General features: G+C 52.0%; 50 protein-coding genes and 1 pseudogene (1 of these 51 running past the window's edge). 46 read left to right on the top strand and 5 right to left on the bottom strand.

All coding sequences use genetic code 11. The features are described 5' to 3' along the window. The 30 genes and pseudogenes from PVA01S_RS00250 to PVA01S_RS00110 all read left to right on the top strand — a co-directional run. On the top strand, positions 1–970 hold the 3' portion of the coding sequence (locus tag PVA01S_RS00250) for an LLM class flavin-dependent oxidoreductase (RefSeq protein WP_127604222.1). It extends 218 nt beyond the left edge of the window; only the last 970 of its 1,188 coding nucleotides appear in the window; its start codon lies beyond the left edge, outside the window; the stop codon is at positions 968–970. Beyond that, positions 967–2,331, top strand: coding sequence for an LLM class flavin-dependent oxidoreductase (locus PVA01S_RS00245; RefSeq protein WP_127604221.1), 1,365 nt, complete (start codon positions 967–969; stop codon positions 2,329–2,331). Before PVA01S_RS00250 ends, PVA01S_RS00245 begins: the two co-directional genes overlap by 4 nt. An 18-nt stretch (positions 2,332–2,349) precedes the next feature. After that, positions 2,350–3,243: a transporter substrate-binding domain-containing protein gene (locus PVA01S_RS00240; protein ID WP_127604219.1), complete on the top strand. Its 894-nt coding sequence runs from the start codon at positions 2,350–2,352 to the stop codon at positions 3,241–3,243. Beyond that, positions 3,240–3,941 (top strand): amino acid ABC transporter permease, encoded by a 702-nt coding sequence (locus tag PVA01S_RS00235; protein ID WP_127604217.1) that lies wholly within the window; start codon positions 3,240–3,242, stop codon positions 3,939–3,941. Before PVA01S_RS00240 ends, PVA01S_RS00235 begins: the two co-directional genes overlap by 4 nt. Before the next feature lie 29 nt (positions 3,942–3,970). Further along, complete coding sequence (locus tag PVA01S_RS00230) at positions 3,971–4,684, top strand: amino acid ABC transporter permease (RefSeq protein WP_127604216.1); 714 nt, start codon at positions 3,971–3,973, stop codon at positions 4,682–4,684. A gap of 152 nt (positions 4,685–4,836) precedes the next feature. Continuing rightward, on the top strand, positions 4,837–6,162 hold the full coding sequence (locus tag PVA01S_RS00225) for an LLM class flavin-dependent oxidoreductase (protein WP_127604214.1): 1,326 nt from the start codon (positions 4,837–4,839) through the stop codon (positions 6,160–6,162). A gap of 53 nt (positions 6,163–6,215) precedes the next feature. Further along, positions 6,216–7,073 carry a transporter substrate-binding domain-containing protein gene (locus PVA01S_RS00220; protein ID WP_127604213.1) on the top strand — a complete coding sequence of 286 codons (858 nt, stop codon included), beginning with the start codon at positions 6,216–6,218 and terminating at the stop codon, positions 7,071–7,073. Positions 7,074–7,106: 33 nt separating this feature from the next. After that, positions 7,107–7,808 (top strand): amino acid ABC transporter permease, encoded by a 702-nt coding sequence (locus tag PVA01S_RS00215; protein ID WP_127604211.1) that lies wholly within the window; start codon positions 7,107–7,109, stop codon positions 7,806–7,808. A gap of 18 nt (positions 7,809–7,826) precedes the next feature. Then, entirely contained in the window at positions 7,827–8,537 is a 711-nt protein-coding gene (locus PVA01S_RS00210; RefSeq protein WP_164751705.1) for an amino acid ABC transporter permease, read from the top strand. 106 nt (positions 8,538–8,643) lie between these two features. Next, the gene (locus tag PVA01S_RS00205; protein WP_127604209.1) at positions 8,644–9,396 is read left to right on the top strand and encodes an amino acid ABC transporter ATP-binding protein; all 753 of its coding nucleotides are present in this window, start codon (positions 8,644–8,646) and stop codon (positions 9,394–9,396) included. A gap of 12 nt (positions 9,397–9,408) precedes the next feature. Next, positions 9,409–10,425, top strand: coding sequence for an LLM class flavin-dependent oxidoreductase (locus tag PVA01S_RS00200; RefSeq protein WP_127604207.1), 1,017 nt, complete (start codon positions 9,409–9,411; stop codon positions 10,423–10,425). A 41-nt stretch (positions 10,426–10,466) separates the two neighbouring features. After that, complete coding sequence (locus tag PVA01S_RS00195) at positions 10,467–10,934, top strand: DinB family protein (protein WP_127604205.1); 468 nt, start codon at positions 10,467–10,469, stop codon at positions 10,932–10,934. A 41-nt stretch (positions 10,935–10,975) separates the two neighbouring features. Continuing rightward, a complete protein-coding gene (locus tag PVA01S_RS00190; protein WP_127604203.1) occupies positions 10,976–12,313 on the top strand; it encodes an LLM class flavin-dependent oxidoreductase in 1,338 nt (445 codons plus the stop codon). A gap of 82 nt (positions 12,314–12,395) precedes the next feature. Then, positions 12,396–12,782, top strand: a pseudogene (locus tag PVA01S_RS27595) (GNAT family N-acetyltransferase); the annotation flags it as partial. A 117-nt stretch (positions 12,783–12,899) separates the two neighbouring features. After that, positions 12,900–13,442 carry a GNAT family N-acetyltransferase gene (locus tag PVA01S_RS27100; RefSeq protein ID WP_230875975.1) on the top strand — a complete coding sequence of 181 codons (543 nt, stop codon included), beginning with the start codon at positions 12,900–12,902 and terminating at the stop codon, positions 13,440–13,442. 340 nt (positions 13,443–13,782) lie between these two features. Further along, complete coding sequence (locus PVA01S_RS00180; protein WP_127604199.1) at positions 13,783–14,016, top strand: hypothetical protein; 234 nt, start codon at positions 13,783–13,785, stop codon at positions 14,014–14,016. Then, entirely contained in the window at positions 14,013–14,561 is a 549-nt protein-coding gene (locus PVA01S_RS00175) for an OsmC family protein (protein WP_127604197.1), read from the top strand. The genes PVA01S_RS00180 and PVA01S_RS00175 overlap by 4 nt, the downstream gene beginning before the upstream one ends. Before the next feature lie 235 nt (positions 14,562–14,796). Further along, a complete protein-coding gene (locus tag PVA01S_RS00170; protein ID WP_127604195.1) occupies positions 14,797–16,449 on the top strand; it encodes an ABC transporter substrate-binding protein in 1,653 nt (550 codons plus the stop codon). A gap of 12 nt (positions 16,450–16,461) precedes the next feature. Then, a complete protein-coding gene (locus PVA01S_RS00165; protein ID WP_127604193.1) occupies positions 16,462–17,391 on the top strand; it encodes an ABC transporter permease in 930 nt (309 codons plus the stop codon). Positions 17,392–17,406: 15 nt separating this feature from the next. Next, positions 17,407–18,300: an ABC transporter permease gene (locus PVA01S_RS00160; RefSeq protein ID WP_127604191.1), complete on the top strand. Its 894-nt coding sequence runs from the start codon at positions 17,407–17,409 to the stop codon at positions 18,298–18,300. Between the two features lie 12 nt (positions 18,301–18,312). Next, positions 18,313–20,352, top strand: a complete 2,040-nt coding sequence (locus tag PVA01S_RS00155; protein ID WP_127604189.1) for an ABC transporter ATP-binding protein — start codon at positions 18,313–18,315, stop codon at positions 20,350–20,352. 43 nt (positions 20,353–20,395) lie between these two features. Further along, positions 20,396–20,950: a GNAT family N-acetyltransferase gene (locus PVA01S_RS00150; RefSeq protein WP_127604187.1), complete on the top strand. Its 555-nt coding sequence runs from the start codon at positions 20,396–20,398 to the stop codon at positions 20,948–20,950. Positions 20,951–21,185: 235 nt separating this feature from the next. Continuing rightward, positions 21,186–22,055 (top strand): LysR family transcriptional regulator, encoded by an 870-nt coding sequence (locus tag PVA01S_RS00145; protein WP_127604185.1) that lies wholly within the window; start codon positions 21,186–21,188, stop codon positions 22,053–22,055. Between the two features lie 25 nt (positions 22,056–22,080). Next, positions 22,081–23,127, top strand: a complete 1,047-nt coding sequence (locus PVA01S_RS00140) for an LLM class flavin-dependent oxidoreductase (protein ID WP_127604183.1) — start codon at positions 22,081–22,083, stop codon at positions 23,125–23,127. Beyond that, on the top strand, positions 23,097–24,275 hold the full coding sequence (locus PVA01S_RS00135; protein ID WP_127604182.1) for an amidohydrolase: 1,179 nt from the start codon (positions 23,097–23,099) through the stop codon (positions 24,273–24,275). The genes PVA01S_RS00140 and PVA01S_RS00135 overlap by 31 nt, the downstream gene beginning before the upstream one ends. Positions 24,276–24,292: 17 nt before the next feature. After that, entirely contained in the window at positions 24,293–25,435 is a 1,143-nt protein-coding gene (gene solA / locus PVA01S_RS00130; RefSeq protein ID WP_127604180.1) for an N-methyl-L-tryptophan oxidase, read from the top strand. An 11-nt stretch (positions 25,436–25,446) separates the two neighbouring features. Further along, positions 25,447–26,790 (top strand): LLM class flavin-dependent oxidoreductase, encoded by a 1,344-nt coding sequence (locus tag PVA01S_RS00125; RefSeq protein WP_127604178.1) that lies wholly within the window; start codon positions 25,447–25,449, stop codon positions 26,788–26,790. Positions 26,791–27,154: 364 nt separating this feature from the next. Then, positions 27,155–29,803, top strand: a complete 2,649-nt coding sequence (locus PVA01S_RS00120) for a winged helix-turn-helix domain-containing protein (RefSeq protein WP_164751684.1) — start codon at positions 27,155–27,157, stop codon at positions 29,801–29,803. A gap of 345 nt (positions 29,804–30,148) precedes the next feature. Beyond that, on the top strand, positions 30,149–31,930 hold the full coding sequence (locus PVA01S_RS00115; protein WP_164751683.1) for a DUF4073 domain-containing protein: 1,782 nt from the start codon (positions 30,149–30,151) through the stop codon (positions 31,928–31,930). A gap of 12 nt (positions 31,931–31,942) precedes the next feature. After that, positions 31,943–32,851, top strand: coding sequence for an S-layer homology domain-containing protein (locus PVA01S_RS00110; protein WP_127604172.1), 909 nt, complete (start codon positions 31,943–31,945; stop codon positions 32,849–32,851). Positions 32,852–33,044: 193 nt separating this feature from the next. On the opposite strand, the gene PVA01S_RS00105 is transcribed toward PVA01S_RS00110, so the two are convergent. Both PVA01S_RS00105 and PVA01S_RS00100 read right to left on the bottom strand, forming a co-directional pair. Then, positions 33,045–33,233: a hypothetical protein gene (locus PVA01S_RS00105; protein WP_054796679.1), complete on the bottom strand. Its 189-nt coding sequence runs from the start codon at positions 33,231–33,233 to the stop codon at positions 33,045–33,047. Continuing rightward, positions 33,230–34,384, bottom strand: a complete 1,155-nt coding sequence (locus PVA01S_RS00100) for a DUF4062 domain-containing protein (RefSeq protein WP_164751682.1) — start codon at positions 34,382–34,384, stop codon at positions 33,230–33,232. The genes PVA01S_RS00105 and PVA01S_RS00100 overlap by 4 nt, the downstream gene beginning before the upstream one ends. 548 nt (positions 34,385–34,932) lie before the next feature. On the opposite strand from PVA01S_RS00100, the gene ssuD reads away from it, so the two are divergent. The 5 genes from ssuD (at position 34,933) to PVA01S_RS27465 (ending at position 39,817) form a co-directional block, all read left to right on the top strand. Further along, complete coding sequence (gene ssuD, locus PVA01S_RS00095; protein ID WP_127604168.1) at positions 34,933–36,099, top strand: FMNH2-dependent alkanesulfonate monooxygenase; 1,167 nt, start codon at positions 34,933–34,935, stop codon at positions 36,097–36,099. A 131-nt stretch (positions 36,100–36,230) separates the two neighbouring features. Continuing rightward, positions 36,231–37,373 (top strand): 4-hydroxyphenylacetate 3-hydroxylase C-terminal domain-containing protein, encoded by a 1,143-nt coding sequence (locus PVA01S_RS00090; RefSeq protein ID WP_127604167.1) that lies wholly within the window; start codon positions 36,231–36,233, stop codon positions 37,371–37,373. Between the two features lie 79 nt (positions 37,374–37,452). Then, on the top strand, positions 37,453–38,865 hold the full coding sequence (locus PVA01S_RS00085; protein WP_127604165.1) for a 4-hydroxyphenylacetate 3-hydroxylase family protein: 1,413 nt from the start codon (positions 37,453–37,455) through the stop codon (positions 38,863–38,865). A 462-nt stretch (positions 38,866–39,327) separates the two neighbouring features. After that, the gene (locus tag PVA01S_RS00080) at positions 39,328–39,579 is read left to right on the top strand and encodes a YolD-like family protein (protein ID WP_054796674.1); all 252 of its coding nucleotides are present in this window, start codon (positions 39,328–39,330) and stop codon (positions 39,577–39,579) included. A 94-nt stretch (positions 39,580–39,673) separates the two neighbouring features. Further along, a complete protein-coding gene (locus tag PVA01S_RS27465; protein WP_127604688.1) occupies positions 39,674–39,817 on the top strand; it encodes a tyrosine-type recombinase/integrase in 144 nt (47 codons plus the stop codon). A 451-nt stretch (positions 39,818–40,268) separates the two neighbouring features. Here PVA01S_RS27465 and PVA01S_RS00070 read toward each other — a convergent pair whose 3' ends face one another. Then, the gene (locus tag PVA01S_RS00070) at positions 40,269–41,147 is read right to left on the bottom strand and encodes a LysR substrate-binding domain-containing protein (protein ID WP_127604163.1); all 879 of its coding nucleotides are present in this window, start codon (positions 41,145–41,147) and stop codon (positions 40,269–40,271) included. Positions 41,148–41,357: 210 nt separating this feature from the next. Between PVA01S_RS00070 and mmgD the strand changes: the two genes are divergently transcribed. From mmgD to prpB, 3 genes are read left to right on the top strand one after another with little or no spacing between them, the layout of a single operon-like run. Next, positions 41,358–42,467 carry a citrate synthase gene (mmgD, locus tag PVA01S_RS00065; RefSeq protein ID WP_127604161.1) on the top strand — a complete coding sequence of 370 codons (1,110 nt, stop codon included), beginning with the start codon at positions 41,358–41,360 and terminating at the stop codon, positions 42,465–42,467. Between the two features lie 23 nt (positions 42,468–42,490). Then, complete coding sequence (locus PVA01S_RS00060) at positions 42,491–43,942, top strand: bifunctional 2-methylcitrate dehydratase/aconitate hydratase (protein ID WP_127604159.1); 1,452 nt, start codon at positions 42,491–42,493, stop codon at positions 43,940–43,942. A 35-nt stretch (positions 43,943–43,977) separates the two neighbouring features. Next, a complete protein-coding gene (gene prpB / locus PVA01S_RS00055) occupies positions 43,978–44,883 on the top strand; it encodes a methylisocitrate lyase (protein WP_127604157.1) in 906 nt (301 codons plus the stop codon). Between the two features lie 188 nt (positions 44,884–45,071). Here prpB and PVA01S_RS00050 read toward each other — a convergent pair whose 3' ends face one another. Continuing rightward, the gene (locus PVA01S_RS00050; protein WP_164751681.1) at positions 45,072–45,998 is read right to left on the bottom strand and encodes a tyrosine-type recombinase/integrase; all 927 of its coding nucleotides are present in this window, start codon (positions 45,996–45,998) and stop codon (positions 45,072–45,074) included. Positions 45,999–46,552: 554 nt separating this feature from the next. Here PVA01S_RS00050 and PVA01S_RS00045 point away from each other — a divergent pair. From PVA01S_RS00045 to PVA01S_RS00030, 4 genes are all read left to right on the top strand, one after another. Next, positions 46,553–48,001: an aldehyde dehydrogenase family protein gene (locus tag PVA01S_RS00045; RefSeq protein WP_244932863.1), complete on the top strand. Its 1,449-nt coding sequence runs from the start codon at positions 46,553–46,555 to the stop codon at positions 47,999–48,001. 49 nt (positions 48,002–48,050) lie between these two features. Next, positions 48,051–49,523 (top strand): lignostilbene-alpha,beta-dioxygenase, encoded by a 1,473-nt coding sequence (locus PVA01S_RS00040; protein ID WP_127604151.1) that lies wholly within the window; start codon positions 48,051–48,053, stop codon positions 49,521–49,523. A gap of 45 nt (positions 49,524–49,568) precedes the next feature. Further along, complete coding sequence (locus tag PVA01S_RS00035; protein WP_054796666.1) at positions 49,569–50,261, top strand: nuclear transport factor 2 family protein; 693 nt, start codon at positions 49,569–49,571, stop codon at positions 50,259–50,261. Between the two features lie 71 nt (positions 50,262–50,332). Then, a complete protein-coding gene (locus tag PVA01S_RS00030; protein ID WP_127604149.1) occupies positions 50,333–51,820 on the top strand; it encodes an aldehyde dehydrogenase family protein in 1,488 nt (495 codons plus the stop codon). Positions 51,821–51,969: 149 nt separating this feature from the next. Here PVA01S_RS00030 and PVA01S_RS00025 read toward each other — a convergent pair whose 3' ends face one another. Beyond that, a complete protein-coding gene (locus PVA01S_RS00025) occupies positions 51,970–52,758 on the bottom strand; it encodes an IclR family transcriptional regulator (protein WP_127604147.1) in 789 nt (262 codons plus the stop codon). Between the two features lie 141 nt (positions 52,759–52,899). On the opposite strand from PVA01S_RS00025, the gene PVA01S_RS00020 reads away from it, so the two are divergent. The 4 genes from PVA01S_RS00020 to PVA01S_RS00005 form a co-directional block, all read left to right on the top strand. After that, positions 52,900–53,739 (top strand): fumarylacetoacetate hydrolase family protein, encoded by an 840-nt coding sequence (locus PVA01S_RS00020; RefSeq protein ID WP_127604145.1) that lies wholly within the window; start codon positions 52,900–52,902, stop codon positions 53,737–53,739. 13 nt (positions 53,740–53,752) lie between these two features. Further along, on the top strand, positions 53,753–54,853 hold the full coding sequence (locus tag PVA01S_RS00015; protein WP_127604143.1) for a cupin domain-containing protein: 1,101 nt from the start codon (positions 53,753–53,755) through the stop codon (positions 54,851–54,853). Positions 54,854–54,897: 44 nt separating this feature from the next. Beyond that, positions 54,898–56,097 (top strand): FAD-dependent oxidoreductase, encoded by a 1,200-nt coding sequence (locus tag PVA01S_RS00010; RefSeq protein WP_127604141.1) that lies wholly within the window; start codon positions 54,898–54,900, stop codon positions 56,095–56,097. 161 nt (positions 56,098–56,258) lie between these two features. Then, positions 56,259–57,671 (top strand): sugar ABC transporter ATP-binding protein (locus PVA01S_RS00005; RefSeq protein ID WP_164751680.1); only part of this gene is annotated, 1,413 nt, incomplete at its 3' end.

Below are 57,671 nucleotides of genomic sequence, written 5' to 3'. Positions count from 1 at the left end.
GGAGCCTGTCCTGCTGCTCGAGCCATTGACGCTGCTAACCTCGCTCGCTTCGGTGACCGAGTACATCGGATTAGGCACGGCTGTTGCCACAGCCGTACACGAGCCGTATGCCATCGCTCGGATTTTGGCCGTCATTGACCATTTAAGCCATGGAAGAACGGCCTGGTTCGCCGGAACGACGGGAGCATATGAACCTAAGCGCCAAGGGGCCGGCCGCATTTCTTCGGATTTACCGGATGCGGAACAGGTGGAGCGTAAGCGGGAGTTCATTGAAGTTGCGGACAAGTTATGGGACAGCTGGGAAGATGGCGCTCTGTTGATTGATAAGTCGATGGGGCGGTTTCTTGATTCCGATAAGGTGCATTTGATTCACCACGCCGGAAAACATTTTAAAGTGCGAGGGCCTTTAAGCGTTCCAAGACCTCCGCAGGGGCGTCCCGTTAGTATTGGGGTGCTCGACGGACTAGCCGAGCTGAATGAAGCCGACATCGAAGGCAAAGATCTTATTCTATGCTCGCAGCACACGCTGGATGAGGCCAGGATCTTCTACAAATTACTCAAAGAAAAGGCTCTGAGCGCCGGGAGGGCAGCGCATGAGGTGAAAGTGCTCATTCATTTATTCCCTATCTTGGGGGCGACGGAGCAGGAAGCCCGGGATAAAGCGGCGGCACTAAAGGAACTCGCCGATCCCGTGGCCGGGCTTCGCGGGACCCATGTGTTTGTGGGGACTGCGGCTCAGCTCGCGGATTGGATCGAGGAATGGTATCAAGCTTATGGCAGCGACGGATTTAATCTTCAGTTTCCCGTACTGCCGAACGGACTCGATACATTTGTCGATGAGGTCATCCCTCTATTGCAAAGCCGAGGCTTATTCCGAACCTCTTATTCCGGCCGTACGCTTCGAGGTCATTTGGGTTTGAAGGTGCCTGCTCATCCATACGCCTATCATGAAGGGGGACTGCTCAGGTGAATGATAGCAAGCCGTTGCATTTAGCAGTATTTTTGGCTGGCCCAGGCTTGCATGCGGGGGGCTGGCGGCATCCGGACACCCATGCCGACCGATTGTTGGATCTTTCATTCTATCATGAATTCGCCAAAATATCGGAGCGCGGATTGTTCGATACGATCATGCTGGTCGAACAGATCGCAATCGGAGAAAGTCATGGGAAGGTAGTCGAGGAACGGCCCATACCAACACTTGATACGGTCACCGTGCTTGCGGCTATGGCCGCCGTTACCGAGAAGATCGGTTTAACAGCGACCCTATCTACGACTTATAACGATCCATTCCATGTTGCCTTACGCTTTGCCGCCTTGGATTATATAAGCGGCGGCCGGGCAGGCTGGAATATAGTGACCTCCCAGGATGCCCGCGTAGCGCTCAACTTCAGTCAGGAAGCCCATTTGGACCATGCTTTGCGCTATCGGCGAGCGGGCGAATTTGTCGATGTCGTCAAGAAGTTTTGGGACAGCTGGGAAGATGACGCACTGCTCGCTGAGACGAGAACAGGCGCATTCTACGATATCGCCAAGGTCCATGATGTCGATCATGCCGGAGAGTTCTTCAACATCAGCGGTAAAGCTTATACTCCCAGGCCGATTCAAGGTTACCCGGTATTGTTCCAGGCGGGATCGTCCGAAAGCGGCAAACAGTTAGCCGCCCAACATGCGGAGGCGATTTATACGGCTCAGGACAACCTTGAGGAAGCACAGGTTTTCTATGAAGATTTAAAAGGGCTGCTCGGACGTTATGGCCGCAGACGGGAACAATTGCTTATTTTACCCGGACTCTCTCCCGTCCTTGGATCGACCGAAAGTGAAGCCAAGGAGCTGGAGCGGCAATTCAACGAATTTGTTCATCCCGAATATGCGGTAAAACTGCTGTCAGGGCTGTTAAATGTTGATTTATCGACCTATCCGATCGACGGGCCGGTACCCATTGGGGAAATTAACGTGGCAGCCAGTCACAATAAAAGCCGGGTACAGCTCCTTAAGGATTTGGCGGAGCGGGAGCGATTGACCATTCGGCAGCTCAGCAAGCATGTTGTGGCGGCGAGCGGACATTATTCTTTCGTTGGAACGCCTGAGCAGCTGGCCGACCTGATGGAGGCATGGATCGATCAAGGAGCTTGCGACGGATTTACGATCATGCCTTCCCATTACTTGCGAGGACTGGAGGACTTTGTCGACCACGTCGTACCGATCCTGCAGCAGCGCGGGCGGTACAGGACAGCATACAGCGGAAGTACTTTGCGTGATCACTTGGGACTTGAGCGTCCGGCTAACCGATGGTCGAATGCGACGGCATCTGGCGTTGCTGCCCAAACCTAAATCATAAAGGAGAATCACATGAAGAACACAATCCTTCGTACAAGTGCACTATTGCTGGGCGCCGTTAGCCTGATCGTAGCAGGCTGCGCTAACCAAAACGGCGGTTCCGCCACGGCTACTGGGACAGGCTCCGCCTCGTCTGACAGTAATCAACAAACCGTTGTGAAGGTTGCTTTAAACGGTGTTCCCGTTCCTCTGTTCAGTTTTCTCGATGATAAGAATCAGCCTGCCGGTTACATGATCGATTACCTCAAGGAAGTGGAAAAGAAGCTGCCTGAATATCAGTTCCAGTATGAAGCGGTGGATACTGATTCCCAGTTAATCGGAACGGATTCCGGCAAATATGCTTTAGCCGCGAACTTCTGGTTCAAAAACCCCGAGAGAGAGAAGAAATACTTGTTCCCGGAGTGCGAGTATGGGTATTCAATAACCGCGCTGGCTGTCAAAGAGGATCGGAATGATATCAAGACGTTGGACGATCTGGCAGGGAAAAAGCTGGTTCCCATGACCCCGACATCCGGCTTGCGGTATATCATTAAGGACTACAATATCCAGCATCCGGGCAAAGAAATCAGAATCGAAGATATTGATAGGACGACGGCATCCGATGATTTGAAGCTCGTTGATTCCGGCAAATATGACGCGACATTCATAAATATTAACAGCTTTGATGATGCCAACAATCGCTTGAAGCTGAAAGTGAAAATCGGTGGAGTTATTTCCAAAGAGCCGGTATGGTTCTTGTACAATAAAAATCAATCGGAGCTTGCAAAGAAGATTGATGCTGTAACCGTTCAACTGACGAACGACGGAACCCTTTCGAAGCTCGCGGAGAAATGGTTTGATGTCGATTTCTTCAAAAGCCTTGATTATGTCAAACAGGGCCATCAATTCAGGAAAGAAAACAAATGATGAATAACAATTGGGAGACGACTGCAAGCCTCATTCTTAAAATAGCCGAAAGGCTGCCTACTACCTTGACGCTGATGATTTTATCGTCCATTTGTGGTCTCTTGCTGGGATTCGTTATCGCCATAATCAGAATTCGAAAGAAGCGGATTTCATATTTCATCGCCACGACGTATTTATCGTTTATGCGCTGTACGCCGGCTATTGTCCAACTGTTCTTGATATATTACGGCTTGCCGCAGCTGCTCTTGCTGTTTCATATTAATGTGAATGACTGGGACAAGCTGATTTTTGCAGTCATCACCTTCTCGTTACATAGTGCCGCTTTTTTATCAGAGGTTATTCGTTCCTCTTATCTGGCGGTAGGAAGCGGTCAACAGGAGGCGGCTTACAGTGTCGGCATGACGTATTTTCAAAGCTTGAGACAGATTATTTTGCCTCAAGCCCTCGGTCTGGCGCTGCCGAACCTCGGAAACAATCTAATCATTTTGCTCAAAGAAACATCGCTTGCGTTCTCTATAGGCATTACGGATATTATGGGACAAGTACAGGTGATCATCGGCAACAATTATGGAGCCAACATATTCGAAGTGTACATCATCGTTTCGATCATGTATTGGTTGCTCTGCATCGCCATTGAAACATTGTTCGGGAGATTGGAGCGGCGTTCGAGGAAAGGGCAGGTAAGTATTGCGAGATAAGCAGAAGCGAATCAGGATGTGAAGATAGTATGGATAATTTTAGCTTGGAGTTTGCCATCCTTAAATTTCCGGAAGTAGTCAAAGCCGTTCCGACCACCTTGCTGGTGGCGGTCATTTCGATGCTGCTTGGTTTTATCGTCGGTCTCGTCATCGCGCTGTGCCGGATATACAAAGTACCCGTACTGGATAAGCTGGGGGCGCTGTACGTTTCTTTTATCAGAGGGACGCCCTTGCTGGTTCAGATTTATGTCACTTTCTATGGAACGCCGCTGCTCGTAGAGTTTCTTCACAAACAGCTGGGCTGGAATTTGCCGCTTGATGCGATCTCTCCGCTTGGATTCGCGTTGATTGCGTTCACGTTGAATGCGGCTGCCTATCAGTCTGAGATTATTCGTTCGGCGTTAAGCTCAACGGACGCGGGGCAAATGGAGGCAGCTCTTTCTGTGGGGATGACAACCTACCAAGGCTTGATGAGAATTATTACTCCGCAAGCAATGGTTATTGCGCTCCCCAACTTCGGCAACATTTTTATCGGATTGATTAAAGGGACTTCGCTGGCTTTCACCGTGAAAGTCATCGAGATTATGGCAAGCGCGAAAATCGTGGCGGGTGACGGCTATCGGTACTTAGAAATGTATGTCGACGCATCCATTGTTTACTGGGTGCTCTGCTTTGCATTCGAGAAGCTCTTTGAATGGCTCGAGGAGCGGAGCGGCCGTTTCGAGAAGAAGATGGCCATCTGATCATTCGGGGCATCCCTAGACATATAGAAATTTTGAATGAGTAAATAGAATATTACGATATACGGTATTGCCAAGTATTGGTATACACTATAAATAACGATCTAATCCCGATAATACCGATGTGTATATTTGGCTAAAAGTAGGAGGGGCGTATGTCGCAACGAAAATTAAAGCTAGGGGCCAATTTAAACGGAGTTGGAAACAGCATCTCTTTCTGGCGGCACCCGGATGTGCCGACCGATGCAAGCGTCAGCTTTGAATTCTACAAGAAGCAGGCGCTTAAGGCGGAGCAGGGAAAATTTGATCTATTGTTTATTGCGGATGGCTTGTTCATTAACGAGAAATCCAATCCGCACTTTCTGAACCGGTTCGAGCCGTTAACCCTTCTGTCCGCTCTTGGGACAGTCACCTCGAACATCGGTCTGGTCGCGACGTTATCTACATCTTACAGCGAGCCGTTCACAGTCGCCAGACAGTTCGCTTCGATCGACCACATTAGCGGCGGGAGATCGGGATGGAACGTGGTGACTTCGCCGCTCGAAGGCTCCGCGCTGAACTTCGGTAAGGGAGAGCATCCGCACCACTCCTTGCGCTACGAAATCGCGGAAGAGCATCTGGGAGTCGTCAAGGGCTTGTGGGATTCATGGGAGGATGATGCATTCGTACGCGACAAAGCGAGCGGCGTATTCTTCGATCCGGCCAAGATGCACACCCTGAATCATAAAGGGAAGCACTTCTCCGTTCAAGGACCGCTCAATATCGCTCGATCGAGGCAAGGCTATCCGGTCATATTTCAAGCCGGTTCCTCGGAGTCGGGCAAGGACCTCGCCGCCCATTCGGCCGACGCCGTATATACGGGACATGAAATGTTCGAGGAAGCAAGGCAGTTCTATCAGGACGTAAAGTCCAGAGCGAGGGAGTATGGGCGTAATCCTGATGAGATTCTGATCTTTCCGGGCATCGGCCCGATCGTCGGCAGAACCGAAGAAGAGGCCGAGCGCAAATATCAGGAAATCGCCGAGCTGGTCTCGATTGAGCAGGCGCTCAATTATTTGGGCCGTTACTTTGAGCATTTCGACTTCTCCTCATTCCCGCTGGATGCTCCGTTCCCCGACATTGGCGATCTCGGAAGCAACAGCTTTCGGAGTACGACGGACAAGATCAAACGGGAAGCCAAGGAACAGGGGTTAACGCTGCGTCAAGTCGCGCAGCGGGCTTCAACGCCGAGAAGCAATTTTGTCGGCACGCCCGAGAAAGTAGCCGATCTGATTCAGCAATGGTTCGAAGGAGGCGCGGCTGACGGCTTCAATATTCGCACGGTCGTGCCGAACGGGTTGGCCGACTTTGTCGATTTGGTCGTACCGATTCTACAGCAGCGCGGTATCTTTCGTACGGAGTATGAAAGCAATACGCTGCGCGGAAACCTGGGGCTTTCGATTCCACGCAACCGGTATACGCTTAAGCCTGAAGTTGTGTGAAGGTATGGAATTTCAACGATACATAAGCAGTACATAAACAGGAGAGTGTACCCATGAAAATCATGAAAATCATGACCATTTCGATAGCTGCCGTATTCCTGCTCGCAGGCTGCGGCGCAAAGGATGAGGCTAATCCGGCTTCTAACGGGGGAGCTAACGCGGTTCCCGCCACGGCTCCACCAAGCGCAGCGCCGCAGAAGGTGCAGAAGATCATAGTCGGCACGAGCGGCACCTTCAAAGACGTTACTTTTTTTGACGACAAAGGCAACCTGACCGGTTATGACATCGAATTAACCAAGGAAATCGACAAACGTCTCCCTGAATACGAATTTGAATTCAAGACGATGGAGTTTCCGAATATCCTGCTGAGCCTGGAAGCTAACAAAATCGATCTGGCCGTTAACCAATATGAAGTGAACCCGGAAAGACAAGCGAAGTTTCTGTTTAACGATGAAGCGTATAACATCTGGCCAAGCAAAGTCGTTGTCCATAAAGACAACAATACGATCAACTCGATCGAAGATCTGAAAGGCAAGAAGGTCATCACATCCCCGGGAAGCAACGGAGCGGTGTGGCTGCAGGATTACAACAAGAATCACGGAAATCCGTTCGAGCTTGTATTCTCCGGAAGCGGCGGAACGAACGATATCATCAACCAAATCAAAACGGGCCGCGTCGACGCCACCATCAGCTCACTGTTCCAGGTGACGGGTCGGAATCGGGATGCGGATGCGCAGCAGAAAGTAGTAGGGCCTGTCTTGTACACCTCGAAAATCTACTACGTGCTGCGCAAAGACGAAACCGAATTGAAGAGCAAGATTGATGAAACGCTGCGCGAAATCAAGAAGGACGGAACGCTGGCGAAGCTGAGCAAACAATGGCTGGGCGAGGATTTCACGGTTAACGAATAATTTGCCGAGTCATAGAGAGGCATAAGGTGTCGAATGGGGAAACCGTTTGATTTTACACTCATATGGGTATTTCTTCCGAAGCTGCTGTCATTTCTGCATGTCACCTTGTTCATCGTCGTCGCTTCCGTTGCGCTGGGCGTCGTCGCAGGAATCATTATGGCGCTGCCCAGACTGTATAAGATTCCCGTGCTCAACCGGATCGTGATCATCTACATCTCGTATACAAGGGGCACCCCGATCCTGATACAGATGTTCCTCGTCTATTACGGCTTGCCTGAGCTGCTCAAGGCTGTCCATGTCGACGTGACCGATGTCCAGCCGCTTGTGTTCGTAATCTTGACGTACGCGCTTCACTTTGCCGCTTATTTCTCTGAAATCGTAAGAGCCTCAGTCAACGCCGTCGACCGCAGTCAAGCGGAGGCCGGGTATTCCATCGGCATGGGAAGCTACGACGTATTGAAGCGGATCGTACTGCCGCAAGCCTGGAAGGTAGCCTTTCCGAATGTGGCGAATTTGGTCATCAGCACCTTGAAGGATACGTCTCTTGCTTATACGCTGGGCGTGATGGATGTCGTCGGACGTGCCGAAATGCTGGGAACGACGTACCATTTTCTAGAAATCTGGATCGCGCTTTCGATCATTTACTATTCGATCGTCCTTATCTTCGAGTATATGTACCGCAGAATAGAGCACAGGCTGAACAAGTATGAGAAGCCTGTCGCTGCCATCGACTAAAGAGGAGGGGGGATGGCTATCCAAATCGATTTCGGCTTTATCCTTGAGGCTTTCATGGCTATGCTGAAGGCGCTGCCGCTTACCTTGGTGATTTCCATCGTGCCGTTGTTTACGGGATTCATCGTCGGTACCGTTGTTGCCTTCGTACGCATGTATGAGGTCAAATATATCCATCGTATCGCTCAATTCTATGTCTCCTTCTTCCGGGGAACGCCACTGCTGCTTCACATTATGCTTATCTATTTTGCTCTTCCGATGATTTTCGACGCGTTAGCGGTGCGTTATGGGTGGGAGGTGCGTTCCAACGTGATCCCCCTGATCCTGTTTATCTTGGTTGCGTTCACGCTGAATATCGGCGCTTATATGTCGGAAACGATCCGATCCGGGATCTTGTCGGTGAGCATCGGGCAATTGGAGGCAGCCTTATCTGTAGGCATGACAACACCGCAAGCGATGAAGCGCATCGTGATTCCTCAGGCATTAATGGTGAGCCTGCCGAACCTGCTGAGCAAATTCGTCGGCTTGCTGCACGGCTCTTCGCTGGCCTTCATGATATCCTTGCAGGAATTGAACGGAACGGCGCATATCGTGGCTATGAGAAACTGGAAATACCTGGAGGCTTATATTGCGGCGGCAGTCGTCTACTGGATATTAACGATTATAGCCGAGTATATTTCGGGCTTACTGGAAAAACGGTTGAATGTGTACAGCAGGGGCGGCGTGGCGTAAGCTTGCTTGAACATTGCGAACGAACCATACCTAATTTCTTATTCATGTAATTGGAATTATAAGTGATTTGAATAAGGCACGCATGACTATATTTGGGGGGTGTAACATGATAACTTTAGCGAAAATCACAAAATCGTTCGGACGGAACCAAGTGCTCCAAGGTATCGACTTGACGGTAAACAAAGGTGAAGTCGTGGCCATTCTGGGGCCGAGCGGCTCCGGCAAAACGACGCTGCTGCGGTGTGTGAATTATTTGGAGAAGCCGAACGACGGCGTCATCACAATCGATGATTTCAGCGTCGATTGCAAGCGAGCCACCAAGAAGGAGATTCACCAATTGCGCCAAAAGACGGCCATGGTGTTCCAACAGTACAATCTGTTCCGTCATAAGACGGCGCTCGAGAACGTCATGGAAGGGCTTGTAGTCGTAAAGAAGCTGCCAAAGGAGGAAGCGCGGCAGCGCAGCATCGAGCTGCTGGAGAAAGTAGGTCTCAGGAGCAAGCTGGATTCGTACCCGTCCCAGTTGTCCGGAGGCCAGCAGCAGCGTGTAGGCATCGCCCGCGCGCTGGCCTTGAATCCGGAAGTCATCTTGTTCGACGAACCGACCTCAGCTCTTGATCCCGAGCTAGTCGGCGAAGTGCTTTCGGTCATTCGCAAGATCGCTAAGGAAGGGATTACGATGATCATCGTTACCCATGAGATGACCTTCGCGCAGGATGTCGCGAGCCACGTCGTTTTTATGGATGAGGGAGTCATTGTGGAGGAGGGTAAGCCTGGCGAGCTGTTCAATCAGCCGAAAGAGGAACGGACGAAGCAGTTCCTGAGGCGAATTAGACCTGAGTTGTCATATTCCATTTAGGAGGTAACCGCCGTGGCGATTGCGATTAGCGTTCTGGACCAAAGTCCGATCTACCCGGGTGAAACAGCCACAGAAGCGTTCGCACATACGATTGAGCTGGCGAGGAAGGCGGAAGAACTCGGCTTCCGCCGATTCTGGGTGTCGGAGCACCACGATTCCGAGAATACGGCAGGGTCGTCACCGGAGGTGCTGATTTCGCATCTGCTCGCCAAGACAGAGAGGATTCGCATCGGCTCCGGGGGCATCATGCTTCAGCACTATAGTCCGTATAAGGTTGCGGAGAATTTCAATGTGCTCGCTTCACTGGCTCCGGGACGCGTGGATTTGGGAGTCGGTCGAGCACCGGGCGGACTGCCTCGCAGTACACAAGCTTTGCAGCAAGGTATTGCGGCTCCCCAATCGTTAACCGAGAAGCTGGTTGAGCTCGATTCGTATGTAAACAACCGTCTCCCGGAGAACCATCCGTTAGCCGGGGTGAAAGTGTCGCCTATCCCGCCTAGCCCCCCTGAGATCTATGTGCTCGGCGCCAGCAAAGATAGTGCGGAGATTGCCGCTTCGCTTGGATTGCCCTATGTGTTTTCCTTAGCGATTAATGGAGATCAAGCTGCAGCCATCGAGGCGATCCAAGCTTATCGGTCGCGGTTTCAGGCTGAATCAGGCAGAACGCCTCAAGCTTTGCTAGCCTTGTCGGTTGTGGTGGCGGACACCGATGAGGTGGCTCAGGAACTCGTCGGTGAGCATAAGCATTACAAAATTCATCTGGCGAGCGGAAAGAAGTTGACTGTCGGTACGTTGGAGCAGGCGGAGGAGTTCGGCCGGCAATCCGATGAACCGTACACGATCGAAGAGAAGCAGACGGAAGTCACGAAAGGCTCTAAGGAAACGGTGCGGAGGGAGCTGTTGTCTCTGCAGGGAAAGTCAGGCGTCAACGAATTTATTGTAACGACGAGAATTCAGAATTTCTCCAGTCGCCTCCGCTCATTCGAGCTGCTGCATGAAGCGTTGAAAGGAGTCGCAGCCGGAATATAGCTGTGTCTGATAGCCGTTACATCAATTGAGGAGGAAATGGGATGAGTCAGGTTGATATTCAAGCGTACCTTGATACGCATCATCAGTTAGTTCTGGCCGTGGAGGGACTAAATAAGGAGCAATTAACATGGAAGGCGGCTCCGGAATCATGGAGCGTCACCGAAGTTCTTGCACATCTTGCCGACCACAGCATTGTCGTTTCATTCCGGATTCGTGATATTCTGGCAGGCACGACGGCCCGGCTGCCTGCGTTCAATCAAGACGCATGGGTGAGCGGGCAGAAGGCGAATGACGGCGATGCGGCCGACATTCTGGAGGTGTTCGGACAGCTGCTCCGTTACAACAGCTTGTTATACCGGCGTTTGACCGATGAGGATTGGGAGAAGACGGGCGTTAATGCCAAGGGCGAAACGGTGCGGATCGTGGACATTGTCAAAGGATTCACGAAGCATGTGAACGTCCATCTGGGACAAATCGAACGAATCAAGCAGGCTTCCGTTGCCGTATAAGGCGATGCGGGTCCCGGGTCTTGCGGAGGAGGAATCCAATCATGTCCAGAAACAGACAATTAAAGCTGGGCGCTATGCTGCACGGTGTCGGAAGCAGTACGTCCGCATGGCGTCATCCTGATGCCATTGCCGACGCCAGCGTCAATTTCGAACTCTATAAGAAATGGGTGCAGAAGGCGGAAGCGGGGAAGCTGGATCTTGTATTTATCGCAGACGGTCTCTATATTAACGAGAAATCGATCCCTCATTTCTTGAATCGATTCGAGCCCATCTCCATACTAAGCGCGCTCGCGAGCGTCAGCCGGCATATCGGTCTCGTCGGAACGTTATCGACGTCTTACAGCGAGCCTTTTACCGTAGCCCGTCAATTCGGATCGCTCGATGTCATCAGCGGCGGACGTGCCGGTTGGAACATCGTCACTTCCCCGCTCGAGGGCTCCGCCTTGAATTACGGAAAGAAGGAGCATCCTGACCACGATCTGCGCTACCGAATCGCGACCGAATTCCTGGAAGTGACGCGCGGCTTGTGGGATTCATGGGAAGACGATGCGTTCGTGCGCAGCAAGGCTTCGGGCGTGTTCTTCGAGCCGTCGAAGATGCACACCTTGAATCATCAAGGGGAGTTCTTCTCGGTCAAAGGCCCGCTCAACATCGCCCGCTCCAAGCAAGGACACCCGGTCATCTTCCAAGCGGGCTCGTCGGAAGTAGGGAAAAACTATGCGGCCAAGGAAGCGGATGCCATATTTACGGGGCATGAGAAGCTGGAGGAGGCCGTCGGCTTTTACCAGGATGTGAAGAGCCGTGCGTCGTCCTTCGGCCGTAATCCGGACCACGTCCTCATCTTCCCGGGCATAAGTCCCATTATCGGAAGCACGGAGGAGGAAGCGGAGCGTAAGTATCAGAAGGCAGCTTCACTCGTCTCTGCTGAAGATGCGCTGGTGTATTTAGGCCGTTACTTCGAGCATCATGACTTCTCGCAATACGAGCTTGACGCGCCGTTCCCCGATCTTGGCAATCTAGGGAAGAACAGCTTCCAGAGCACAACCGATCGCATTAAACAACATGCGAAGGAGAGCAGCCTGACCTTGCGTCAGGCTGCTCTGCAGGCTGCCACGCCGCGCAGCAACTTTATCGGTACGCCGGAACAGGTAGCCGGCCGGATACAGCGATGGTTCGAAGCGGGTGGGGCGGACGGGTTCATGATTGGGTCTGCCGTACCGAACGCGCTGGAGCAATTCATCGATCACGTTGTTCCCATCCTGCAGGAGCGAGGTTTATTCCGTACGGAGTACGAAAGCGAGACGCTGCGGGGCAATCTGGGGCTGCCGATCCCGAGGAACCGGTATTCAAAAGACGACGAACTGGTGGGGAAATCCTAAGAGGAGAAGCAGATGAATTTATACACGTCTATAACCGATAATTCATATTTGGTTAATCGGACAATGATAGGGGGATTGGAAAGTGTCAGTACAAGTTACTGCTGGACCCGAGGATATTCGAAGCGCCGATTCGGAGCAATTAATCAAGGAGTTGAGCGAGGAACTTGGAGTGCTGTACGACTCCGACGGCACTGCAGGCTTTGAGCCGTCAGACGTCGAAGTGCCGCGTGCCGCTTTCGTGGTTGCTCGAATAGACGGTTATCCGGTAGGATGCGGCGCACTGCGGCCTTTGGAAGACAATGCAGTAGAAGTCAAAAGGATGTACACCAGGTCCGGTTATCGTCGTAAGGGAGTGGCCCAAGCGATTTTGGCGGAGCTGGAGCGTCTGGCGTTGGAGTTTGGCTACAGCAGCATGAAGCTGCAGACCGGCCCGAAGCAGCCGGAAGCTGCGGCGCTTTATGAACGGGTCGGCTATTACCGCATTCCGATCTTCAGCGGGACGTGGGATCAAGTGCTGGCTTACCAGAAGGATTTGTCCTTCGCCAAGCCATCATCTGAGTTATCTGATCGAGAGGTAGGGATCACGATGAGTGAAGTTTACCGACTTGCCGCCGTGGAAGACGCCGAAAGACTGTTGCACGTCATCTATGAGGCCTACGAGACGATTCGTGAGCTGGAGCTTCATTGGCCGGCGGCTAATGCGGATCTTGCCCTTATTCAAGACAACATCACAAAGAACGAGTGCTACGTGCTGGAGCTGAACGGGGAAATCGCTGCAACGCTGACCTTGTCGAAGGAGAAACTGCATAGCTGGGAGACGGATCTTCCTTTCGTCAAATGGTTTGCAGTAGATCCGGAGTATCAGGGAATCGGAATCGGCACTAGGCTGCTTACTTGGGTGGAGGAAACGATTATCCGGGACAAACTTGGAGCGCCCGCCCTCACGCTGGCAACGGCTGAGAAGCATCCGTGGCTTTTGGCGATGTATGAAAAGAAGGGCTATGAGCGAATCGAGTCGATTGACCGGGGCAACGGAGACGGAACGATGCATCTCCTTCGGAAAGTCGTAAATCCTGCATTATACGATGCTCAGCTTCGCACTAAAGAGGAACAAAACGTATATAAATGACAATCCGAAATGGATTTAAAATGTGGAGGCACCTATCTGATGAGAACCATTTATCGCAACGGATTCATATTTACACTAACAGGTTTGATGCTGATACTGTAGGCTTGCGGCGGCTCGTCAACGCCCGCGGCCTCGGCGCCTCAGAAGCCGGTAGCTGCCGATAACGGGAAAACGTCCGAACCGGCGGCACCTCAGAAGGAAAAAGCGATTACGATCGGAATAGTCAACGCGCCAATAACCGTCAACCAAATCAATGACCAAGGAGATTCGGCATCGGACAATGTTATCGCCTTACTGAACGACTTATGTGTTTTTTAACAGGAAGGGCGAGGAGCTCGGCGTGTTCATTGAACGGCCTGAAGAGCTCACGGAGCTGCTGGACGAGTGGAAGGAAACGTTCTGGAACGAACATCCGGAATTCGACGGGCGCGGCAAAGCGATCTCGCAGCTGGAGGACACGGCGAAGAAATCATTGCTCCGTTATCTGAAGGCACGCAGAAGTCAGGTGCGTGAGACAGAGAAAACGGCAATTATTAGAGAACTGCAGCAGATTTTCGGAGGAGATGCGCAATGACAACCTTGAACGAATATTTGAAACAGAAGCGAGCTGCCTTGTTTGAGCGTCAGGAGAAGGCGGAGCAGCAGCCCGAGGCGGCAGGCGTTACGCTGCGGGCTAAAGCCCAAACTCTCGGACGCAGCGGGGTGAGGGAAATCCGCATCCGCGATTTTCAAGTGATCAGCGACAGTCCGCCGGATTTCGCGGGTTATAATCTTGGACCTTCCTCGCCGGAGCTTCAGCTTGGCGTACTGGGCAGCTGCTTGACGCATATTGCTTTGATTCAGGCGGCGGAACGCGAGGTTTCGCTAGAATCGCTGGAGGTGGAGGTCGAGGGAGATATGCATCCGTTAGCCGGCAGACCCGGCTATGAACATATCCCTGTGTATCCTCATAACATTCGCTACAAGCTGTTCATCCAATCGGTTGAGTCAGAAGAAACGCTTCAAGCGCTTCATGAAGCCATCGAACAGGTATGCCCGATCTTCAATTTGCTCAAGAACCCGCAGGTTATTCACGGAGAATTGGTCGTGAATCAACGCAGCACAGGGGACATCCTATGAAATTCGCATGATTCAGGGCAGTGATGAATATCCAGCTTTCACTCTATAGATGAAGGCTGGTTTTGTTGCTGCTTGCTGATGCCCCGCTCTATAGAACCTTTCTATACATGGATAGAATATGTTTTGCCTTACACGGATTGACGGTCTTTAACTTGAATGGTAAAGTAAGGAAAATAAATAATACATATCACATGGGAATTATGTGTATTTATTGTGGGGCGGGGGTATGAGTCATATGAAAAAGGCTCGTTGGGTCAAATTAATCGCACTTATGTCAGCTGTAGTTATGGTCTTGTCGGCTTGCAGAGGGGCTGATTCGAAAGCCGGACCAAGCTCGCCCGGTAATGCGGGAAGCACGGAGGTAAAGGCGCAAGCCGCGTCCGGCGGTGAGATCTCTTACGCATTGGCCACGTCGCCGGACTCGCTCGATCCGCATCGCAGCGGTCTGGCCGTAGCCGTGAGAGTGTTCCGCACGATCTATGACAGTCTCGTCGTTCAATTGCCGGACAACACGATCAAGCCATGGCTGGCCACCGAGTGGACGATATCTCCGGACGGCAAGAGCTACACGTTCAAGCTGCGCAAGGATGTCAAATTCCATGACGGAACGCCGTTTAACGCAGAGGCTGTGAAGATCAGCTTCGACCGTATTCTCGATCCGGGCACGAAGGCCGCCAACTCCACGGCGCTGCTGAAGCCTTACAAATCATCCGAGGTTATTGACGAATACACGATCAAGTTGAATCTGGAGACGCCGTCCGTTGCCTTCCTGGGCAACTTAAGCCAAGCCATGCTCGGCATCGTTTCTCCAACCGCAGCGAAGAAATACGGCGATCAATTCGGCAAAAACCCGGTCGGCACAGGACCGTTCAAATTCGTGAAGTGGGACGATAATTCAGAGATCAAGGTGGAGCGCAATCCCGACTACAACTGGGCGCCGGCACTGGTCGACAATAAAGGCCAGTCTTATTTAGACGCCATCACATTCAAAATCATCCCGGAAGAAGCGACCCGCATCGGCAGCGTCCAGAGCGGGCAAGTGACCGCCGCCGAAACCATTCCTCCGCAAAATATTGTGACGCTTAAGAACGATGCCAAGCTGCAGGTGCTGCAATTCAATACAGGCGGGCTGCCGTACACACTGTTCTTTAACCAAAGCCGGGCGCCATGGAATGACGTAAAGGCCCGGCAGGCTGTGCAATATGCCGTTGACGTCGACTCGATCATCAAGTCGCTGTACTTGGGGACGTATCAACGGGCATGGTCGCCGCTGACGCCTAATATGTTTGGCTATGATCCCTCGTTGGAAAATTCGATCAAGCCCGATCCCGACAAAGCGAACCGCTTGCTCGACGAATTAGGCTGGGTCAAGGGGGCCGACGGCATACGCGAGAAGGACGGCAAGAAGCTTACGCTGCATTATGTCGACGGCTCGCCGAACCGCGAGAAGCGCAATGACATCGCCGCCATCGTCCAGCAGCAGTTGAAGAAGGTCGGCATCGCCGTCGAAGTGGGGATTACGAAAGACGTGCAGACCGTCATTTATACGAATCAGTCATATGACCTTTACGGCAATAGCCAAGTCAATTCGGATCCGGTCGCGCTCAATTCGTTCTATCACACGACCGCTCCGAATACGCGCCCGTCGCTATCCCGTCTGTCGGACCCTGCTCTTGACAAGCTGCTCGAGCAAGGCGTCGTAGAGACGGATGAAGCCAAGCGCAAAGAGATCTACAAGAAGGTACAGCACTATATTATCGATAATGCCGTCATCATTCCGATATACGTCTTCCCTTATACGGTAGCGGCCTCAAATGCATTTTCCGGTCTGAAATTCGATTCGCTCGGTTATCCGATATTCAATGACGTCTCGCTCGTTAAGAAGTAAGGAGGGTGCTAGATGGGCAAGGCCATAACGGTTCGATTATTGAGCTCTCTGGGCGTCGTGGCGGGCTCCTCCATTCTGGTGTTCTGCATTCTATATGTGCTCCCGGGCGACGTCGTGATGAACATGATCGATCCCAGCTCGATGAGCCCGGAGGCGATTGCGAATTTGCGGCATCAGCTGGGTGTAGACCGGCCGTTCTATGAACAGTTTCTGAACTACTTCAACCGTGTGCTTCACGGGGATTTCGGGAAATCGCTGGTGAATTCGGAGCCGGTCCTGCCGAAAATCATCACGCATTTCCCGGCTACTTTGGCGCTTACGACTGCAGCTTCGGCTGTCTCCGTCATTGTCGGCATGGTGCTGGGCGTCCTATCGGCTATACATCGGAATAAGGCGATCGATATGGCAGCCAGGATCGTCGGTTTGTTCGGTATCTCCATGCCCACCTTCTGGTCGGGCATCCTGCTTATCCTCGTATTTTCTGTATATTTCGGCTGGTTTCCTGCTATGGGCTCGGACGGACTGGAGACTCTGATCCTTCCAGCCTTAACGCTAGGTATGCTCGGAGCCGGATTTATCGTCCGTATGGTGCGGAATTCCATGCTTGAAGTGCTCGGCGAACCGTTTATTACGACGCTGCGTGCCAAAGGTTTATTGGAGAGGGCTGTCATGTATCGTCATGCGCTGCGCAACGCGCTCATACCGGCCGTCACCATGCTCGGCATCCTGATCGGCGAGATGCTGGCGGGCACGGTTGTCATTGAAACGGTCTTCTCGCGGCAAGGCATCGGGCGGATTGTTGCGGACGCCATCATGGCCAAGGATTTGCCGGTTGTCCAGGGAGTCATTTTGTTTACGGCCATCGTATATGTCATCGTCAATGCTTGCGTCGACATTTCGTATTCGTACATCGATCCGCGGGTTAGACGCCTGCAAAGCTAGAGGAGGAAGATGAGGATGAGAGAAGCAGCAACCGTGAAACCGATATGGCGGATGAAAAGGGCCGTTGCGGGGCATCATCGTGCGTTCCCCCGAATAGCCGTTTCGAGGTTGTTCGTGTACGCTGCCGCACTTGTCTTTTTATTTCTTGTCGTCTGCGCCCTTGTCCCGCAGTGGATTGCCCGTTACTCGCCTACCGACATGCAAGCGGATCAAATCCTGCTGGCCCCTGGGGCGGCGCATTGGCTGGGCACTGACTATTTCGGCAGGGACGTATTCAGCGTCATCGTGTACGGTGCCCGCGAATCGCTATTGATCGGCTTCGCTTCGGTGCTTGTCGGCGGACTGTCCGGAGGGGCGATCGGGGCTTTGTCGGGCTACTTTGGCGGATGGGTGGACCGTGTGCTGATGCGGGTGATCGACGTGGTCATGACGATTCCTAGCGTGCTGCTCGCTCTGGCGGTCGCCGCTGCGTTAGGACCGGGGCTGCGGAACATCATATTAGCCGTTGCAATAGCCACGGTTCCAAACTATGCCAGAATTATGAGAGGACAAATCCTCAGCATCAAGAACCGCTCGTTCATTACGGCATCCCGTTCCATCGGGGCTACAGAGCCGTCTGTATTCTTTAAGCACATTCTGCCCAATTCGTTGACTCCGCTGCTGGTCATGGCTGCCGTCAGTGTAGGCACCTCCATTCTGACCGGATCCGGTCTTAGCTTCCTGGGGCTTGGCGTGTTGAAGGAAATACCTGATTGGGGCGCGTTTCTCTCGCAAGGAAGAGGATATTTGACGGTCGCGTGGTGGATCTGTACGTTTCCCGGTTTAGCGATTACGCTGTTCGTTTTGTCCGTCAACGTAATCGGCGACGAGCTGCGCGACACGCTGGATCCGAAGAAGCGCCGATCATAGGAGGAGACCCGGATGAGCCAATTACTGGATATAGAAGGGCTTAGCGTCGAATTCGCTACGAGTCGGGGCGTACTGCAAGTGATCAGTGACGTTAGCTTCTCCATCAAAGCCGGCGAAACGATATGTCTGGTAGGCGAATCGGGGAGCGGAAAGACGGTTACATCCAAAGCTGTCATGCGTCTGATTGACGATGAGAACGGATCAATTAGAGCCGGGACCATCATGCTGGATGGGATCGATGTGGCCGGTCTTTCGCAGCACGCGCTTCGGTCGCTGCGGGGAAAAAAGATGGCGATGGTGTTCCAGGAGCCAATGGCGGCGTTTGACCCGGTATTTACGATCGGCAAGCAGATCATCGAGACCATTCTGCGTCCTGACCGGAAAAAAACCTCGAACCAAGCGCGGCATCGAGCTGTGGAGCTGCTTCGGCGCGTCGGTATACCGGAGCCCGAGCTGCGGATGAAGCAATATCCGAACGAGCTGTCCGGCGGGATGCTGCAGCGGGCGATGATCGCAATGGCCTTAAGCTGCGAACCTGAGCTGCTGATTGCAGACGAACCGACAACGGCGCTCGACGTTACGATTCAAGCGCAGATCTTGCAGTTGCTGCAAGAATTGAAGGTCGAATTCAACATGTCGATTCTGCTCATTACGCACGATCTTGGCATCGCCGCAGAGATCGCAGACCGGATCGTTGTCATGTACGCGGGGCAAGTGGTCGAGCAGGCATCGACAGCAGAATTGTTTGCGCAGCCTTATCACCCTTATACGCAGGGGCTCTTGCAGTCGATTACGATGATGGAGAGCGACCGCTCGAAACGGCTGTACGCGATTCCGGGTTCGATTCCGAGTCTGGCCGACTTGCCTAGTGGCTGCCGCTTCCATCCCCGCTGTCCGTATGCATCGGAACAATGCGTTCGCGAGGCGCCGGTACTGCAGGACAGAGACGGCCGGCAATCGGCCTGCTGGAACGTGGAGCGGCTACTCAGCGGTGAATCGGACGCGTCGGCAGCGTCGATAACGCCGCATGTTGAAGTCGCTGCCGCTGCTCTACGCGCGGAAGCCGAATCGGCAGGGCCTGATGCGGATGCGCTATTTGAGCTGCGGCATGTGACCAAGCATTACCCCTATGGCAGATCGCTCTTCTCGCGGGAGAAGAAAGCGGTCCAAGCAGTCGATGATGTATCGTTCTCGATTCGCAAGGGCGAGACGTTCGGTCTGGTCGGCGAATCGGGAAGCGGAAAGTCGACGCTCGGCCGGGTGCTTCTTCATATTGAAAGGCCTACCTCCGGGTCCGTCCTGTTCGAGGGTCAGGATCTGGCTGCATTGTCCAGAGCCCGCTTGCGCGAGGAGCGCAAGCATATGCAGATGATTTTCCAAGATCCATACGGTTCCGTCGATCCACGCTGGAAGGTCGGGGATATCATCGGTGAGCCGTTCGCCGTTCACGGCAATCTGAGCGCCCGGGAGAAGAGGGAGGCTGTTGAAGAGCTGCTGCGCCTGGTCGGCTTAAGCGCGGCCTCCTACGACCGCTATCCTCATGAATTTTCCGGCGGGCAGCGGCAGCGGATCGGTATCGCGAGAGCGATCGCCCTGCGTCCGAAGTTCGTGCTGGCGGATGAGGCGGTATCGGCGCTCGACGTATCCGTGCAGGCGCAGATCGTCAATCTGCTGCAGGAGCTTAGGCAGCAGCTGGATCTAACCTTGATGTTTATCGGTCATGGATTGAATGTGGTGCGATACGTATCCGATCGGATCGGCGTCATGTACTTAGGCAAGCTGGTCGAGATCGCTCCCAGCGAGCAGTTGTTCCTTCATCCGGCGCATCATTACACGAAAGCGCTCGTATCCTCCATGCCGGTGCCGGATCCGCAGCGTCGGCGTGAATTTGCCGTCATCCAGGGGGAAATACCGTCGCCGGCCCGCCCTCCCTCCGGCTGCCGATTCCGTACACGCTGTCCGGCCGCCACAGCCAGATGCGCTGCCGAGCAACCCTCGTTCCGTGAGGTTGGACCAGGTCATTATGCGGCATGTCACGATCCCGTGATATAAGCCGGAATTTGCCAAGTTACAATCAGGAAGCGGGGGATGGGAGATGGGGAGCAATGAAGGAACACTGCTGATTCGAGATGCGGCAGAGGGCGACGGGGAAGTGATTCGTGCGGTTGCGCTTGCCGCATATGAGCAATATGCCGATACACTGCCTAAGAAAAGATGGGAAGCCTATCGGGAGTCCATCGCAGGTTCCGTTGACGGCGATGGACCGGAGGCCCGCATCGTTGCCGAACTGAACGGAGAGATCGTGGGCAGCGTCTTATTGTTTATATCCTCGGAGAAAGCTTACGGCAAGCCCGAGCTTGGAATCGACGGACCGATTATCCGGCTGTTGTCCGTAGCTCCGAGTGCAAGGGGCAAGGGCATTGCAACGGCGCTTATTCAGGAATGCGTACGCCGAGCTCGAATCTTGGGAGCGGCATACTTGCACCTGCATACTTCGGCTATGATGGCGTCAGCCGTCAAGCTGTATGAGCGTTTGGGCTTTGAACGCGCTCCAGACAAGGATTTCCAGAACGGAGAGACGCATGTCTTGCACTATCGTTTGAACTTAACGATGACAGCGCTGCTCAAGCCTGCGGGAAAGCACAGTTAGTATGGACACGAAGCAGATTATACATGTGGAGAAGGTTCGATGTTTAATAATTAAATTCCGATTGACATACTTGGTTATGACGAGTAAAGTATAGGATAAATTTATAGTTGTCAACCGGGCAGCCGGAGACCTGAAGCCTTCAACCTGAATGTAATTTTGGATGGACGCGCTTTGAAGGTCTCTTTTTATTTTGACACTTGATCTTCCTATTCTATGTCGATCTGGAGAAATGCGTATGAATATCGAGAACATCGAAGCTTTTGTATATGTGTTTCACTATGGCAGCTTTAATAAAGCGGCGGAGGTGCTGTTCCTTTCTCAGCCATCGGTTACCGCGCGAATTCAATCGCTGGAGCGGGAGCTGGACTGCCGGTTGTTCGATCGTTTGGGCAAGCAAGTGCAGCTGACTGAGAAGGGACGTCAATTTCTGCCGTATGCCCAGCAATTGCTGCATATTTATCAGAAGGGTAAGCAGCACATCCAGCGGCAGCGAACAATCCCGAATGAGCTGCGGATCGGCTGTACCGTATCCGTCTCCAATTATATGATTCCGGAGTTGCTGCCGAAGCTGAAGGCGCAGTACCCGGGTCTTCAAATCAAGGTGACGACGGCCGTTACAGACGACATCGTAAGCAAGGTGCTGAACAGGGAGCTGGATATCGGATTTGTCCGCAACGTGAGTCACCCGAATCTGCAATCCGTGAAGTATTATGAGGATCCGATTCGTTTGTACGCCTACGCAGACCATCCTCTAGCCGGAATAAAGGAGGTATCGGTGGAATTGATCGTCGATCAGCCGTTCGTCTTCTTCGAATGCGGCTCACTGGACTGGCTTCGGATTCACCGCGTGTTCCAAAGCCTGAACAAGCCCCCGTTGATCGAAATTCATACCGATAATGCGGAGACGGCCAAGAAGCTTGTCTTGAATAAAGCCGGCATCTGCTTTTTGCCGAGATTGTGCGTACTCAAGGAAGTGCGGGAACAGCTTCTTTACCCGATAGATGTCGCCGAAGTGACAGGTGTTGCGTTGCAGACGAACATTATTAGCCTAAATGGAGAACAATCGGAAATTGTGCAGTTCTTGATCTCGAATCGAGTTGTTTAATGCATAGAAACGGGAGATGAACGATATGGGAATCAAGCTCAGTATGCTGGATCAAACCCCCATCTTGCCGGAAGAAACACCGTCACAGGCTTTCCGGCATACGATTGAGCTCGCACGCCTGGCGGAGCAGCTCGGCTATTATCGATTCTGGGTGTCGGAGCATCATGATTCCGACCGGGTTGCGGGTACTTCGCCCGAGGTGCTCATTTCCCATCTGCTGGCGAAGACAGAGAGTCTTCGAATCGGCTCTGGAGGGGTAATGCTCCAGCATTACAGCCCTTATAAGGTTGCAGAAAATTTCAACGTGCTGGCGTCGCTGGCGCCAGGACGGGTCGATTTGGGGGTAGGACGCGCGCCGGGAGGATTGCCCCGTTCGACACGGGCACTGCAGCAGGGATTCACGGAAGCGGCTACGTTATCCGAGAAACTGGTCGAGCTTCAGTATTATGTTACCAACCGGGTCCCGGCAGGGCATCCGCTTGCGGGGATTGTTGCCGGGCCGATAGCCGAACAACCTGCCGAAATTTATGTGCTCGGCACAAGTGTATCAAGTGCGGAAATCGCAGCAGAATCTGGCTTGCCCTATGTGTACGCGTTGTTTATCAATAGCGATGAAAATACGGCCCATGAAGCGTTCAGGACGTACTTGGACCGGTACCAGCCGAAGTACGGCAACGGGCCGCAGCCGATTCTGGCTTTATCGGTCATCGTGGCGGATTCCGAGGAGGAAGCGCAGGAGCTTGCGGGAGAGTATAAGCTTGTCAAAATCAAGCTGGCCAGCGGCAGGACACTGACCGTCACGACGATCGAACAAGCGGAGGAATTCGGCCAGCAGTCGAATGAGGAATATACGATAGAGACGCAGCTTGCGCAAATCACGAAAGGGACGAAGGAATCGGTACGCAGACAGCTCCTTGAACTTCAGCGTGCGTACGGTGTTGAAGAATTTATCGTCGTTTCGACGAATTTGAAAAATTTTGAACAGCGCAAGCGATCCTATACGTTATTAAAGGAAGCGTTCGCTGAGGAGGAGGCGGCAGCATGGGAGCAAACGGCAGCGGGACGATCGTAAGCGCGGAGGGAATTGAGCAGAAACTTGTGGACATCAGGCGTCACCTGCACCAATATCCCGAGCTGTCCCATGAAGAGTTCGAGACGACCGCTTATATCCGTAGACGCCTTGAGGAGGAGGAGATTCGGATCGCGACACAGTTCGATTTAAAGACCGGGCTCATAGCCGAAGTCGGGGGATTGCATGGGGGACCTGTCATTGCTTTGCGGGCGGATATCGATGCGCTTCCGATTCAGGAGGAGACGGGGCTGCCCTATGCATCCAAGACTCCCGGCCACATGCATGCGTGCGGTCACGACTTCCATACCGCGGCCATTCTCGGCGCCGCCTTTCTGTTGAAGGAGAAGGAGCATGAGCTGCTAGGGACGATCCGGTTTGTATTCCAGCCTGCGGAGGAGAAGGCCGCTGGGGCGAGGAAGGTGTTGCAAAGCGGTGCGTTGGATGGGGTGCGGGCGATTTACGGCATGCATAATAAGCCGGATCTGCCTGTCGGCACGATCGGCATCAGGCCCGGGCCGCTGATGGCGGCAGCCGACGGCTTTCTCGTCGAGCTGGAGGGTATAGGTTCGCATGCGGCCGTACCGGAAGCGAGCGTCGATCCGATCGTTGCGGCGGCTCAGTTGGTCACGGCGCTTCAGTCGATCGTCAGCCGCAACGTAAGCCCGCTGGAAAGCGCGGTCATCAGCGTAACGCGTCTAAACAGCGGAACGGCCTGGAACGTTATCCCGGAAACGGCGGTGCTTGACGGTACGGTGCGGACGTTCGACGAGAAGGTGCGCAACCGGGTCGTAGAGCGATTCGGCGAGGTCGTAAACGGCGTTGCTGCCGCATACGGGACGAAGGCCTCCTTGCGATGGATTCAAGGCCCGCCTCCCGTCAACAACGATGGGGAGCTGGCGGATGCGGCACGGAGGACGGCGGAACGACTCGGCATCAGCGTCGTTACGCCGAAGCCGTCCCCGGCTGGCGAGGATTTTGCTTTTTACCAAAAGCAGATTCCAGGCTTCTTCGCATTCATGGGAACGTCTGGGCCGAAGGAATGGCACCACCCCGCTTTCGACATCGATGAACGAGCTTTGCCGATCAGCGCCTCTTTCTTCGCTGAATTGGCGATTGCGGAGCTGGAACGGTTCGCTACCGAGCCGTAATACCGAGGAGGGATCGTATGAAGCAGTCGTTTGACGTGATCGTCGTCGGTGCCGGCTCGATGGGTATGAGCGCCGGCTATCACCTGGCCAAGAGGGGCATCCGCACGCTGCTGATCGATTCGTTCGATCCTCCTCATGAGCAGGGCAGCCATCATGGCGAGCCGCGGTTGATCCGTCACGCTTACAGCGGGGGACCGACTTATGTCTCGTTGGCGCTGGAAGCTGACCGCCTTTGGTTGGAGCTGGAGGAAGCAAGCAATCAGAAGCTGCTGGTCCGTTCCGGCGTTTTGAATATGGCCGATCGTGCGCTTATCAAGTTTCAAGCGCGGATCGAGGATGCCGGGCGCGCCGGAGTGAGGGTGGAGTGGCTCGACGCTGCCGAAATCCGTCATCGCTGGCCCGCTGTCCGGCTCCCGGAAACGTATGAAGCGATGTATGAGCCGGACGCCGGCTATCTTTTTAGCGAGCGCTGCGTCGCAGAGTACCGCAAGCTTGCTCTGGTCGAGGGGGCGACGATTTTGCCATATACCCCGGTCGAGCAGATCTGGTCGGAAGGCAGCGGAATTCGCGTGCGGACGCGTGTCGGTGAATTTGCCGCTGATCAAACGATTATTAGCGCCGGAGCATGGTTCAAGACTTTGGAGCCGTTCGTGACGTTGCCGATCCGTGCTGTTCGCAAGACGGTGGGGTGGTTCAGGTCCAAACCGGGACTGTTCGATGCAGGGGCTTTCCCCGGGTTTACGCTCGGTACAGACAACGGGGGCTATTACGGCTTCCCGAGCATCGACGGCGCGGGCATCAAGCTGGGCCGCCATGACGGGGGCTTGCCTTGGCTCCCGGGTGAAACGGCGGCGCCGTTCGGCCATCTGGAGCAGGACGAGGGCGATCTGCGTCAGACGCTTGAAAACTACATGCCACAAGCTGCTGGAGCGCTGCTGCGCGGGGCGGTGTGTAAATATGAGCTGACACCCGATGAGCATTTCATTATCGACCGGCATCCGGTTCATTCCAATGTCATACTGGCGGGAGGCTTCTCCGGACACGGGTTTAAATTTTCCAGCGCGGTCGGAGCCGTGCTGGCCGACCTCATTGAAGGGAAGAAACCGTCTGTTGATCTGGGGATGTTCGCATTGTCTCGATTTGACACAATATCGTTGTAGGAGGAGAGAGTATGGGGACAAAGAGACAGATCAAGCTCGGCGCCATCCTGCACGGCGTCGGCGGCAATATCTCCGGATGGCGGCATCCGGACGCGATTACAGATGCCAGCGTCAACTTCGAGCTGTATAAGAAATGGACGCAGAAGGCGGAGGAGGGGAAGTTCGACTTCATCTTCATTGCCGACGGGCTGTACATTACCGAGAAATCGATCCCTCATTTCCTGAATCGTTTCGAGCCTATCACGATCCTAAGCGCTTTGGCCGCCGTTAGCTCGAAAATCGGCTTGGTTGGCACGCTGTCGACCTCCTATAGCGAGCCCTTCACCGTGGCGCGTCAATTCGCCTCCATGGATATGATCAGCCATGGAAGGGCCGGCTGGAACGTCGTGACTTCGCCTCTGGAAGGCTCCGCGCTCAACTATGGGAAGGTGGAGCAGCAGCATCCGTCCCATCCGGAGCGTTACAGAATCGCCAATGAATACCTCGGGGTTACGACGGGGCTGTGGGACTCTTGGGAGGATGACGCGTTCGTGCGCGACAAGGAGTCCGGCATTTTCTTCGACCCGTCCAAAATGCATACGCTGAATCATAAGGGAGAGTACTTTTCGGTCAAAGGACCGCTTAATATTGCCCGATCCAAACAAGGGCAGCCCGTCATCTTCCAGGCGGGAGCGTCGGAGTCCGGGAGAAATTTTGCGGCGAAATGGGCCAATGCGATTTTCACCGGTCAAGAGACGCTGGACGAGGCCAAACTATATTATGACGACGTTAAGGGCCGTGCCAAGGCCTTAGGCCGCAATCCGGACGAAATTGTTATCATGCCTGGCATCGGCCCGATTCTCGGCCGGACGCAGGAAGAAGCCGAGCGCAAATATGAAGAGATTGCGAATCTCGTGTCGATCGATAAGGCGTTGGACTTTTTAGGGCGCTTCTATGAGCATCATGACTTCTCGCAGTATCCGCTTGACGAACCGTTTCCGGATTTGGGCAGTCTCGGACGCAACAGCTTCCAAAGCGCAACGGATCGCATGAAAGCGTGGGCGAAAGAGGAAGGTCTCACCCTTCGTCAGGTCGCGCTGCGGGTAGCGACGCCTAAGCCGACGTTCCTGGGGACGCCAGAAACGGTTGCTGACAAGCTTGAGGCATGGTTCGAGGCGGGTGCGGCCGACGGCTTCATCGTAGGCGCGGCAACTCCGCGAGGATTGGAGGAGTTCGTGGACCATGTAGTGCCGATTTTGCAGCAGCGCCGACTGTTCCGAGAGGAGTACGAAGCGGATACGCTGCGGGGCAACCTCGGTCTGCCGATTCCCGAGAATCGCTATACAAAGCATAGACAGGTCGTCGCTCAAGGGTAAGTTTACATGAATGCCCGAAGTCTCGTAAGAACGACGGTTCATACAGGATGACGAAGAAGCTCAGGCTGTCCGAGCATGAGCTTCTCGTGATAGGGCGAATGGAGAATGAAGGCTTAGAAGTCGACGTGTTCAACCCGAATAAAGGCATGGAAGGGATGACCGTTCCACTCACACCGAGTAACAGCCGCATAATAAACGAATCACGAGCCTTTGAGCCTCAGTAAACGCTGAGGTTTTTTTATTTTGCGATTGTGCACCAAGTCGTTTCAATGAAGAAAGCAGCATCAAACTATGATTCCATAGCAGGATTTGGCTTCGCTTCCTCGAATAGGGTCGTTATATGAAGTTTGAACGGAGGAAAAGAATGAGGGAGAGACTTGATGACGCTGCTGACTTGCGCGAACCGCTGCTTCATACGAAGCTGAACGTTCCCCGGCATGCAGCAGCGCTAGTTCCACGTGTTCGTCTGATCGAACAACTGCATGACAGTTTGAATGGAAAGCTGACGCTCATTTGCGCTCCGGCCGGCTTCGGCAAGACCACGCTCGTCAGTGAGTGGATTTCGTACGGCAGCTTGGATGCCGCCTGGATTTCTCTGGATGCCGGCGATAATGCCGGGGGGCAGTTCTGGCGCTACATGGCTTCGGCTATCGACGGGATTCGTCCTGGCTACATGGAAGAAGTGAAGGCGATGCTTCCGCTGCTGTATGCTGACGACGTCGAACAGGCCCTGATCCTTTTACTGAATGAACTGAATAGGCAGTCAGGCAGGATTCTGCTGGTTCTGGATGACTTTCATGTCATACAAGAACAGAAAATGATTCAAGCAGCAGCTTATTTTATTACCCACTTGCCCCCTCATGTCCATGTATGCCTGATGAGCCGTACGGAACCCGGATTCCCGGTAAGCCGTATGGAGGCACAGCAGCTGGCCTTTCGATTAACCGCGGATGATTTGCGCTTTACGGCACAAGAAGCGGAGCAATTTTTCCAAAGCATCCATCTCCAGCTTGATTCGGTGGAAACATCCGTAATAGTCAGGCAGACGGAGGGGTGGATCACAGGCCTTAAGCTTGCCGCGTTGTCCATGCGCCGCACGGAGGATCGGCATGGGTTTATCCGTCAATTCACCGGAGATAACCGTCACGTCAAGCAATATTTGCTGGAAGAGGTCTGGAGCTTGGAAACGATACGCATGAGGAAGTTTTTGCTCAAATGCTCCATTCTGAAACGTTGGAATGCCTCGTTGTGCCGGGCGGTGTCGGGCTTTGCAGACAGCCCCGACCTGATCGCCGATCTGGAACGTTCCCATTTATTCGTTGTTCCTCTGGATGCGAGGGGCAAGTGGTTTCGATTTCATCATTTGTTCTCTGAGTTTTTGCTTCAGCAGTTGGAGTTGGATGGAGAGGAAACCCCCGCTTTGCTGTATAAAGCGGCAGGCGAGTGGTGCCGGGAGAGACGTTTGGAGGAAGAAGCGGTCGAATATTTTTTGCAGGGGAGCCATTATGAATCGGCCATTGCGCTGCTGGAGGAGATGAGTTCCAAAGTCGTGAACTGGGACTGGTCAAATTTGGGCAAATGGCTGTCTTCCATTCCGAATGCCATTCTCTTGGAGCATCCGGTGCTGTTCTTTTCCTACGTGAATTCTTTGGTGGCCGAGGATGCCGGAGATACCGGCAAGGCGGAAGAGCTGATGCGCGAGGCGGATGCCTGGTTCAGAGTCTATTCTGCAGAAATGAAAGAGGAGCAGCGGCATCTATTTTTGGCGATGGCTCATTATGTGCGGGGTACGCTGATGGTGTTCGGCCACCATGATTTGCAGCGCGCCAGAGAACATTATGAAAAGGTGGTTCGGTATGCGCCAGACGGCATCCGAATTATTTTCGGCTTTCCGGAAAAGCCGCTTCAGCCGGAAACGATCAAGACGTATAAAATCGGTCTTGGCCATGCCGCTCGCCCGATTGCGGAGCCGTACACGATGCAGCTTGCCGAGCTGTACCGATCGGTCAACCCGATCTTCCTGGCAAGGCTGTTCATCAATTATGCCGAGGCGCTCTATTATTGGAACGACTTGGAGCAGGCAGAGGCCTATCTGACCGAGGGCATGAAATGGGTGGAACAAAAACCGACCGCCGCTGAGTATGAGCTGATTCCAGGATGGATTTTGCAGGGCAGGCTGAGGGTGGCCGCCGGCAGTTTGTTCGAAGCTACCGCTATCCTTGAAGCCGGCATGCGCCGGATGAAGGGGATGGATATCCCGCGGGGGGTTGAACTCTTGGACATGGAGCTTATCCGCCTGCAGCTTCGGTCCGGCAATTCCGCCCCGCTTCGCGATTGGATGATCCGCTGCCGATTGAACAGCAGCGACATGGTATCAGTGTATGAGCTTTACGATTACGAGCTGTTTGCCCGGGCGCTAATGCTAGAAGGCAGATGGGATGAAGCATCCATGCTGCTCGATAAGCTGCTATACTTGGCTGAGAGTGAAATGAGACCGATCGATGCCGCCGAAATCGCATCCATGCGCTCCGTGCTGATGCTGGAGAGGGGCGAGAAAAGAAAGGCGCTGCAGCAGCTTGAAGAAGCGCTGCGGATCTCGGAATCGAATGGGTTCGTGCGCGTTCTGATCGATGAAGGTACGGCCGTTCGAGCTCCTCTTGCCGAATTGGCGGCGGCGAAGCAGCGCGGCTATTACCGGGGGCGGGAGGCGGCTTCCCTCGATTTTGTCCGTACGATTCTCGTCGGTATGGAAACCGGCGCTCCCTTTGCAGGGGAGATGAATCCTCTCGACACCGTGCTTACAGCAAGAGAGATGGATGTCTTCCAAGGGCTGCTCGACCATTTGAGCGGCAGGCAAATTGCAGACAAGCTGCATATCTCATACGAAACGGTAAAAACGCATCGAAACCGCATATATGGCAAGCTTGGTGTGAAAAACCGGGATGAGGCTGTTCGCCGCGCGCAAGAAATCGGGGCCCAGGCGAAGGAGACTGAACAGGATAAAAAACAATAGGAATACTTATAAATACCATGTGAACTCCCCCCACTATCCCCCTGAGGGGGGATTTTTTTGGTTTTTATTTCATATACAATAAACGTTATATTAGGAATTTTATGAAAATTGGGGGTTACTACGTTGATGTCAATCGCAAAATCAAGCAAACTTGTCAGCTTGATGCTCTCCTTCCTGGTTCTATCCGTCCTATTCCTACAACCCGCTGATGCGCAAGCGGCAGGGTCTGCGGACCGATTTGCCGTTTCAACCCAGAGCTTCAATGATCTTGGACCTATTCAGGATTATCAACCCGTGTCGGATGGCGGATATATAGCGTGCGGATACACAGGAGACTCCGCCTTTGTGGTGAAATATCGTGCAGACGGTACGGAGCAGTGGCGTAAAGTGTTGAGCGATCCGAGTACGGGCACCAGCCAATTGGTCCGTTATATTCGGGAAACGCAGGATGGCCATTTCATGTTTGCCGGTTACGAAATCGCCCCGAGCTCCTACGATACGCAGTATTTTTACGGGGTGTTGAATCCCGATGGGCAGTTGAAATGGAGCCGTACCCTGAGCTTTGCCGGAACCAGCTCCAGCAGTGCCGCGGCGATCCTGGAGACGGGCTCGGGTTTTCTTATTCCGGGATATGTACGTTACACGGGCGCCGATCTCAATGCGGCGATTGTGACAACGGACGCCGACGGCAACAATCCGACCACAACGTTAATTGCGAAGGCCGGCGATCAATTTATTTATGACGCGGAGCCGGCAATCGATGGGGATGGCTATGTGCTGGTGGGGTCAACGGGTACGGTCTCCGGCACAAGAGGCTATCTGTTGAAAATCGATGGAACAAGCACCGTGCAGTGGGAGCAAGAATATGGAAGCGGCGCTGGCTTGTACTCCTTGCTGGGGATTCAAAGATGGACAGATGCGAATGGGCAGAGCGGATATATGTTGACGGGCAATGTCTATCTTTCCAGTCAAGATGCTGTACTGATCCAGACGGATAAAGACGGCAACGAGAACTGGCTGAACACCTATCCCCAATCCGGAAACCGGCTCGGGCTCGATGTCATCCAAACGATAGACGGCGGCTATGCTGTAGCCGGCGGCAATAATGGCAGCATGGCCTTCATGCTGAAAACAGATGCGGCGGGCAATAAACAATGGGAGACAGAATTCTCGGACTCAGGCAACCTATTATCCGTGCTCCAGCTTGCGGATGGAAGCTACCGGCTGGCTGGCGGGTTTGGCAGCGGCCTGTTGCTCGAATTGCGGGTTGGAGCGCCGCAGGGGCTGACGGCAAACGACGATACGAACCGCCTGTCGGGCATGACGAGCGATATGGAGTACTCGGTTGACGGGGGCGCCAGTTACGTGACCTATGATCCGGCGAATGAGCCTCTGTTTACCGGGCATGTTCCTGTGCTGGTGCGGTACAAGGCGGGGGGCGGCTATGAAGCCGGAGATACGGCCAGTTTTGATTTCACCGCTAATCCTGCCATATCGTCTGTAAGCGCGCGGCCGGACATTACAACCGTTTACGGAACATCTCTGGCAGACGTGGGCCTGCCGGTGCAGGTGGAAGTCACGCTGAGCGACGGAAGCACGGCGCAGGCGGATGCGGCTTGGGACGGCGGCAGTCCGGCGTATAATGGGAATCAGCCCGGAACGTATACGTTCACAGGAACGCTGACTCCGCCGTCAGGAGTGACGAATCTGTCGGGCAAGACGGCGATGGTGCAGGTAGCGGTAGGTGAAGAAGGGGTCGTGCTGACGAGCATTGAGGCGGACGACTCCGCTTATCGGCTGAAAGTGGGTATGACTCATATCACGGTGATTCAGGCCGTCTATTCGGACGGTAGTCGCGTGACGGTTGCTGATCCGGTGACATTCAGTTCCTCTAACGCGGATATAGCTACAGTTCAGGCGAATGGGCTCGTTACGGGCGTTTCTCCCGGCAGCGCATCGATAACTGCGCAGTACAAAGGCATCCAGACTGTAATTTCGGTGGAGGTGTGGAGGGAAGCTTCGTCCGGCAGTTCGGACAGTTCGTCAGAGCCTTCAACGAACTCTGCGCAGACGACCACAACCACATGCAGCGGAGGGCATTCTTGTACGGCAAGCTTAGGCGATTAGGTTAAAGTTGATTTGCCGACGGATCTGACTGAAGGAAATTTCAAGCTTACCATTCATAAAATGACGTCGACTGCAGGAATAGTGCCTGATTCCATGACGCTCCTCAGTCCCGTTTTTGAACTGTTGAAAAGTTTCGACGGCAGCTTCAAGAAGCCTGTTACGCTTCGCTTTAAAATCCAGGCTAAGCTATTGGGAGCCGACCGGCGGGCGGGCATGTTCTACTATGACGAAACGAACGGCAAATGGATTGAAGTCGAAGGTCATGCGGAGAATGATGAATTCGTCGCGACGGTCCATCATTTTACGAAATTTGCCGTTTTCAGTGTGGCAAAGGAGGCTCCTCCTCAAGTGAAGCCGGAGAAGCCGCTTCCGCCAGTCGTACATTTCAACGATTTGAAGGGACACTGGGCGGAGGTCATGATTCAAGAGACCGCTGCGAAGGGAATCGTCTCAGGCTATGATGACGGCAGCTTTAAACCGGATCAGTTCATCACACGCGCAGAATTTACCGTTATGCTGATGCGGGCGCTTGCACCCGAAGCTGCGGACCCTAATAGCGGAGTTTCTTTTACCGATTCTGACAAGATCGGAATATGGGCGCAGCGTTACGTCTCGGAAGCTGCCCGGCTGCATGTGGTGAGCGGTTACGCGGACGGCACTTTCCGTCCGGATGAAGATGTGACTCGCGCCGAAATGACAGCGATGATTATTCGCGCTTCGAAGATCTCGACGGATGAGGGCGGACCCTTGTCATTCTCCGACGCGAACGAGATTCCGGATTGGGCCAAGGGCGCAGCCGCAGCCGCACTGCGTTGGGGAATCGCTCAAGGGCGCACCGGCAATGAATTCGCGCCTGACGGAAAGGCAACTCGCGCGGAAGCCACAGTAATGCTGATGCGGATGCTGCAGTTGAACAAATAGCAGTTCAAGAGCTTTAGATAAGCAATTCATTCATTTCTGTTTGCATAATTATGGAGAATCGGCAGCTAACATGAAACTAGCCGGATCAACCTGGAAGGGCAGGCTGATCCGGCTAGTTTGTCTACGACTGACCCATTCAAAGGATCAGAAGAAACAAAAAAACCACCTTCTCACGGAAGGTGGGTTACAAACGTTATCGCCTGGTGGCTCGAGAAAAGCGATCTTTAATGTGCTTGTTGTTACGCTTCATCGCGGCGCGCTGCTCACGGAGAATTTGAGAGGAGCTTTTTCTGGAAGGAGCGAACAACAGAGCTTCTTTTGGCTGCGTTCCTATGGCTTCCGACACGCTTCCGTTCTTGGAAACGAATACCCCGGTACTCATGGTTGCATCCCTCCTAAGAATAATTTGATGAATTCGATCAACAAAGGATTTTTACTAATTATAGCATGATTGGCGCATCCTTTAAAGAGGATGAATTTTTTATTGTCCCAATCAGGGTCAGACGGGAAGTGCAGGGTTAATACATAATGGCCTGATCGAACGCTATAATAAAACATTTGCTTTGATTCTTTAAAATAGACCTGTTCTGCGTGTTCACCCATGTTATACGTAAGCACGACGTAAGAAGCTTGATTGGATAATTTATAATGCGCTTCGCCAAAGGCGTCGCCCACCTTAGCCACAATGTCCATCTGGTCACCGTTGAGGACATACAGGGTGGCAGCGGAACAATCGCCGTATTCCCCGACCTTCTCTGACATATATTGCCCGTATGATTGCTCGATTATTCCACCTGAAAGACGGGACATAATGCTCTTCAGAAATGACTCGGGGTTATGGAAGCCTGAAATCTGAAGATGCGGCACCAGGTTAGTCACGACTTCGTAGGCTTCATCGAATTGCTCAAGCCTATCACTGTTTTGCTCAATCGAATCCTCCAGAGGCAGCAGGATGGAGCCCCTGCGAAGCAAATCGCTAAAATAAGTCTTCCAATCGATTTGAACCCCCAGCGAGAGATCGTCAATATACACTTTTCTTAGTGATATATCGTAAAGCAGGTACCAGACATACGGCTCAATATTTTTCGGTACCCGATCATTTTGCTGTAAAGCGTCCATAATATCCTTTGGTGAAGGAAACTGCTCGGTTTCTGCGATGAAGCGCTCAACGAACTCCTCAACGAGCTGTTTCACCGTTCCGAAGAATGCGTTCTTCACCTCGACGTCACCAAATACCAAGATCGTCTTGCCTTGCTCATGAGCCTTGATGAATTCAATGTGCGTCACTGTCCGGGCGGCGTGTGCGTAGTATGTGCCTGCCTTACTGCCTATAAAGAGGAGGTAGATGTCCGATTCCTCAACGGCTTCCAAACACTTCACTACCGGATCTACGTTAGCCGGCCAAGGACCTAAATTTTCTTCCCACATTATAGGTTCATGCCCAAGTCCGGTGAGCTCACGAAAAACGGCACGTCTTAGAGGCTTAAGACCGTCTTCGTTAACGGAGCTGATGAAGATTTTTGTTTTAGCCACCCGATCCAACACTCCTATAATCTCTAGATTCTATCTCCCATTATACTCCAGTTCGGGAAGTTTTAATAGAAAAAGTACATCTCCGGTCTGAAGAATACGAATCACATCTGGGAAAACCTGCATCCTGTTTTGGGAATGCGGTTGTTAGGAGGGATCATCATAGTTAACATAAATAATATTATGTCAACTAATTACAGTATGGCACATTATGACTTACATGCATATTCGACTTTTGATTTACTTTCGGGAGTTTTGTCTTCATCATGCATAAAAGAATCATTGTGTCGATTTGCAGGAATAGGTAAATACCGCCGAAGAAGGGATTGACACATCTCGAAAAGCCATGCTACGATACAAAAATATAATCAACTAAATAAATAGGAATTGTAAGTATTTATGCTGACCGATCAATCGGAGGTGTAATCCAATATCAAGGATTCACCTCTGTTTTTTTTGCCCGGGATATGCAAATGAGAGGGGGGACAGGTAAATTAAGGACGCGATAATGAAGCCATAGACAAAACTTAGGATAAAAGGATGGGATCAACATGGAAATATTCTGGTTCATTCCTACACACGGAGACGGTCGGTATTTGGGGACATCTAAAGGCGCACGAGCCGTAGACAAACATTATATGAGGCAAATCGCACAAGCTGCTGATAAGCTTGGATATGGCGGCGTGTTGCTGCCGACAGGAAAGTCGTGCGAGGATGCGTGGATCACTGCGGCTTCGTTGATTCCTGTTACGGAGCGTTTGAAGTTTCTGGTAGCGTTACGCCCGGGCCTCATGTCACCGACCCTTGCCGCCCGGATGTCCTCCACATTCGATCGATTATCAGACGGGCGGTTGCTGATCAATATCGTGACCGGCGGAGATCCGGTCGAGCTGGCAGGTGAAGGATTGTTCCTCGACCATGATACCCGCTATGACTTGACGGACGAGTTTCTTTCCATCTGGAGAAACATATTGCGAGGAGAGGAAGTCAGCTTCGAGGGAGACCATCTGAAGGTCGAAGGAGCCGATGTCATTTACCCGACGATCCAGCAGCCATATCCGCCGCTATATTTCGGAGGCTCTTCGCCGGCCGGTCAACAGGTGGCTGCGAAGCATGTCGATGTGTACCTGACGTGGGGCGAGCCTCCGGCTCAAGTCGAGGCGAAAATCAAGCATATGCGCGAATTGGCTTCGCAGCAGGGACGGACGGTAAGGTTCGGCATTCGGTTGCACGTCATCGTGCGCGAGACGAACGAAGAGGCATGGGCTGCCGCAAATGAGCTGATCCGTTATGTCGATGACGATACGATCGCTGCCGCTCAGAAAATATTCGCCAGGTACGACTCCGAAGGGCAGAAGCGAATGTCGGCGCTGCATAACGGGAATCGATCCTCCCTGGAAATCAGTCCGAATTTGTGGGCCGGGATCGGTTTGGTTCGAGGCGGGGCCGGCACGGCTCTTGTAGGAGATCCTCAGACGGTTGCCGCGAGAATGATTGAATATGCCGACCTCGGCATCGAGACGTTCATCTGCTCAGGCTATCCGCACCTGGAAGAGGCCTACCGAACTGCAGAACTATTGTTCCCGTTGCTTCCTCTGACGAATATACAGCAGCGCTCGGAGCAGCAAGGATATATGAGTCCGTTCGGAGAGATCATCGCAAACACCGAACCCCCGAAATCAGCGGGGAATAAGCGCGTACAAGAGGTGCAGTCATAGGGAGTAAACCATACGCCACCGGCCATATAAAGCTTAGTTCGCCGGGATTCCGGCGTTGATTCATTATTGCTTGGCAAATTTACCCGGGATGCCTGGCCGGTCGCGAGTTGTTTTCTTACGGGAGGGACACGATGAACACAAACCATGTTCAAACGAAAAAACATGAGCCAAAAAAATCCAGTTGGAAGCAGGCCTATTTGCTGCCCAAGACTTTGCAGGAGCTGCAATTAAAGCGGCCTGGGAACTACAGCCTGGAAGAAAGACATGCCAACTTTTCATCGGGGCTGCCGGATTATGCCCAAGCGCTGCTTTCGGGATGGTTCGCTCACCGGAATGTCGAACCGATTGCCGCTTTCGCTTGTTCCAAGCGAATTGAAAACCTGTACAACTTATGCAGCCGAAACGACAGCCTGATCACGACTACGTTTCACAGTATTCATCCTGTTGAAGAAGGAAACGCGAAACCCGCGGTACAAATAACGACCGATGGCATTTGGCTTAGCGGGAAGCAGACGTTTGCATCCGATGCTCTGTACGCGGATGAACTGCTTGTATTCGTTCAAGAAAAGGATGAGACAAACCCTTCAACCGTTGTACTGATTCCTACAAACAGTTCAGACCTGCGCCTGCCTCTCGAAGCGGCTGCCTATGCCAACGTGACTGTTTCGTACGATCGTTTGTTTGTCCCTTGGGAGCGGGTGATTTCCCTGCAAAACCAATCGGAAGTAGACCTGCTGTTAGGACATCCGGAATTGAAGTCTCTTGCGGACTATCAGTGGGTATCCCGCCAAGCGGATTTGATCGAACTCGTTACTGCGACTGCGGTTGCATTGGCGGAGAAAACCGGACGGCATAAGGAGTTGCATATTCAAGGACTGCTTGGCGAACTGCTGCAGAATCTGGATACGATAAAGGCGTTCATTCATGCAGCAGAAATAAACGCATACTTCAGTCAAGAAGGCATATGCCTGCCGTCTGCAGTTCCACTTGGAGCAGCAAAAAAAGCGGGCGGGACGTTCTATAAAGCTGCCGCTGAGGCACTGCTGCGCATCGGTAATGGGGATATCGGCTTCGAAGCGCACAGTGCAGACGAGCCTTTACGCCATTTGGTTAGGACCTTTGCAGGCAGTGAGGAAGCCGTAAACCGAAGACAGCACGAGGAATTCGCATTCGGCGACCCGATCCGTTTGTCTACGGAGCTATATCGTGTATATCCGCAAGAAAAGCTTGTGAATCGCTATGAAGCGTTTTGGAGAGAACGAAGCGAAAGGTAATGCGAACGGGGCCAAAAAATCCGCAAGAAATGTGTACATGCAATTTACGGTCAGAAACGAAGCAGAGAGGAGCCGGTTTATGAGTACGGGTCAAACATATCTTAATCGGTTAAAGGACGGAAGGAACGTTTGGTTTCATGGTTCGATCGTACAGGACATTGCCGCTCATCCCGCCTTCGCGGGTACGGTCGCATCTGTTGCCCGCGTATTGGATTTACAAGATCGACCGGAAACGAAGGAACGACTGACCTTTGTGACGGATAATGGCTTTAGAGCGAATCGGGCGTTTCAGGTTCCATCCGAAAGAGAACATATTTTTCAACGAAGTGACTCCTTTCGACTATGGTCCGATGCAACGTTTGGAGTGATGAGCCGCGTTGCCGGCTTTTATCGCGCCCAGTTAACCGGATGGTTCATCAGGCGGGAGTTAATACGCTCCAAACAACCGTATTTTCCCGACAAAATACAAAATTATTATACGTATTTACGCGACAATGACTTGCTCTTGACCGCTGCGGGTCACGATCCGCAAATCGATCGAACGAAGCTTGCTTCCGAGTTAGGGGATCTATATACGGCGGTTCGTATCTTAAAAGAAACGGAAGACGGGATTATCGTTCGGGGCGCCAAGATGATTGCCACCGGAGGGCCTTATATGGATGAGATTATGGTTTCACCGCATAGCCCGAAGTTACAGGAAGAGCAGCGGTACGCCGTCATGTTCGCTATTCCGGTTAACCACCCTGGAGTCCATCTGATCTGCCGGGATTCGTTCGCCTCCGAACGGGAGGAAGACTATCCGTTAAGCGCTCACTATGACGAGATGGATGCGATCTTAGTGTTTGATGATGCTCTAATTCCATGGGAACGAGTATTTATCAAGGATGACCCCGACGCCATCTGGAGTATTCGATCGGATCAATACGTATCCGCCATAAGTCTTCATGAATCCATAGTAAGGCTCGTCAGCAAGTTAGAGTTTGTGACAGCCGTGGGCAATGAACTGGCTTCATCCATCGGCATTAAGAAATTCACGCACGTTCAGGAGAAGCTAGCGGAGTTATTTTTCCAATTGGAATCGATTAAAGCACTGCTTATATCCGCAGAGCATAACGCTGAGCTTCACACCGATGGGGGATGGTCGCCCGAACTGCGACAACTCAATACGGCGAAGAACCTCGGAAACCGTTACTATCCGAGGGCCATAGAAATTTTACAGCAACTTTCCGGCGCGGGAATGCTTCAAGTCCCTTCGTCCATAGCGGAGCTTCACGGCCCATTGGGCGCTAAGCTGCAAACGTATTATCGAGGCGCCGACCGGAATGCGCAAGAGCGGGTAAAGCTGCTTAAGTTGGCATGGGATCTGGTGGGAAGCCAACTGGGCGGTCGTCATGAGCTGTATGAACGGTTCTATGCAGGAGACCCGGTTCGCACCTACGCGGCGCAATATTTGGAATACGACAAGAAAGCATTGTCGGATCGGGTCGGATGAGAAAGCTTAACGTTTACCGCATGTGAGTTTGGTTCGTCTTGCTTGGAATCGTCGTTTTATTCGGTACGTCCCTCGTTTGCTGTCATAGCCGGATTTTTCGTGCTGCTTCGTCGAACATGGGCAGACGGCGTATGGCTTCTAACGATGATAGGCGCAAAGGGACTCAACGGCCATGCCATGGGATTCCGAATTCCTGCGATTACAATTGAAAAGTTTAGTTTACAGCACCTATGTCTGTATCGCTGCGCACGCGACACATGATTATAGGTGCTTAATCGTTTTTGCGACTGATTTTCGCCATAATCCGATAATCGTACGTCTGTCATCAGCTGACCGACGTGAAGAAGCGTTGCATGATGAGTGAATTAAAGATTTAAGATCATATGTGGTATTATTTAAGTTGAGAATTTCGCTCAATCAGCAATTGAGTGGTATACCGGATATATAATCAGGGGGAACATCATGGCCAAAGGAAAAGCAGCAAAGCGACCCACTCGAGATGAATTTGTACTAGAGGAGATTGGAAATCAACTGGCAGAAGCGAAACAGGAAAACTCCGAAGTTTTACTGACGGTATGGGGGTGGGAAGAACCGGTCCGCGGTCAGATTGTGCTAATGGATTCACGAACGGGGAAAGTACATATCCAACGGAATGAAGAGACTGCAAAGGTCCCTTTCATGGACATCATGAAAGTGGATTACCCAAGAGATTAGATTACAACAGGCATCATTAATACGCTAAGCGCCTATGTTTGTGTCGCCGTACAGCAGCAGTAGCAGTGCCGGCTTACCTTAGCCGGCATTACAAATCGCCCAAAAGCAGCACCAATCCCGCCCGGCATTAAAGGATAAAAAGCTCAGCAGCTATAAATTAAGACACACCTTTGCGACTACTCACTTCCGCCGCGGAACCGATTTATGGACGTTGCAGGAGCTTCTTGGGCATGCTTGAAGCGTTAGCGTAAAGTTGATGCGACATACGGTGAAGCCGGATTGCTTGAGGAGCGGCGGTGCCGCCGCCAGAACGGGTTTCAAGCATGCGTTCTGTCATTGTCGGAGGATATGGAGGGGGACAAGCCGCTCTACAAGGCGACGACTGAAGACTTGGCGCTGCTTGAGCTCGGATCGTTTCAAGAAAGTCTGGGGGAGCTAAGTATCCGTCAGGGTCTTTTAAGCTTATTTACACGATCCGTATGATTGAGATGTCGTGCGTAAGTTGACTGATCGGGTACAGAATTGGGGGCAAATCCTTCATTTTTTATGTTCGGATCTTTGATTTAAGGATTTACAACAAAATTATTTACATATTATAAATAAAAATCAATATATTTACATCATCTTGGGGAATACTGCGGTGCTCTTCGTGCGTGGCCCCAGTATTATGTCCCGGATGCTGTTGCTGACTAATCTAAAATCGTATTGTCCTTGCTTAGTTTAATAAACTCCTGCAACACTTTTGATTTCTCCTCACTACGCCACACAAAGTACGTCTCCAAGGTAGAAGTGACATCTGCCAGCTCCCGATACACAATACCCTTGTTCTGCTGATGACGGAACGAAGCTGGAACTATGGAAACACCCATTCCTTGCGAGACGAACGCCATGATCGTTAAAATTTCGGGGAGCTCTAATGCGATGTTCGGCGAAAATCCTGCTTGATAGCATAAATGAATGACAGTGTCGTGATAGGTGGAGCCTCTCGTAGTTAAAATAAATCGTTCATTCTCGAGGTCTATCATACGCAGCGCTTCTCTCTGTGCCATCGGATGCCCTTCAGGGAAAATCGCGACAAACTTCTCGCTGCAAATCACTTCTGAGACGATGTTAGGACTATGAATGTGCGTTCGAACAATCCCGAGATGTATGCTTCCCTCATGAAGAGCATGCAACTGATTGGCGGTTTTCATCTGATGAAGCGTAATGTTGATTTTAGGGGAATGAAGCAGGAAGCGATGCAACAGCGGCGCTACCGAATAAGTGGACGAACCGACAAAGCCGATGGAGAGCCTTCCCAGCAAGCCTTGATTCGCCTTCTGAGCGACTAAACAAGCTTGTTCGACTTGAGCAATCGCAATTCGTGCCTCTTCAAGAAAAACCTTACCCGCCTCGGTCAATTTCACATGCTGTTTATTTCGATATAACAAGGGGAAGCCCAGCTCCTCTTCCAGTTGACGGATTTGCTGGCTTAATGGCGGCTGGGACATGTTCAAACGCGTCGCGGCTTTCCCGAAATGGAGTTCTTCAGCAACGGTAATGAAATATCGTAGATGTCTTAATTCCATAGTTTACCCCTTCTCTATCCGGATTCTATACTCCTACTATCGCTTAGGCGGAACAACCAAGTCAACAAAAATCCTTAATTATGGTCAAGGGGATGTAGTATGCAAAACATATTAAGTAGGATGAAGACGATATTGGATTTGTTCAAGCCGGCATGTCTATGATTAAGAGGCAGGGAGTTATCTAATTTATGGTAAGGGAGTCAGGTGAATATGAATGAATTATTCCAACCCGGTCTTGAAAACGTTATCGCTAGCGAGACCCAAATTTCATATCTGGATGTGGCCAACGAAGAAATCGTGCTGCGTGGTTATGACCTGATTGAATTGGCCCAAAAAGTGACTTACCTGGACATCGTCTCTTTGCTGTTGAACGGCATCTTGCCTAACGAAGAACAATACAAGGGGCTTGAACAAGCTTTGAGGAATGAAGCCGGGTTATCGAAAGAAATGTTTGAACTGCTCAGGCTTCTTCCCAAAAACACACATTTGATGGACGTACTCAGGACGGGGATTTCAGCACTGGCCGGGGACGAAAAGGAAATCGACGACCGATCCAGGGAGGCCAATTACCGCAAGTCCATTCGTTTATTAGCCAAAGTTCCACAAATCGTTGCGGACAGCTACCGGGCTATTCACAATCTGGAGCCGGCCCAGCCTAATAAAGATCTTTCATACAGTGCGAACTTTCTGCATATGATCACGGGACGTGTTCCGACCGAGATGGAATCGAAGGTTTTCGACCAGTCCCTAATCGTCTACAGTGAACATGAAATGCCAAACTCCACATTTACGGCTCGGGTCATTGCTTCTACGCAAGCGGATATCATCGGAGCTTTGACAGGTGCCGTCGCTTCGCTCAAAGGAACGCTTCATGGTGGAGCAAACGAAGCGGTTATGCAAATGCTTTTAGTAGCCGGAGCTGTTGAAGAAATGGAGCCCTTGATTCTCGGCAAGCTGTCTCGCAAAGAGCGTATTATGGGCTTCGGCCACCGGGTTTACATGAACAAACCGGATCCGCGCGCCCTTCTTATGAAAGCTGCTCTTCAACCGCTAGCGATTGCAAAAGGCCAGGAGCATTTGTATCACATGTGCGTAATCGGTGAAGAGGTTATGAAACGGGAAAAAGGACTGTATCCCAACTTGGATTACTATGCGGCTCCGGTGTATTACTTGCTTGGAATCCCAATCGATCTATTCACTCCTGTCTTCTTAGCGGCACGAACGATCGGAGTATGTGCACATGTCATCGAGCAGCATGAGAACAACCGTCTTTTCCGTCCAAGAGTTCTTTACAGTGGCCCGCGCAATCTTCATCCATAATACAACAAGGAGAGATAGATGTTATGAGCTCAATTGCTTATGAGAAAGGAAATATTTTGGAGCAGGCAGACAAGTTGCTGGTAGATATAGCCCAATATACAATTTCATATGAAATAAAAAGCAAAGAGGCCTATCAAATCGCTCGTCATGTCGTCATGGACTCTCTCGGAACAGCCATGCTGGCGCTGCGCTTCCCGGAATGCACCAAGCACCTGGGGCCTATCGTTCCCGGGATTCGCGTGACGAACGGCACACGTGTACCGGGAACCCAATTTGAGCTCGATCCGGTACATGGGGCATTCAACATCGGCACCTTGATTCGTTGGCTCGATTTCAACGACACATGGCTTGCGGCGGAGTGGGGGCATCCCTCCGACAATTTGGGCGGCATTCTGGCCGTAGCCGACTATGTTAGCCGTAATCGGATCGCTGAAGGGAAGGAACCGCTGAAGATGCGCGATGTGCTTACCGCAGCGATTAAGGCTCACGAAATTCAAGGCGTTCTGGCTTTAGAGAACAGCTTAAACCGTGTCGGATTGGACCATGTGTTGTTCGTTAAAGTTGCTTCTACAGCTGTCGTTACCGCTTTGCTTGGCGGTGGCCGGGAAGAGGTGATCAACGCCCTCTCCAATGCATGGTTGGATGGCGGAAGTTTACGTACGTATAGACATGCGCCAAATACAGGCTCCCGGAAGTCTTGGGCAGCCGGCGATGCGACAAGCCGTGCCGTACGCCTTGGCCTAATGGCAATGAAAGGCGAAATGGGCTATGCCACCGGCCTTTCCGCCAAGCTTTGGGGATTCCAGGATGTACTGTTCAAAGGCAAGGAGCTAAAGCTTGCCCGTTCGCTTGATAGCTACGTGATGGAGAACGTACTGTTCAAGATTTCCTTCCCGGCCGAATTTCATGCGCAAACGGCAGTGGAGTGCGCATTCGAGCTGCATGAACTTGTGAAAGACCGTATCGATGACATTAGCCATATTACGCTGACGACGCACGAGTCCGCCATACGGATTATTGACAAGAAGGGGCCGCTCTACAATCCAGCCGACCGCGACCACTGTCTCCAATACATGGTAGCCATCGGCCTGTTGTTCGGTAACTTGACGGCCGAGCATTACGAGGACGAGATTGCGAAAGATCCGAGAATCGACGACCTTCGTGAAAAAATGGTTGTCGTAGAAGATGAGAGATATAGCAAGGACTATCTTGATCCGCAGAAGCGCTCGATCGCGAACGCGGTACAAGTTCATTTCAAGAACGGTACGGAAACAGCAAAAGCCGAATGTGAATATCCGATCGGTCACCGCAGACGCCGTGAGGAGGGAATCCCGAAAATCGTGGAGAAATTCCAATCCAGCTTGCTGACGCGCTTCCCGAAAAAGAGAGTTGAGCAAATTATCGAACTTTCCTTGGATCAGCAGCGCTTTGAAGAAATGGCCGTTCAAGATTATATGAACTTGTTCGTCATTTGACCTTCAGCCTGAGGGCACAAGAAAGGGGAATTACTATGGCTTGGTTGATTGAGGATGAGCCTGGGCAGAAGCAATTAGCCGAACAATTTATGCGAATGATCTGCAGCGGTTCCATTGTAAAAATTCCTGGAACTCATGATGCTATGGCTGCCAGAATCGCGAAGCAGTTCGATTTCAAAGCCATTTATTTGTCAGGGGCCGCTTATACGGCTAGTCGAGGTTTACCGGATCTCGGACTGATCTATTCCAATGAAGTGGCGGACCGTGCTCGGGAGCTGATCAGGGCTTCGGGACTTCCCCTGCTTGTCGATATCGACACAGGCTTCGGAGGTGTGCTGAACGTTGCCCGAACGGCGAAAGAAATGCTGGAGGCCAAGGTGGCTGCCGTTCAGATCGAAGATCAGGAAATGCCGAAGAAATGCGGACACCTGAACGGAAAGAAGCTCGTCTCTGCAGAGGAGATGATGCAGAAAATCAAGACGATAAAGGAAATCGCGCCCTCCCTCGTTGTCATTGCCCGTACGGACGCTAAGAGCGTAGAGGGGATGGAGGCTGCGATCGAAAGAGCCAAGCACTATATAGCTGCGGGGGCAGATGCAATTTTTCCGGAAGCGCTGGAAAACGAAGAAGATTTCAAACGGTTCCGAGCAGCTATCGATGTACCCCTGCTGGCCAATATGACTGAATTCGGGAAAACCCCTTATTATACCGCCGAGCAATTCGAAATCTGGGGCATTAACATGGTCATATATCCGGTGACCTCGCTTCGGGTTGCCGCTAAAGCATACGAGCGGGTGTTTGCGGAAATTAGCCAAACCGGGACGCAGGTGCAATCTTTGGCGCATATGCAGACACGAAAGGAACTTTACGAAACGATCCGGTATTACGATTATGAAAATTTGGACGGGAAAATTGCCAAAACTGTTCTTCAAAACGAATAATCTTGCTTTGGTAATTCCCAATATCGTTGAGTTTGACTTCTGTATGCATTCATCACTGGATAACCCGCAGCCCTGGCCACGGCTGCGGGTTATTTCTCTGCCCGACAAAGAACATGATGTTTGTTCGGGGACGTTTCCAGCATAAGGGGAGAAGGGGGGAGTACGGCGTGACACAATCATGTCAGCTTTCATTTTAACGCTGGTAATTTGCCCTTGATATTTCCCTGCGCCGCCCGCAGTTGTTTATTGTCGACATGAGTATAGATCTGTGTGTTCTCTATACTGGAATGGCCGAGCAATTCCTGGACAGAACGTATATCAGTCCCGCTCCGGATGTGCAGTGTTGCAAAGCTATGGCGCAGCTTATGACTGGATAGTTTCTTCTCGTTCTCCGGCTTGGATTCTTGAAAGGCGGCAAATGCCTGCTCGGTTACATGCTGAACCGTCCGTCGCGCGATTCTCCTGCCAAATTGAGAAGTAAAGAGAGGAATATCTTTTCCGCTCCGGTGAGGAATGCGAATCGGCATGTACCGGTCCAATGAATCGATGATTTCCGGGAGCAGAGGAACCACTCGCCATTTATCTCCTTTTCCTTTCACTCTGAGGTACTCCTCGTCTCTATGATAGTCCTTCAAATTCAGACGGTGTATTTCAATGACGCGCAGCCCTGCGTACGCCATTAACATGCAGATGGCCACGTTTCGAATCACATATCTTCCGTCTATCTCTTGGAAGAAATGGACAAGCTCCTGCTCATCCAGATAGGTCGGAATCCGATTTTTTTCAACCTTCGTCTTCTCCACCTCCAGGGCGGGGTTTCCCTTGATGATTTCCATAAGATTAAGGAATTTAAAAAAGGTACGAATGGAGGAAAGCTGCCGATTTCTCGCCGATCCGCCCGTTCCGCCCTTACGAATGCTGGTTAGGTAACGCATGACGTCGAGCTTGGTTATGTCTTCGACGGGCTTGGGGTAAACACTCCCGAGGAACCTTCTGATGTCCAGCATATACTCACGCTGCGTGAGGATCGAATAGTCCTTATCTTTCATGATGATTGAGAATGCATCGAGCTCGGTTTCGTATTGCTCCATGATGTCGTATTTCTTACTCTGCAAAGTCATCTGCCACCTGTCTGCGCCTGCTTGTCCATGGTATAGGGTAGCGGGAGTTGCGCCTTTTCTTTGATTATAACAGAAGTTGCACGAAATCCGTATTTTGTGCAATTTTTTGCGCTTGTCTAATGCACGCGTGAAGCAGGCTATAGCATCTTATGTAGAGGAATAACCGATCAAATTCGCTCTGCCGTTAGGGGGAGTCACCGAGGTTGTATTCACGCTGCGACCAAGGACGAATCAACGGGGCATAGACGTCGCTTTACAGGAAACGTGTCCATTTTAAAGGATGGAACAACAACAACTTCTGAAATCAAATGTGATTGACACATACTTCCAAACATGTTACTTTAGTTTTGGGGATTAAAATGAGTCAATCAGCTCATTATTTTAAAGCGATCGAAAGTTGCAGCAACTACTTTTACTTTACTTGGATTTCAATGCATGGCTAAAGCTGCACGTCGAGGTGACAAGGGCGGGATCAGGATGAACATTTTCCTGAAAGCGCCTACATGCGTCGGCTATTTCAAGGGTGGGGAAAGGGGAAGTGTTTATTGATGAGTGTCATGAAAATCGATTTGCACATTAATCATGAAGATGTACCAACCGAGCGTTATTCCGAGGTTCGGGATCCGGGCCGACTTACAGATGTCGTGGGACAAGTAGCGATCGGAACCGTGCAGCACGTAGAGCAAGCCGTGAACGCCGCACATCAAGCCTTCTTGTCATGGCACAAGTCTGCGCTTGAGGAACGCCTGGATGTTTTGTCTCGAATCGCGAAGCTTCTGGAGGATGAAAGCCAATCTCTGGCCGAGACGTTATCGAGAGAGAACGGGGTTCTGTTGTCTACATCCTTAGGTGAAATGAATATGGCTATCCATGCGGTTCATGCCACGATCAAAAACGCGGAATCTTTCTTCAATCCCAAACAGGCGGAGGACGAAACCAGCTGGGTGAGCGTGGAGAAAAGACCAATCGGTGTCATAGCGGGAATCGTGCCTTGGAATGCGCCGATGGTGTTAACGATCCAAAAAATCGCACCGGCAATCGTAACCGGCAACACACTCGTCATGAAGCCTTCGCCGAATGCTCCGATGGGCGTAAGTATAATTATGAAAAAAATCGCAGCCCTGCTCCCTGCCGGCGTCCTCAATGTTATTCACGGAGACGGGGACGTCGGCTCTGCCTTAACGAAGCATCCGCTTGTACGTAAAATATCATTTACAGGCGGCGGCAAGATCGCAAAGTTCATCATGAAGGATGCAGCGGAATCTCTTAAAGGCGTGCACTTCGAACTGGGCGGAAACGATCCGGCAATCGTACTCGATGATGCGGACCTGGACGACATCATTCCCAAAATTATGGTCAGCGCATTCCGCCGTTCGGGCCAAGTATGTTTCGCCACTAAAAGAATCTATATTCCGGAGAAGATGTATGATTCTTTCTATACCAAAATGTGTGATCTGGTCGATCAGTATAAGATCGGGCATGGCTTGGATCCGAGCGCCACTTTCGCACCGTTGAACAACAAAGTTCAATACGACTTCGTCAAAGCGCTTGTTGAAAGAATCAAACAAAGCAGCGCCAAGATTGTGGAGTTGGGTGAGAAGCTGGAGCCTGATAACTGGGACAACGGCTATTACTTGCATCCGGCAATCGTCCGTGATGTGGAGCCATCGCAAGAAATTGTCACATGCGAGCAATTCGGTCCGATCATGCCGTTAATCTCCTATCGTTCGGAAGAAGAAGCAATCCGTTGGGCCAATATGACCGAGTACGGTCTGGGTTCCTCCGTATGGACTGCCGATTTTGAACGCGGCCTGAAAATTGCGAGAGAGATTGAAGCCGGTATGACGTTCATTAACGGGAGCGGCCAATCCCATCTCGGCTATGAGCAAATGCCGTTTGGCGGTGTTAAACAAAGCGGAATCGGCAGAGAAAATTCTGAGCTCGGCCTTCATGAATTCATCGAGTATCATGCGATTAATTATCATAAAACCAGCTGATTTCCATATTTGTACCCGCTTTAATAAGAAATGAAAGAAGGTAATGGAAATGAATAAGTTTCCTGACTTGCCCATTTACACAGGCTTCAATACGCCAAGCCGGATGGAAGTTGATATTTACGACGTGGAAGTGGATGGCGACATTCCGGCCGACATCAACGGGGCTTTCTACCGGGTCGGGCCCGACCCGCAATACCCGCCTTTACTCGGCCATGACATTTACTTCAACGGAGACGGCATGGTAAGCATGTTCCGGTTTCAGAACGGCCGTGTCGACTACAAGTCCCGGTATGTTCGCACCGATAAGTTCAAACTGGAACGCAAGGCGCAGCGCGCTTTGTTCGGCGCCTACCGGAACCCGTTTTTCGACGATCCGAGCGTACAGGGGCAGATTAGAGGAACAGCTAATACGAACATTGTTTTTCATGCCGGGAAACTGCTTGCGCTTAAGGAAGACAGTCCGCCGATCGTTATGGATCCGTTCACGCTCAAATCGCAGGGCTATTACGATTACGAAGGTAAAATGACGAGCGAGACATTCACGGCGCATCCGAAGCTGGATCCCCAGACGGGGGAAATGATAGCGTTCGGTTATGCCTCCAAGGGCATCGACACGGATGATATCACGTACTATGTGATCAGCCCTAAGGGGGAAATTGTTCACGAGGTCTGGTTTAAAATGCCATATGCCGCCATGCAGCATGATTTCGGTGTGACCCGTGATTATGTCATTTTCCCGGTTGTGCCGATCGTAAGCAGTCTGGAACGGGCAAGAGAAGGAAAACCGACTTTCGGTTGGGACGGCACGAAGGACATCTATCTTGGAGTCATCCCGCGCAGAGGCGAAGCCCGTGACATTCGTTGGTTTAAAGGACCGAATCAATTCGCATCCCACGTCATGAACGCCTTCAACGTAGGCTCCAAGATACATATCGACATGCCGGTTGCCGAAGGCAACATGTTCCCGTTCTTCCCGGATATCCACGGCGCGGCATTCGACCGGGAGAAGGCGGATTCCCGCGTCACCCGCTGGACAATCGATTTCGAATCCGGCAACAATACGTTCGAACATAAGCAGCTGGGTAATATGATCGGGGATTTCCCGCGCATCGATGACCGCTATGCGATGGAGTCTTACCGCCACGGCTTCATGTGTGTGACGGATTTATCGAAACCTTATGATTCCAAGCGCGGTGGCAGCATTTCGGGGATGTTCATCAATTGTTTGGGTCATATCGACTTTTCCACCGGCAAGGAGAAAATCTTCTTTGCGGGGCCGACTTCCACGATCCAGGAATCTACCTTTATTCCGAAATCGGATCATGCTCCCGAAGGTGAAGGGTACCTTATCGCGTTAGTTAATCGGCATGAAGAGATGCGTTCGGATTTGGTTATTCTTGACGCCCAGCATATCGATGACGGCCCGATCGCCACGGTGCGTTTGCCGCTGCGGCTCCGTCAAGGCCTGCATGGGAACTGGGTGCCGGATTCCCAGCTCAATACGGCGAAAGCAACTGTCTGATTCATAGATTCACCAATATTGAATATAAATGGAGGAGTTACTACTATGGGAGAACTTGCATTAAACTCAAATGAGCACATTGCCACTTTGGAGAAAAAGATCGAGCAATTAACGAATCAAGTTGGTTTACTGGAAGATACGCAGGCGATCAGGCATTTGCATCATAAATACGGCTATTATATCGATAAGTGTCTGTACAACGAAGTGGTGGATCTCTTTGCAGAAGACGGAGAGGTTCACTTCATGGGCGGCATTTTCAAAGGTAAAGAGGGAGCGCGCCGGCTCTATGTCGAACGGTTCCAGAAAAATTTCACTAACGGCAATAACGGACCTGTATACGGTTTTCTTCTCGATCATCCCATGATGCAGGACATCGTGGAAGTCTCCCCGGATCGGCAAACGGCCAAAGGAAGATTCCGCTGCCTGATGCAAGCGGGACGTCACGAGCTTGCAGAGGGTGAAACCAGACAATGGTGGGAAGGAGGAATCTACGAGAATGAATATGTAAAGGAACAGGGCGTATGGAAAATCAAAGTATTGAACTATCGCGGATTGTGGCACGCCGATTTCGATAAAGGCTGGGCGCATACTCCACCGGGATTATACCCGATGTTCTCGACGACTTTCCCGGAAAACCCGGTCGGTCCGGATGAATTGATCGTGCCGACTCCTGTTCTCTGGCCGGATACGGATGTGATGGCATTCCATTATCCGCACCCTGTGACCGGTCAGCGCTGAAGCGAATAAGGCCTGTCAGACGCGGAAACACATTTATTATCATAAAACCAACGTGCAAAGGGGTAATATCGATGGCGATTCCAGAGGAAAAGATTCCTGTAACGCGATATGAGGATCTTAACAAAAGCTATATCAACGGAGAATGGCGGGAAGGTTTAAGCGAGAGGACTTACGATATTACGAATCCTTACGACAATTCGGTTGTGACGACCGTGCGGCTCGCGACAGCTAAACAACTGCAGGAAACGTTTGAGATTGCAAGAAAGGCGCAGCGGGAATGGGCCCAATCATCCGTTGAGGAACGCAAGGCGGTCATTCATAAAGCTGCGGAATATTTGCACGCCAACCATGATGCGATTGTCAACGTCATTGTCCGTGAAACGGGCGGAACAATCTTAAAAGCCAACGTAGAAGTGCATCTTGCGCTGGAAGTGTTGGAGGAGGCCGTCAATTACGCCGATGCCATTGATAAAGTGCAGGATATTCCGTCGGCTGTTCCGGGCAAGGTGAACCGGGTTCGCCGCCTTCCGCTGGGCGTGGTCGCATCGATCTCCCCATTCAATTTCCCGATGAATTTGTCCATGAGAACGATCGCGCCTGCTATCGCCCTGGGGAACAGCGTAGTGCATAAGCCTGATATTCAAGTCGGCTTAACGGGCGGTTCGATTATTGCCAAGGCGTTCGAATATGCGGGTCTGCCGAGAGGCGTCTTCAACGTGATTCTGACGGATATTACGGAGATCGGCGACGAGATGCTGACGAACCCGCACGCCGGTTTGATCAGCTTCACCGGCTCTACGGCGGTCGGCAAACATATCGGCGAAATTGCCGGTAAAAACTTAAAGCGCGTCATTCTCGAGCTGGGCGGAAACAGCCCGTTTGTCGTACTGTCGGATGCCGATGTCGATCGTGCGGTTGATGCCGCAGTGTTCGGAAAGTTCATTCATCAAGGACAAATATGTATGATTATTAATCGTTTCATCGTGCATAAAGACAAGCATGATGAGTTTGTGCAAAAGTTTGTCGAGCGGGCGAAGGCTCTTCCCTGCGGCGATCCAAGAGATCCGAAGACCGTAATCGGACCGCTTGTTAATGAACGCCAGCTGCAGAAAGCGGTCAACGTCATCGAATCGGCCAAGCAGGAAGGCGTGACTATTGCGCTTGAAGGCAAGAGGGAAGGCAATGTGCTGACGCCTTATGTGTTTACGGGTGTGGATAACACGAGCCGGCTGGCACAAACCGAGCTGTTTGCGCCGATCGCGACGATTGTCAAGGCCGATACGGATGAAGAAGCGGTTCGAATGGCAAGCGAAACCGAGTACGGGTTAAGTTCTTCGATCTTCACTTCTGATTTGGCCAAAGGCGAAGCGTTTGCGATGCAAATCGAGAGCGGCATGACGCATATCAACGACCAGACGGTTAACGATAGCCCGACGATTCCTTTCGGCGGCAACAAGTCGAGCGGAAGCGGCAGATTCGGCAATCCGTGGATCATCGACGAATTTACGATTACCAAATGGGTTTCGATTCAACAACAATATCGCAAATTCCCGTTCTAATCAGAGACTCAGCACCTGCGTTTGTTCAAGCTAAAGAAGCCCTGCACCTATGCAGGGCTTCTTGCGGTACGCCCGGGAGGGGCGTCATCTCCAGCTTGCACTATTTATCAGACACAATGGTGTTGAATATAGAGGGAATGGGTTTGCTGCTAATCCGTGATCTCGTCAAGACGGTAACCCATTCTGGAAGAAATGTTGTTGGAAGCTTCAATGACGAGTTGCTTGATATTTGCCAATTGCTCTATAAGGTGAACTTCAGGTCCAACGACGCCAATTGCGGCGATGGGATAACCATGTATATCAAATATGGGTGCGGCTATGCCCGTCACTCCCAGATTGGTTTCATGGGAGCTGGCAAATACCCGGTCCCGCCTGATTTGCTGCAATCGCTCACGTAAGAGAACGGGATCTGTAACCGTGTGCTTGGTGTATGCTTTAGCAGGCAGGGACAAAATATGGTCAATTCGAGACTCGGGGAAAAAAGCCAGCACCGCCTGGCCCAGAACGCCGTACAAATAAGGCCGACGCAGCCCGACGAGCGTACCTACACTTAAGCCTTCATAATTTTCATTTTCTCGTTTATAAACGTAAAAAATTTCTTCCTTCTCCGGTAAAGCCATCAGGATGGTTTGCTTCGTTCGAAGGTGAAGCTCATCCAAGAACGGCTCCGCCTCTTGCCGTACGTCAAGGGTGGAAGATTTAAGCATCGAAAATTCCAAAAGCCGCAAACCAGGTTGATAGGTTAACGAAGTGGCGTCAAATTGGACTAACCCTCTGCGTGCAAGGGTATATAAAATGCGATATACCGTATTTTTGGGCAGATGGGCAATTGCCGAAATTTCTTCGATCGTAAGCGAAGTGTTTCCGGCACTGAACGCCTGTAGCACATCGATCGCCCGGTCAATGGTTTGGATGGAGTTCATATTAATGTCCCTCATGTTAAAAACCCCCGATGATCATGGATAATATTGCATGATTTAGCCTGTGGGATTATTGACACCTACAGGCAACCATGTTAACTTATATCATATAGAAATAAAATGAGTAATACAACTCAAAAAATGAGGGGATGTTATGAAGTGAAAATTGTTCTATTCAATGACTATATACCTGGAGTAGTAAAGGATGATCGCGTACTGGATGTTAGCGGTATCGTTCCCTGGGATGCGGATAAACCGCAGGAATCCCTTGTAAATTTGATTGTGCGATTTGAATATTTCAAATCCGCCATTGATCGGGGGCTGGCATACGCCGATTCGTACGCATTGCACCAAGTGAAATTACGCCCTCCCGTTCCGAATCCAACGAAAATCGTGGCGGCGCCGGTGAATTATTATCTTCACCAGGATGAAATGAACGAGCAATTCAATAACGCGGAGTACACGATTGAAAAACTAGGCTTCTTTTTGAAAGCGCCTTCTTCAATCATCGGTCCCGAGGATACCGTCAAATTGCCGTTTAAAGACCGCAGGACGGACCACGAAGCGGAGCTGGCGTTCGTCGTCGGCAAGAGAGCGAAGGATGTGCCCGCGTCGGAAGCCTATAAGTACATATTCGGCTATTTCGCCCTGATGGACATCACGGTCAGAGGCAAGGAAGACCGCCCATGGCGCAAATCCTTTGATACATTTACGCCGATCGGGCCCTGGATTGTAACGTCGGATGAAATCGGGAATCCTAATGAGCTCGGATTTCGCTTATGGGTGGATGAGGAGCTCCGGCAGTCGGCGAATACCAAGGACTTGATATACGATTGCTACAAGTTTTTTGAAGCGGCATCGGCAGCGATGACACTGGAGCCGGGGGACATTCTTACAACGGGAACGCCCGAAGGGGTCGGTCCTATCGAGAAAGGCAACAAGGTCCGGATTCAAATCGACCGGATCGGCGAATTTTCGGTTTCTGTCGATTACAAGTAATGGAGGTGACGGGATGAAAGAATCAGATGAGCTTAAAGCATTTGATGCGAAATTGCAGAGCGAAAACCTGGGGCCGCTGTGGTCGTCGATCCATGCCTTAAATACGATTGAGCCGAAAGCGAAGCCGATTCCTTATTTGTGGAAGAAAGCGCATATCGAAAGGCATCTGGAAGAAGCGGCGAGATTGATGGAGGTCGGAGGCGCGGTGGAACGCAGGGCGGTTTTCCTGATCAATCCAGGTATGAAGGATTTGCAGCCTTTGGGTTGGGGAGGAGCTACCCAAACGCTGTATGCGGCGGTTCAGGCCGTGAAGCCCGGGGAGATTGCGCCAGCACATCGGCACACGACGACGGCCTTGCGGTTTATTATGAAAGGACGCGGGGCCGAAGGAAGAGTGGATGGGGAGAAAATCCCGTTTGAACCAGGCGACTATCTGATCACGCCGACATGGGCCTGGCACGATCATGCGAACCAAGGCGATGAAACGGTGCTCTGGATGGATTGCCTGGATACGCCCTTCACCATGTACATGAATGTGTGCTTCACGGAATTTCATCCCGACAAGCAGCAGCCGTTGCAAGTCCCGGACGATTATAGCGCGCAGCGCTATGAGGGGGGCATGGTCCGCCCGGTGTCCGACCGTACTCCGCAAATCGCGCCGTTAGGCCGTTACAAGTGGGAGCAAACCAGTCGGGGATTGGAAGGATTAAGCCGGTTCGATCCGGACCCGATCGAAGGCTATGCGGTGGAATATATCAACCCGTCGACGGGCAAAGACGCCAACGACCGCATCGGCGCCCGCATGCAGAAGCTTCCTCTGAAGTTTCGCGGGAAAGCCCACCGTCATGTACACAGCTGCGTGTACCATGCGTTCAAAGGAAAAGGCTACACCGTGATGAACGGTGTGAGGTTCGACTGGTCGGAAGGAGACTTCTTCGTTATCCCTTCCTGGACATGGCACGAGCATGTGAATACTTCGGATGAAGAAGAAGCGCTCCTGTTCTCCACCAACGATCTGCCGATTATGGAAGCATTTCAGTTCGAAAGAGCCGAAGAACTCCAGGAGCATGACGGGCACCAACAAATACAAGAGGTTTTTGAACCGATTCTTTAATAGATAAAATGGAATGATAAAGAACTAGAAGGGAGCGATTCCACGTGTCGCAACATCCAATTGTGATTGTCGGCGCAGGGCCAGTCGGATTAACGGCCGCCACCATTTTAACTCAAGCGGGCCTGCCGGTCATCGTCGTAGAGAAAAGCAATGCGCCAAGCCGGGAATGGCGGGCTTCTACATTCCATGCAGGAACGCTTGAGCTGCTGGAACCGTACGGAATCGTTGAAGAATTAATGAGCCGTGGATTGCTAAGTGAGAAAGTGCAATACCGGGATCGGAAAAACGGCTTGTATGCGGAATTTGATTTCAATCTGCTCAAGAATGATACGAAATATCCGTTCCGTCTGCAATGCTCGCAGGCGACATACGTACAGTTTTTGTTCGAGAAACTGAAGAAGCGCGCGAATGCCGAATTGAGGTTCGAGGCCGAGATTACAGGCTTTACCCAAAATGACGGTGTCACTGTTTCGGTCAAGACGCCAAACGGAATGGAACAGCTTCAAACGCCGTATCTCCTTGGTGCGGATGGAGCAAGAAGCGTGGTCCGCAAAACGCTTGGCTTCGCATTCGACGGATATACGTTTGAAGAACGCTGGCTGCTGGTAGGCACGCCTAACGCACTCGATCAGTACATTCCGGGCTTGGCGTATGTCAATTACATTTCCGATCCGGAACAATTCTTGTTCATGCTTCGCGTACCGGAAGCATGGCGCTTCCTGTATCCCGTGCCTCCCGAAATACCGGATGAGGTCGCGCTCAATATGGATAACATCCAGCGAACGATGCGGGAAGCCTTACATACAACGGATCACTTCCCAGTCGTTGAAAATACGCTGTATCGCATCCATCAACGCGTCGCGGAGAATTTTTATGAAGGAAGAGCGATTCTGCTCGGGGATGCGGCTCATCTGAACAGCCCGATGGGCGGATTGGGATTGAACAGCGGCATCCACGATGCGGTAGACTTGAGTATCAGGCTTATCCGAATCGTTAACGGTGCCGATCGGAAAGCCGAGTTGGACAAGTACAGTGACGCGCGCCGGCGTGTGGCGGTCGAATATGTCAAAAGCATCAGCGAGAAAAATACCCAAGTTGTGAAAGAAACGGATCCGGAACATCGTATAAAGCTGCAGCGGGAGATGGCCGAGCTCGCTAACGATCCGGTCCGCGCCAGACAGTGGCTGCTTCGTTCGGCGATGATCGCGAGCATCCGCGAACAAGGAATCGGCGATGCGCCGTAATCGACCGACGATTAGAAGCCAAGCGCTTCATGCCGAGGGATAAAACCTGAAGCGCAATCCATTGGCTGATGCAGGGAAGCTGACGATCGTGAATGCAAGCCATGCGGACGCGTTTATGCCCAAGTAAGCCGGCCGTAAAAACCCAATGAAAGAGGAGAGCCATGCAGGATAACGAAATCGTGTTCTCGCTGAGGAAGATATCCAAAAGTTTTCCTGGCGTCCTGGCGCTGAACGATGTCTCGGTTGACTTTGTGCGGGGAGAGGTACATGCGCTTCTGGGAGAGAATGGGGCGGGCAAGTCTACCTTAATTAAGGTGCTTGCCGGAGCCCACGCTCCTGACGAAGGGGAAATTCAAATCGGCGGGGAGTGCTACAAAGAGATGACGCCCCGTCTGGCGAAGCAGCTGGGGATCCAGGTGATCTACCAGGAATTCAATCTGATCCCGACGCTGTCGGCTGCGGAAAATATATTTTTGGGCGATTTCATCGGCAACGGCTGGCTGGTTGACAAGAAAGCGATGGTCAACAAGACGAAGGAGCTGCTCGACAGCCTCCAGATCCAATTGGACCCGCGCCGTCTTGTACGGGACATGTCCCCGGCCCAGCAGCAGATTGTTGAAATTGCCAAAGCGATTTCCAAAGACGTCAAAATCCTGGTCATGGACGAACCTTCCGCCCCGTTGACCATCAACGAAGTGGAAGCGATGTTCAAGATCGTGCGCGTGCTCAAAGAGAAGGGCGTCACCATCATTTATATTTCGCACCGGATGGAAGAGTTGTTCGAAATCTCCGACCGCATAACGGTCATGAGGGATGGCCGGTACGTTTCGACCCAAGCAACCCAAGCGACGAACCGCCAGGAGCTGGTCAGTCTGATGGTCGGCCGGGAGCTGAAGGAAACGTATCCGTCCCGCAGCATAAAGCCGCAGCAAACGCTGCTCGAGGTCAATCGTTTAAGCGGCAACGGCTTTGAGCATATTTCCTTCCAGTTGAAGAAGGGTGAAATTCTCGGGTTTTCCGGCTTGGTAGGCGCCGGACGGACGGAGCTGGCGAGGGCGTTGTTCGGGGCGGATCCCGCCCACACGGGCGACATTGTGTTCGAGGGGCAGAAGGTGAACGTGAGATCTCCGCAAGATGCGATCCGGTTAGGAATGGGACTGATCCCGGAGGACCGGAAGCAGCAGGGGGTCATCCTGAGAAGCACGGTGAAACGGAATATTACGCTGCCCAGCTTGAAGTTTCTGTCGCGGTTTGGGGTGGTCAAGACGAAAGAAGAGCTGGGGCAGGCGGAAAGCTTCAAGAACACCTTATCGATCCGAACCCCTACCTTAGAGCAGAAAGTGAATCATTTGAGCGGCGGCAACCAACAAAAGGTGGTGCTCGCCAAGTGGCTGGCCAGGGATTGCAAAGTGCTGATCTTTGATGAGCCGACACGAGGGATCGACGTCGGGGCCAAACAGGAAATTTATAAACTGATGTGCAGCCTGGCGGAAAGCGGAGTCGGCATCATCATGATTTCGTCCGATATGGAGGAGCTGCTGGGGATGTCGGATCGGGTGATCGTCCTCTCCAGC

Source organism: Paenibacillus validus NBRC 15382, from assembly GCF_004000985.1.
Taxonomy (GTDB): domain Bacteria; phylum Bacillota; class Bacilli; order Paenibacillales; family NBRC-103111; genus Paenibacillus_G; species Paenibacillus_G validus.
Note: the sequence above shows the minus strand (reverse complement) of the source record. Positions and strands in the feature narration are given on the sequence as shown.

Excerpts from the sequence above, each read along its gene's own strand:
- PVA01S_RS00240 (WP_127604219.1), top strand. The coding sequence starts at position 2,350 with ATGAAGAACACAATCCTTCGTACAAGTGCACTATTGCTGGGCGCCGTT.
- PVA01S_RS00235 (WP_127604217.1), top strand. The coding sequence starts at position 3,240 with ATGATGAATAACAATTGGGAGACGACTGCAAGCCTCATTCTTAAAATA.
- PVA01S_RS00230 (WP_127604216.1), top strand. The coding sequence starts at position 3,971 with ATGGATAATTTTAGCTTGGAGTTTGCCATCCTTAAATTTCCGGAAGTA.
- PVA01S_RS00225 (WP_127604214.1), top strand. The coding sequence starts at position 4,837 with ATGTCGCAACGAAAATTAAAGCTAGGGGCCAATTTAAACGGAGTTGGA.
- PVA01S_RS00220 (WP_127604213.1), top strand. The coding sequence starts at position 6,216 with ATGAAAATCATGAAAATCATGACCATTTCGATAGCTGCCGTATTCCTG.
- PVA01S_RS00215 (WP_127604211.1), top strand. The coding sequence starts at position 7,107 with ATGGGGAAACCGTTTGATTTTACACTCATATGGGTATTTCTTCCGAAG.
- PVA01S_RS00205 (WP_127604209.1), top strand. The coding sequence starts at position 8,644 with ATGATAACTTTAGCGAAAATCACAAAATCGTTCGGACGGAACCAAGTG.
- PVA01S_RS00195 (WP_127604205.1), top strand. The coding sequence starts at position 10,467 with ATGAGTCAGGTTGATATTCAAGCGTACCTTGATACGCATCATCAGTTA.
- PVA01S_RS00190 (WP_127604203.1), top strand. The coding sequence starts at position 10,976 with ATGTCCAGAAACAGACAATTAAAGCTGGGCGCTATGCTGCACGGTGTC.
- PVA01S_RS27100 (WP_230875975.1), top strand. The coding sequence starts at position 12,900 with ATGAGTGAAGTTTACCGACTTGCCGCCGTGGAAGACGCCGAAAGACTG.
- PVA01S_RS00175 (WP_127604197.1), top strand. The coding sequence starts at position 14,013 with ATGACAACCTTGAACGAATATTTGAAACAGAAGCGAGCTGCCTTGTTT.
- PVA01S_RS00170 (WP_127604195.1), top strand. The coding sequence starts at position 14,797 with ATGAAAAAGGCTCGTTGGGTCAAATTAATCGCACTTATGTCAGCTGTA.
- PVA01S_RS00165 (WP_127604193.1), top strand. The coding sequence starts at position 16,462 with ATGGGCAAGGCCATAACGGTTCGATTATTGAGCTCTCTGGGCGTCGTG.
- PVA01S_RS00160 (WP_127604191.1), top strand. The coding sequence starts at position 17,407 with ATGAGAGAAGCAGCAACCGTGAAACCGATATGGCGGATGAAAAGGGCC.
- PVA01S_RS00155 (WP_127604189.1), top strand. The coding sequence starts at position 18,313 with ATGAGCCAATTACTGGATATAGAAGGGCTTAGCGTCGAATTCGCTACG.
- PVA01S_RS00150 (WP_127604187.1), top strand. The coding sequence starts at position 20,396 with ATGGGGAGCAATGAAGGAACACTGCTGATTCGAGATGCGGCAGAGGGC.
- PVA01S_RS00145 (WP_127604185.1), top strand. The coding sequence starts at position 21,186 with ATGAATATCGAGAACATCGAAGCTTTTGTATATGTGTTTCACTATGGC.
- PVA01S_RS00140 (WP_127604183.1), top strand. The coding sequence starts at position 22,081 with ATGGGAATCAAGCTCAGTATGCTGGATCAAACCCCCATCTTGCCGGAA.
- PVA01S_RS00135 (WP_127604182.1), top strand. The coding sequence starts at position 23,097 with ATGGGAGCAAACGGCAGCGGGACGATCGTAAGCGCGGAGGGAATTGAG.
- solA (WP_127604180.1), top strand. The coding sequence starts at position 24,293 with ATGAAGCAGTCGTTTGACGTGATCGTCGTCGGTGCCGGCTCGATGGGT.
- PVA01S_RS00125 (WP_127604178.1), top strand. The coding sequence starts at position 25,447 with ATGGGGACAAAGAGACAGATCAAGCTCGGCGCCATCCTGCACGGCGTC.
- PVA01S_RS00120 (WP_164751684.1), top strand. The coding sequence starts at position 27,155 with ATGAGGGAGAGACTTGATGACGCTGCTGACTTGCGCGAACCGCTGCTT.
- PVA01S_RS00105 (WP_054796679.1), bottom strand. The coding sequence starts at position 33,233 with ATGAGTACCGGGGTATTCGTTTCCAAGAACGGAAGCGTGTCGGAAGCC.
- ssuD (WP_127604168.1), top strand. The coding sequence starts at position 34,933 with ATGGAAATATTCTGGTTCATTCCTACACACGGAGACGGTCGGTATTTG.
- PVA01S_RS00090 (WP_127604167.1), top strand. The coding sequence starts at position 36,231 with ATGAACACAAACCATGTTCAAACGAAAAAACATGAGCCAAAAAAATCC.
- PVA01S_RS00085 (WP_127604165.1), top strand. The coding sequence starts at position 37,453 with ATGAGTACGGGTCAAACATATCTTAATCGGTTAAAGGACGGAAGGAAC.
- PVA01S_RS00080 (WP_054796674.1), top strand. The coding sequence starts at position 39,328 with ATGGCCAAAGGAAAAGCAGCAAAGCGACCCACTCGAGATGAATTTGTA.
- PVA01S_RS00070 (WP_127604163.1), bottom strand. The coding sequence starts at position 41,147 with ATGGAATTAAGACATCTACGATATTTCATTACCGTTGCTGAAGAACTC.
- mmgD (WP_127604161.1), top strand. The coding sequence starts at position 41,358 with ATGAATGAATTATTCCAACCCGGTCTTGAAAACGTTATCGCTAGCGAG.
- PVA01S_RS00060 (WP_127604159.1), top strand. The coding sequence starts at position 42,491 with ATGAGCTCAATTGCTTATGAGAAAGGAAATATTTTGGAGCAGGCAGAC.
- prpB (WP_127604157.1), top strand. The coding sequence starts at position 43,978 with ATGGCTTGGTTGATTGAGGATGAGCCTGGGCAGAAGCAATTAGCCGAA.
- PVA01S_RS00045 (WP_244932863.1), top strand. The coding sequence starts at position 46,553 with ATGAGTGTCATGAAAATCGATTTGCACATTAATCATGAAGATGTACCA.
- PVA01S_RS00040 (WP_127604151.1), top strand. The coding sequence starts at position 48,051 with ATGAATAAGTTTCCTGACTTGCCCATTTACACAGGCTTCAATACGCCA.
- PVA01S_RS00035 (WP_054796666.1), top strand. The coding sequence starts at position 49,569 with ATGGGAGAACTTGCATTAAACTCAAATGAGCACATTGCCACTTTGGAG.
- PVA01S_RS00030 (WP_127604149.1), top strand. The coding sequence starts at position 50,333 with ATGGCGATTCCAGAGGAAAAGATTCCTGTAACGCGATATGAGGATCTT.
- PVA01S_RS00025 (WP_127604147.1), bottom strand. The coding sequence starts at position 52,758 with ATGAGGGACATTAATATGAACTCCATCCAAACCATTGACCGGGCGATC.
- PVA01S_RS00015 (WP_127604143.1), top strand. The coding sequence starts at position 53,753 with ATGAAAGAATCAGATGAGCTTAAAGCATTTGATGCGAAATTGCAGAGC.